Source organism: Eubacterium sp. An11, assembly GCF_002161065.1.
Classification (GTDB): Bacteria; Bacillota; Clostridia; order Lachnospirales; family Lachnospiraceae; genus Anaerobutyricum; species Anaerobutyricum faecale.
Window position 1 is genome coordinate 1 of the sequence record NZ_NFLV01000021.1, and the last position, 55,088, is coordinate 55,088.

Genomic DNA, 55,088 nt, shown 5'->3' on the forward strand with positions numbered 1-55,088 from the left:
GGATTTTTGCAAAGGTGGAACAAAGATTTTTCCAATATACAGATGCCATTCGGAGTGCATACAGTTTCCGACCGCGAGCTGTGAGGGAGGACTGTCTAAGACCTGGAGAAAGCAGGGAGTAGGATGAAAAAAGGGATATCTCTCGTGTTTACACGAGGAGCAGGCCTTTTTTCATCCTGTAAGGCGCAGCCGAAACCGCTTTGCAGTTTCTCCCTGCTGATCAGAAAACATCAGCAGTCCGAGTGAGGGTCGAGTCGGGAGGAACTGTATGAAAACGAATGGCATCGTCTGATATATGAGAAATCTGTTACCACCTTTGCAAATCCCAATTTACTGAAATCTCTCCTCGTACTCTTTCTCTTTAAATCCCACCAGTACATAGTCATCCGCCACGATCAGCGGACGTTTTACCAGCATACCGTCTGTGGCAAGAAGATCGTACTGTTCTTCTTCGCTCATGTTTGGCAGGCGGTCTTTGATGTTATTATTCCGGTAAATTTGTCCACTGGTATTGAAGAATCGTTTCAGCGGAAGTCCGCTTTTTTCATGCCAGAGTTTCAGCTCTTCGGCTTTTGGATTATCTTCCACGATGTGACGGTCAATGAATTCCACACCATGATCTTCCAGCCATTTTTTTGCTTTTTTACATGTGCTGCATTTTGGATATTCGATAAATAAAACGCTCATTTTTTTCCCTTTCTCCGTTCTTTATATATTCTGATATATTCTGGATTTACAGTTATAGTTCTCTATGACTGACCCTGATGAATATTTTCAATCTGCCAGTCAATCGGCTCAATCTGATGAAACTTCAGAAATTCGTTGGCCTGACTGAAATGACGGCATCCAAAGAAGCCACGATAAGCAGACAGCGGACTTGGATGCGGTGCCTCCAGGATCAGATGTTTTGGATTATTTAACATAGACTTTTTGCTCTGCGCCGGACGTCCCCAGAGCATGAAGACAATGGGCCGATCCTGTTCATTTAATACCCGGATGGCTGCGTCAGTGAATTCCTCCCAGCCAATGCCCCTGTGTGAATTGGCCTGATGGGCACGGACAGTCAATACGGTATTAAGAAGAAGGACTCCCTGCTTCGCCCATTTGACCAGATATCCGTTGTCCGGAATGTAACAGCCCAGGTCATCATGAAGCTCCTGATAAATATTGACCAATGACGGCGGAATTTCCACATCCGGTTTTACAGAAAAACAGAGTCCGTGAGCCTGTCCGTTATTATGATACGGATCCTGTCCCAGAATGACAACTTTCACATCTTTTAATGGTGTCAGATGAAATGCATTGAAAATATCGTCAGCTGGCGGAAAAATCTCTCTCTCCCGGTACTCCTGATTAATCTTATTGTACAGTTCCCGGTAATAAGGTTTGCTGTACTCTCCTTTCAGGGCTTCCGCCCAGTCGTTACTGATTGCTGCCATCGTTTGTCCCTCTCTTTCGTACTCATCTAAAATACCGGATGCCTCCGTGCTTCGCACTCCCGCCTCCCCGCGGAGCGTTTCCCCTTTTTTGTTGGGAATGCTGGATGCCTCCGTGCTTCGCACTCCCGCCATCCTCCGGGAGCATTCGCATTCCGAGCTTCCTCTCTCCATGCTCATGTTCCCTTGCCCGTCCGCTGTCCGGGGCTTTCTTTTACCAATAGAGTTTCGCTTGCGAAACTCCTGCGCCGAACGCGGTCGCTGCAAGCGACTTAATTCCATTCGCGTGAGTGCGCCCCCCGCGGAGCGTTTCCCCTTTTTTGTTGGGAATGCCGGATGCCTCCGTGCTTCGCACTCCCGCCATCCTCCGGGAGCATTCGCATTCCGAGCTTCCGCTCTCCATGCTCATGTTCCCTTGCCCGTCCGCTGTCCGGGGCTTTCTTTTACCAATAGAGTTTCGCTTGCGAAACTCCTGCGCCGAACGCGGTCGCTGCAAGCGACTTAATTCCCTTCGCGTGAGTGCGCCCCCCGCGGAGCGTTTTTCTGCAAAAATCCTTTTGGAATTTTTGCAGAAAAAAACTGCTATAATACATGCATTATATTATAGCAGTCTTTTTATGTATTGACCAGTATTCCTTTATATGATCGAAAAGTCCTTCCGGTAAAGCCAAATTCTTCGGGGCTTCTTCTCATATTCTTAAGGTGTGTTTTTCACTTTCACCTGGCCCAAACCCAAGTTTATCGTATTCTGCCTTGGCAACCTCCCATGGAAGTATGTCAACCGGCTGTTTGAGATATTCTAATATATCTGCAATACCTTCTCCAGTATACGCGCTTGTAAAGAATATCTTTTTGCATCCGGCTAATCTCAACCACTCGGCAGCCTGTTCGGGATTTGCAGCCCAATGGTCAATCTTGGTTACAACACCAACCACTTCCCTGTTGCTGACAGAAACAACATTTGGCGGATATAATGAAAACGGCTCTATGGCGCTCATGAGCAGACCGATAATGTCTGCCTCGCAGCCATAAATCGCCAGTGCGGCTGACAATTCTTTTGTCTCCGCATACTCGCCCGGCGTGTCAATGATCACATCGTAATGATTGACATACTGGGTCTTATGATATGTGATTTTCTCACCTTTCATTGCCTGCATGATCGTAGTCTTTCCAGATTCGCTGCGACCTACAAACATAATTTTACGCATCTGACCTCACCTTACTTTTTCGTAACAGGGCAGGTAGCATATCCTAAATCATTCTGGAAATAGTGAATCACAGCCTGTACAGCGGACTCTACAGCGGAAATACGTCCTGTCAAAATCAATGTGCCGCTGAAACGGTCAACGAAACCTAAATAAACATCACCGCTCTTGATGGCAATATCAGCGCCGATTACAGCGGACTCACTTGGAGTTACCGTGATAATTCCAATGGCTGAGCGCTCAAAATCGATATCCGGATTCAAGCCCAGCTTACGATATACAATCGGCTTCGGACTTGTCACAACATGAGCGAGTGTAATCTGTCGTCCCGGTACTGTCTCCTGAATAATTCGAAGTCTTCCTTCCGCATCTTTTGGCAATAAATCTCTAATATCCATCTTTTCCGCTCCTTCATTCTATATTTGTCACGTCGTTTCTAAAAATCACACACGTATGATGCAATATCGGAACTGCAACATCATAGTAAGATTATAACACAATCATTTTCAATATTCTATAAAAAAATTGGACATTTCCTGCCTTTCCTTGGTTGATTCTTGATATATTTTACAAAAAAGAGTACACTATCAACAAGAAAAAACAGCAAACTGCAATACAAAGAACAGGAGATTACCCATGAAACACTCTTCTATTTTTCAATCTGACTCAAATATATCTTTCGAGATCTTTCCTCCGAAGAAATGGGAAAGTTTCCCGAATCTCTATGAGACTCTGGATGCCTTAAAGGAGCTGCATCCTTCCTTTATCAGCTGTACATACGGCGCCGGCGGCAGCAACAGCAAAAAGACTGCGGAGATTGTCTCCTACATTCAAAATACCCTGGGCATCGAGGGCATCGCCCATCTGACCTGCGCCGCCCTCACGGAGGAAAGCTTTTTATCCACCATCCGCACTTTCCAGCAGAAAGGTATCCACAATGTGCTGGCCCTGCGCGGGGATAAACCGGCGGACATGACCGACGAAGCTTTTCAGTCGAGAGTTTACCAGCATCCTTCTGAACTGATCCCGGCTCTCAAAGACGCCGGCTTCACGGTAGCCGCCGCCTGCTATCCGGAAAAGCATTTCGAATCTGCGGACATGGGAGAAGATTTATTCTTTCTCAAACATAAGGTGGGCCAGGGCGCGGATTTTCTCATCAGCCAGCTGTTCTTCGACAACGATATTTTCTATCGGTTTCTGGAAATGTGTGAAAAGGCCGGTATCCATGTACCTGTGGAGGCGGGTATCATGCCCATCACCAGCGCAAAGATGATCGGCACCACTATCAATCTCTCCGGAGCCAGCATCCCCAAATCCATGTCCGACCTGCTGGCCAGATATCAGGATTCTCCGGATGATATGCGAAAAGCCGGCATTGATTACGCCATAAGGCAGATTCAGGATCTGCAGTCCCATGATGCGGACGGCATACACATTTACACCATGAACCATGCCGATGTGGCCAAAGAGATCTGCAAGGCCCTGTAAATTTTTATCCTCTTTGTGGAAACGCATCATCCATGCGGCGCAGAGGGAAATACATCTGCGGCATATTATAATCTCAAAAACAGGCAGACGCCCGGGAGCTGAACTTTCACTCCACAGGCGCCTGCTGTCTGTTCCTTTTATATTCTTATTTCTGTTTTTCTTCCGGTACTTCTTCTTTCCGGATCTCTTTAGTGCGGATTTCCTCACAGATAGCGGTGATAAAATCGGATAATGGTTTCTGTCCCTCGTCTCCGGCAAACCGGCTTCTCACAGAAACAGAACCTTCCTCCTGTTCTTTCGCACCTACTACCAGCATGTACGGAATCTTGGCAAGACGGGCTTCGCGAATCTTGTATCCGATCTTCTCGGAACGGTTATCCACAGTGCTCAGGATACCGTTTCTCTTTAATACACGATTGACCTCCTCGGCATAATCGGCGTATTTTTCAGAGATCGGCAGCACACGCACCTGTTCCGGGCAGAGCCAGGTCGGGAACTTGCCGGCATATTTCTCGATGAGCCATGCAAGCGTTCTCTCATAACAGCCCATGGAAGTTCTGTGGATCACGTACGGACGCTGCTTGTCGCCATTCTGGTCAATATAGTACATGTCAAAGTTCTCAGCAATAGCACAGTCTAACTGAATAGTGATCATGGTATCTTCCTTGCCATATACGTTTTTAGCCTGAATATCAATCTTCGGACCGTAGAAAGCGGCTTCTCCTTCTGCTTCCACAAATGGCACGCCGGATTCCACCAGAATATGACGGATCTGATCCTGTGCGCTCTCCCAGTATTCATCATCCCCCAGATACTTCTCTTTATTGTTCGGGTCCCATTTGGACAGACGGTAAGTCACATCATCCTGTACGCCGAGAACAGTGAGACAGTACTGCGCCAGCTTCAGACAATTCTTCAGCTCTTCATTGGCCTGATCCGGACGAACGATCAGATGTCCCTCGGAAATGGTAAACTGACGCACACGGGTCAGTCCGTGCATCTCGCCGGAATCCTCATTACGGAATAAAGTAGAGGTCTCGCTCATACGGTACGGCAGATCACGATAGGACTTCTGAGTATTCTTATAGCAGTAGTACTGGAACGGACAGGTCATCGGACGCAGCGCCAGCACTTCCTTGTCTTTCTCCTCATCGCCAAGAACAAACATGCCTTCTTTATAATGATCCCAGTGACCGGAAATCTTATAAAGATCACTCTTTGCCATCAGCGGAGTCTTGGTGCGGACATAGCCCCACTCATTATCCTCCAGGTCCTCAATCCATCTCTGCAATGTCTGGATGATCTTTGCACCCTTCGGCAGAAGCAGCGGAAGGCCCTGTCCCACCACATCCACAGTGGTAAATAACTCCATCTCTCTTCCGAGACGGTTATGGTCGCGGAGCTTGATCTCCTCCAGATATTTCAGACGTTCTTCCAGATCTGCTTTCTTTGTGTAGGCTGTACCGTAAATACGAGTCAGCATCTTATTATGCTCATCGCCCCTCCAGTAAGCACCTGAGGAAGAGGTCAGTTTAAACGCCTTGATATTCTTCAGGTTCATCAAATGCGGTCCCGCGCAGAGATCTGTAAAGTCTCCCTGACGGTAAAAGCTGATGACCGCGTCTTCCGGCAGATCCTCGATAAGCTCCACCTTGTAAGGTTCATCCTTTTCCTTCATAAATGCGATGGCTTCCTCTCTCGGCAGTTCAAACCGCTCGATGACCGGATTCTCCTTGATGACCTTCTTCATCTCTTTTTCAATGGCATCCAGATCTTCACGGGAAAGCGGCGCCATATCAAAATCATAGTAAAATCCTTCCTCAATGGCCGGTCCAATGGCAAGCTTTGCCTCCGGGTAGAGACGCTTCACCGCCTGCGCCAGCACATGGGAAGCGGTGTGGCGGAACGCCAGCTTACCCTTATCATCCTGGAAAGTGAGTATATTTAAATCACAGTCATGATCAATTACTGTACGCAGGTCCACCGTCTCGCCATTCACTTCTCCGGCGCAGGCGTTTCTGGCCAGACCTTCGCTGATATCCTTTGCAATGTCCAGAACGGACATCGGCTGATCATATTCTTTTTCTGAACCGTCTTTTAATCGAATAATCATTACTTTCTCCTTCTATTATATATAGTCGTCACTGTCAGCATTTTTGCTAAAGCTTATTCTATCAAATAAATTCCTGTCATTCAACTGAATTTTTCACCAAAACTCTCCCCGGCATACCACAGACCTGTGACATCGCAGGACAGGGTACCTTGCCTTGTTATTCCGGCACAAAAAATGCCGCCCGTCGCCGGACAGCATTTTTATCTTACTGTTATATTGACCTTTTTTATCGTTTTGCTCTCGCTATCTGCGTTCCGGTCTCTGTTTCCCGGTTATTCCACCGTCACGCTCTTGGCAAGATTCCTCGGTTTATCTACGTCAAGTCCTCTGGCCACACTCACATAATATCCCATGAGCTGCAACGGCACGATGGCCACGCTGGTGGTAAAATGTGGGTCAGTCTTCGGAGTGTAGACTACAAAGTCCACCATATCTTCCAGATAATAATTTCCATTTTCGGTCACGCCCATGAGATAAGCGCCGCGGCTTTTGACTTCCTGCATATTACTCAGCGTTTTCTCACAGAGATTACTCTGGGTCAGCAGACCGATGACCAAAGTTCCGTCTTCAATGAGACTGATGGTCCCATGTTTAAGCTCGCCGGCGGCATAGGCCTCCGAGTGCACGTAACTGATTTCTTTCATTTTCAGACTGCCTTCCTGGCAGATGGCATAATCAAGACCACGTCCGATAAAGAAAATATCCCTGGCAGAAGCGAATTTATTGGCAAACCACTGAATCCTCTCCTTATTGGATAAAACATCGGCGATCTTTTCCGGCAGCTGCATCAGCTCATCCATCATGCTCTCAAAGGTAGTGTCATCCATCTCCCCGCGAACCCTTGCCATATGCATAGCCAGCAAATACATACAGATCAGCTGCGTGCTGTATGCCTTGGTGGTGGCAACGGCAATTTCCGGGCCGGCCAGGGTGTACATTACATGATCCGCTTCCCTGGCGATACTGGAGCCGACCACATTGACAACACTCAAAGTTCTGATTCCTCTTTTTTTCGCCAGACGGAGAGCAGCCAGACTGTCAGCGGTCTCCCCGGACTGGGAAATGATAATCACCATCGTATCCTTCGTCAGCTTCGGGCTGCGGTAACGGAATTCGGACGCCAGATCGATCTCCACCAGCACATCGGTAAGATCTTCCATAATGTATTTTGCCGCCATTCCCACATGGTAAGCAGAACCGCAGGCCACGATAAATATTCTGTTGAATTCCCGGAATTGTTCATCGGAAATGCCCACAGCGCTCAGATCAATATTTTTATCTTTCACATAGGCGCCGATGGTATCTTTCACAGCTTTTGGCTGTTCGTGGATTTCCTTCATCATGAAATGTTCAAATCCACCCTTTTCTGCGGACTCCGCATCCCATTTGATCGTGACCATATCCTTTTTAATCTCTTCTCTGTCGATGGTATAAAAACGTATGTCGTCTCCGGTGAGTTCCGCCATCTCCATGTTATCCAGATAATATACATTTCTGGTGTAGGAAAGGATGGCCGGCACATCAGAAGCGATGAACGCGCCGTCATCATTCTGACCGATGATCAGCGGACTGTCCTTTCTGGCCGCGTAAATGACGCCTGGCCGGTCCATGAACATGATCCCCAGAGCGTAGGAGCCCCGGACCCTTAGAAGAGCTCCGGCCATTCCCTGCAGCGGATCGTGACCGGTCTTTTCATAATAGTAATGAATCAGTTTTGTCACTACTTCCGTGTCGGTTTCTGAATAAAAAGTATAGCCTTTATGAATTAAATGTTCTTTCAGTTCCTGATAATTTTCAATGATTCCGTTATGAACAGCCACAACCATTCTGTCATCGCTGCAGTGCGGATGCGCATTGAGCTCCGACGGCACCCCATGGGTCGCCCAGCGGGTATGGCCGATACCACATTGTCCCGGCATACTTTTCCCACCGTCTGTCTTTTCTATCAGGTTCTTCAGTCTTCCCTTCGTCTTCACAATCTCGATCTGACCGGTCTGGTCGTTGAAGGTCGCCATTCCGGCCGAATCATATCCTCTGTATTCAAGCTTTGACAAACCGTTTAATATGATCGGCGCCGCCGCTTCTTTTCCTGTATATCCAACAATTCCACACATGGCAATGTCTCCTTTTCTTAAATCATGACACATTGGGATTCCCTGTAAATCCGGTAATTTCATTCTCTGTACATCATATGTACTTTTCATCCGGACTTTACATTTGTTGAGTGTAGCACGGCAGATTGGAAAAGGCAAGAATAAATCAGACGCCGGTTTCCCGGCATTTTCGCTTTTCTGCTTTTTTTAAGCAAACCGCCCCATTTTGTTTATTATATTCAGCCGGCTCCGGGCAGGAAGCGCAACATAAAAAAGAGCCGTGGCACAATGTGATCCAGCGATAACACCGCGCCCTGATGGCTCTTTTTTATGTTTGAGAATACTAATCTATGAATATATACTCGTCGCCTTATTCTTCAAGGCCGCTCTCCACGGCCTTTACCAGCGTCTTCAGAGCTTCCTCCTCGTCTGCTCCGATACACTCTATGGTGATCTCCGTTCCGCGCATGATGGATGCGTCCATCAGCGCCAGAACATTTTTTGCGTCCACTTTCCGTGAACCTGACGCAACCGAAATCTCCGATTGAAACTGTTTTGCTTCTCTGGCGAGAACCGCTGCCGGTCTGGCATGCAGGCCCGTCAGATTTATCACCGTCACTTTCTGTGATACCATTTATACCTCTCCCTCTTTATTGAGCGTTTTTCTGTTGAACTGCTTTTGATTTCTTCTCTTCTATGCCGTTCCCAGAGAAAATCCGCCCGCTCCGTCATTCTGTATCCTCATCCTGAAGATAGAAGAATGAGGTCTGCTGATCATCTTTTCCAAATAAATTATTGTATTCCAGCAGATTGTATTGGTGAATCAGATCATAATACGGAGAACTCTCATCCTCCAGCTCATAGAAGTTTCCGTCGCTGCCCCAGTATCCAATGGCATTGATACATGGAACCTCCTCCCGGAGATCTGTCAGAAATTCCAGATAACCGGTCTTCTCAAGTCCTGCCACATCGGCAAGATATGTGCTGAGATAATTATTGCTGGTACGCTCAATGGTCTGCTCTTCGATATCATAATTGGCCCAGATCAAAAACGGAACTTTATATAACTGTTCCAGTTCTTCTCCCTGGAGATCTTCCACCTTTTCTCCCAGAAGTGTATCATAAAAACTGTCTTCCAGATCCGGCTGATGGTCGCCAAAGAATACGATCACCGTCGGTTCATCAACTTTCTCAAAATAATGAATCAGCCGTTTCAGCGCTTTATCCGACATCTTCACCATATTCAGATATTGTTCCGCCTTGGAGAAGCCTTCCAGATTCCCCTTCAGACGGACAGAATCTCCGGTCTCCAGCAGACTTCCGTCGTAACTGCCGTGATTCTGCATGGTGACATTGAACAGATAAAACGGAGAATCCTCATCCTGCGACTCCTCATACAGCTCGATGATCTTATCATAATCCTCATGGTCAGTGATATGATAATTGACTGTATCCGTGAAAACAGAGAAATCATCGGACGTATAGAACCGGTCAAAGCCCATCAGCGGATAGATCTTATAACGGCTGTATCCGGTCTTATAATACGGATGCAGCGCATACAGCGGTCCGTATCCCTGCGCTCCCAAAGTGTAAGTAAGTCCCGCTGTCCTGCTTCTCAGGAACAGCTGATACGGCACGGAATTATCCGGCAGAAAAGCCATGGTGTTTCCTGTCAGGAACTCAAACTCCGAGTTAGCTGTATTTCCTCCGAACACAGAAGAATACGTGTATCCTTTAATGGTGTTCTCTTTTAACTTGCGGATAAACGGCATATAATCTTTCGTCACTTCCATGTCGCCTACGGCCATCAGATCAGAGAAGGACTCATTCATGATAGCGATGATATTTGGTTTCTGTGACGGCGCATTCTTTTTATCAGCGTCAGAATCTTCTTCCGCCTCATCGCTGCCCGGGTCGCCGGCGTCATTCTGTGCGGTACCGGCATCCACGCCATCGGCAGACGCTTCTGTCTTATTGCCGGCTGCGGTTTCCGTGCCGGCGCCGGAGGTATCTGCCGCAGCCCCCGCGCTGTCGGTTCCGTCCACGGACGCACTGTCCTTGTTCCTGATCTCCGCGGCGTTCACCCTGGCACTGTCCAGCGGATTCAGGCTGTCCACATGTCCCACTGTCTTATCCTTGTCTGATACTTCAGCGCTGCCTGTGGATGACTGCTCCTCCGTGACATAATTGCTGGTGATCTCCTGCACCGCATCCACAGAATAGCCTTCCGGCTCCGTCACGTGCAGATATCCGAAAGTCCGGATGGTAGTCAGCAGGGTGCCGTAATAGCGGTATTTATACTGCGGGCGATATACACGGAAGTCCACGCCGATATTTTCCAGGTAGTCGCTGAAAACATACACCTGGCAGAAACACATGAATACTGCCACGTAGGCAGCGGCAAAAGCGGTTCTCGCCTTCCACCGGAATAATTTGAATCTTTTCAGTTTAAACAGCAGCGCGATCATCACCAGAGCCAGCATGAAAAACTCTGCCGTGTCCACGTCTATTTCAATCCGGTATGTATTGGCCACCGAGACGGCCGTCAAAAAAGAATAGATATCGGATGCAATAAACGACATGCTCCGGAATACCGTGAGCTCATAGTTCATAATCCCGAAAAATGCCGTCGCAATTATCATCGCTATGGACGCTCCCCGGATGCTGTTGCAGATGAGCAGCAGAAACAGATAAATGACATAATAAATCATTAAATCCAGGAACAGATACAGAACAGGGATCTGACTCAACGGTCCCCAGAACTGCATGTCATTGTAATATTCCAGCCATAAAAATGCGGCCAGAGGCGTCAATGCCGCCACGGCCCAGCTGATCCGCTTATTTAATTTGTCACTTAAATGAAAGTCCTTGATCGTAAGGAATACGAGAACGATCCACAGCCCCCCGCAGATTGTGATGGAATCGGCGTAAAATCTTTTGAAAAAGCTAGAGGCTGTCCCATCATAATACAGATGTGGCTGCAGCAGAAACGCTGCCGCCAGCAGCACTTCCAGAAAAACCAGGAACTTCTTCCCGGATTTTCCCTTGAAAAACTTCCGTATTCCCCATGTTTTTCTTTTTCCTTTGCTCATAAACCTCCACTCCATCTTATATTTACCTTATTTTTACAAATCTTTTTAAATATATCACATTTCCTTACAATGTCAATAAACTTATTCTGACGAAATTCTTGCAGTGAAGTTGTAAATTTACGGACATTTTCACCTTCCGCGCGCCCTTCTGCACTACCGGAACTGTTTCAGTTTCTCATACATCCGGCTGGAAACCGGCACCGGAATACCGTATTTTTCTGCTTCCCGCACAATGTATCCGCTGAACACATCCGCCTCAGACCTGCGCCCGGCACGGATATCCCTCTGAAGAGAACTGGTGGCATTATCCGCATAGCCATGATAAAAACGATCTATGATGGCATCCGTATGTTCTTTTTTGATGGCAACGCCCTTAGCCAGCGCCACCTGTTCCGCCTCCCGCACGAGAGCCTCATACTCTTTTGCTTTACGCTCCTCTTTCCGAAGCTGCCCGATATCATTGTCATAATAGGCGGTCACCACATTATAAGCACAGTTTAAAATGTATTTGCGCCAGATCTCCACCTCGATATCTTCCGCCACCTCAAAATCGATTCCCGCAGCGGTTAGAAGCGCCGCCGCTTCCTCCACCTTTTTCTGCTGCAGGGCGTCCGCATTCTTAATGCCGATGCAGAGCCGTGCAAAGTCTCCCTGCTGGGTGATGGAGAAATCCTCATTGGCAAAGGCCACAATATAGATCAGGGCATCCACCACGGTGCCTTTTCCCAAAAGATCACGCACCCGCTCACCCGGATTCACTCCGTTCATCACCGGGATCAATATGGTTCTGTCGGACACCGCCTGACCAAGCTCCCGGCAGACCTCTTCCAGCGAATAATTTTTCACACAGATAAAAATGATATCCTGTTCCGGCAGATCGCCTGTCTCCACCACCTGCTCCGGCACAGCTCTTAGCTCGCCCTTATATTCACTGTGAAGAATAAGCCCCTCTTTCTCAAGGGACTCCTTCCTTGCACCCCGGGCCGCCAGTGTAAGATGCGGGCAGACCTGACCAAGCATTCCGGCCAGATAGCCGCCAACGCCGCCGATTCCCACTACGGCAATCCTTTTATCTGCTATGTTTCTATCACAAATTTGTGTCTTTTCCATATCCATTTTCTTTCTCTGCTCCTTTTTTCATTTTTTCATCTGAAATCCTTCCGCAAAAAAATAAGCTGCCATCTGGGCCCTCCCCGAAAAACGCTCCTTTTTCAAAAGCTCCGCCGTCTCTTCCCGGCTGTAAAATCCCGGTTGGATCCACTCATCGGCCTCTGTATGTTCCGAGGCTCCGCCAGGCAATTCTCCTTCCACCTCGGCAAACAGCACCCAGGCGGAGGAATCGCTGAGATCCGGAGACGCATAGGAAGGCGAAAGCACCTGCCGCACTCTTTTCAATGCCAGCCCGGTTTCTTCAAAAAGCTCTCTCCTGGCGCACTCCTCCACATTTTCTCCCTCATCAATATGTCCGGCAGGCAGATTGTAGACAAAATGGTTGACTCCCATGCGAAACTCCCGGCAGAGAAGAATCTTCTCCCCCGCAAACCCCACAATGACCACGCCGGAAGCCCGCTGCCCCAGCTGTTCCGGGCAGTCATAATCAAAGTTACTGACAGTCTCATAGATTTTCTCGCCACCCTCTGAATTGGTATAATTCAAGGTGTAATTTTTTAAAAAGCGGGTATCCCGGGTCTTCTGCATAGAATTTAGAACTGGAATTTTTTTCATAATTTCCCCCTGTATCATATTCTCCTGTACGCAGGAAAGGGCAGCCGCAAATTCTGTTTTCTCTTTTGCAGCCGCCCCTGTGTAATCGGTTTTTATTTTATGGCAGGAACTTTTGTCAGTCCAGAAGTTCATGAAGAATCTGATTGACCATGGTAGGATCTGCCTTACCCTTCATGGCGCGCATGGTCTGTCCTATAAAAAATCCCATGGCTTTTTTCTTGCCGGCCTTGTAATCTTCGACAGATTTCGGATTATTCTCCACGATTTCCTCGATGACCTTCCGAAGTGCTCCCTCGTCGTTCACTGTCTTCAGTCCATTTTCTTCCACATAGGCCTCCGGTTCCACATCATCTTTAAAAATGGCCTCAAATACTTTTCTCGCCACTTTCCGGTTGATGGCTCCGGACTCGATCAGCTCGATCATTTTTACCAGGTGAGCCGGACTGAAATGCAGATCAGAAGCCTCCATCTCATTTTCTTTCAGGAGACGCATCGTATCTCCCATAATCCAGTTGGATACTTCCTTCGGTGCAGCACCCAGAGCGATACAGCTCTCAAAGAGGTCTGTCAATGTCTTATCTGAGGTGAGAATATCTATATCATATTCCGGCAGACCGTATTCTTCTTTGTAGCGGGCCTGTTTTTCATCCCGAAACTCCGGCTGTCTCTTCCGGATCTCCTCCAGCCACTCATCAGAAATAATGATCGGCGGCAGGTCCGGTTCCGGGAAATACCGATAATCCTGAGCATCCTCCTTGGAACGCATCGGATAAGAATACTCCTTGTCATCATCCCAGCGGCGGGTCTCCTGCACTACCTTTTTCCCGTCTTCCAGCAGGTCAATCTGACGCTCTGTCTCTCCCTCGATGGCTCTGGCAATGGCGCTGAAAGAATTCAGGTTTTTCATTTCAGTCCTGGTGCCGAACTCTTCTGCTCCCAGTTCACGGACAGAAAGATTGACATCCGCGCGCATGGAGCCTTCCTGCAATTTACAGTCGGAAGCGCCCAGATACTGAATGATCATACGGAGCTTTTCCAGGTACGCGATCACTTCGTCCGCGGAACGCATATCCGGTTCCGACACGATTTCGATCAGCGGCACGCCGCTTCGGTTGAAATCCACCAGAGAGTTACCGGTGGCAGGATCATGGATCAGCTTGCCGGCATCTTCTTCCATATGAATCTCGTGGATGCCGATACTCTTTTTACGGCCGTCCACTTCGATATCCACATGTCCATTGCGGCATATCGGATAGTATAACTGAGAAATCTGATAATTTTGTGGATTATCCGGATAAAAATAATTTTTCCGGTCAAATTTACAATTCTGCGTGATGGTACAGTTGGTCGCCAGACCTACAGCCGCAGCGTATTCCACCACCTGTTTATTGAGAACCGGAAGGGAACCCGGCATCCCGGTGCATACCGGACAGGTATGAGTATTTGGCGCACCGCCAAATTCCGTGCTGCATCCGCAGAATATCTTTGTCTTAGTGGCAAGCTCCACATGCACTTCCAGACCAATCACTGTCTCATACTGTCTGCTCATTTCTCTTCCCCTCCTTCTTTCGCAGTCCCTGGCGCTGTCATATCAAACCCCCGGTGCTGCTCATACGTATAGGCCGCCCGGATGATATTTTTCTCTTTAAAGCAGTCCCCGATCAGCTGCAGTCCCACCGGCAGACCTTTTTTGTCTGTACCGCACGGAACTGTAATTCCCGGCAGTCCGGCAAGATTTACAGAGATCGTATAAATGTCTCCCAGATACATCTTGATCGGATCACTCAGGCTGGCGCCAAGCTTCGGAGCGGTGGTCGGAGCCGCCGGTCCAAGGATCATGTCATATTTTGCAAATGCTTTGTCAAACTCCTGCTTGATGAGCGCTTTGGTCCGGAGCGCTTTCAGATAGTAAGCGTCATAATAGCCGGAACTCAACACAAAGGAACCCAGCATGATCCGGCGCTTCACTTCCTCGCCGAATCCCTCGGAACGGGTCTTCTTGTACATATTATGGAGTCCTTCAAATTCCGGTGTGCGATAGCCGTACTTTACGCCGTCAAAACGGGCCAGATTGGAGCTGGCTTCCGCACAGGCGATGACATAGTAAGCTGGGATGGCATATTTCACCAGTCCCAGATCAAACTCCTCCACCTGGGCACCCTGTGCTTCCAGAACTTTGGCCGCTTTCAGAACTGCCTCCCGCACATCTTCGTCCAGTCCTTCTCCGAAATAATCTCTCGGAATACCGATCTTCATTCCTTTCACATCGTCCACCAGAGCGGAGGCAAAACTGCCGTCTTCCCTTTTTACGGAAGTGCTGTCTTTCTCATCGTGAGAAGTGACAGCATCCAGGATCACCGCACAGTCCCTCACATCTTTCGCCATGGGACCGATCTGGTCAAGAGAGGAACCGTAAGCGATCAGCCCGTACCGGGACACAGTTCCGTAGGTCGGTTTCATACCTACCACGCCGCAGTAAGACGCCGGCTGGCGGATGGATCCGCCGGTATCGGAACCCAGCGCAAAAATACATTCCTCCGCTGCCACTGCCGCCGCGGAGCCGCCGGAAGAACCGCCCGGCACGTGTCCGGTATCCCACGGATTCTTTGTCGGTCCGTAATAGGATGTCTCCGTGGTGCTTCCCATGGCAAACTCATCCATATTTGTCTTTCCGATGATGACCACTCCGGCTTTCTCCAGATTCTTTACCGCTTCCGCTGTGTATGGCGGCACAAAATTATCAAGGATCCGGGAACTGCAGGTGGTACGGATCCCCTCGGTGCACATGTTGTCTTTGATGGCCGCCGGCACGCCGGCCAGCGGTCCGGTGAGAACGCCCTCGTCTATCAGCTTCTGAACTTCCTGCGCCCGTTTTAGTACTGTTTCTCTATCAAGAACTGTAACATAGCAGTGATAGGCAGGCTCTTTTTCTTCAATGGCATCCATAGCCGCCATCGCCGCATCCATGACGGTAATCTCGCCTGCTTTGATTCTCTCACTGAGCTTCACAGCTGTATCATTCATCAAACCCATTGCTGTCCTCCTGTTTCCGTTCTAATCAAATGTTTTCGGAACCACGAAGGCTCCCTCTTTCGCTTCCGGAGCATTGGCAAGCACCTTGTCCCGCTCATCTGTATTGGTAACCACATCTTCCCGAAATACATTATGCACCGGAAATACATGACTCATCGGCTCCACACCGCTGGTATCCAATTCATTTAATGTGTCAATATAGTCAAGCATTTTCGCCATATCTTCTTTTGCCCGCTCTTTCTCCTCCGGAGAAAGCTCCAGTTTCGCGAGAATTCCGACATAGTCAATTGTTTCGTTCGAAATTACATTTGCCATGACTGTCACTCCTTCATATATATTCTTTTATAAGGATTCTCCTCTTATAAACCAAAAGAAAACCGGGGCAGGGCGCATCGCTCCGGCAAAAGGCCCAAAACCTTTCGCCCATCAGCTGTAACAAGCACGCCCTTGTGCCCCGGCAACATTATCCATTATTCTGTGGGAACCATCTGGCTGTCAGATGCTCCCGTGAGAGAAAAACTGCATTTCCAGCAAAAAACATACCACATTTAATAATGTTTATCAAGCGCAAAACGTACATTTTTCTCATACATCTCATCACTCAGGATGGAATGATACAGGGCTTTCATGGCATTTTTTGCCTGTTCTCCCTGCAGTTCGCGGCCCAGATTGAGGATCAGATACGGTACTCCGAACACCTGCGCTTTAAGATCCGTGTACCGGACATCGTTTCTCAGATAAAACTGGATCCTTCGTTTCTGCAAATCCAGCACCTCCGGTTCTCTGGCCAGCGGCTCCTCCACCTCCAGCAGCACGCTCTCTCTGTCCTCCAAATGTTCTTTCATGATTCCTAAAATCTGACTGCCGGTTCCTTTTCCCCGTCCCTGTTCCATGACAGCAAAATAATCCAGCAAAAAGAAATCTCCGGTTTTCAGCAGGCAGGTGTAAGCTGACAGGCTGCCGTTTTCATAATATCCATATGGGAAGTATTTTCCCTCTTTTACGGCCTTTTCCATAATATAAAAAGGCTTGATCTCATCCGCCGGGAAATGATTTCCCATCTGGGTATCATACAGATGACGGAATTCCGCTAGCTGCATCAGTCTGCGTTCCATAATATATCCTCCTTGATTTATCATTCTCAATGGCGGCCTCCTCCGCCGCCATGTCCGTTGCTTCCGCCGATGGAGCCTCCACCTCCTCCGTGTCCGCCGGAATCATGATCCGTCTCAATCTTCTGCCTTGTCACATGGGAGCGAAGGAAAATATCCTGCCGCTGGTTGATTTTCACTCCTCCTTCCGGCACGTAGGTGGATCGTCCCGTTGTTGCTTTTCCTTTATTGCCAATGAGATTGCAGGCGGCAAAAATACCGGCAGCCACCAGAGCGATCAGCAGCAGCCAGATATTTCCGATACGAAAATGACACAGGTTGAGATTCTGCATCTCCGCAGCAGCCGTCTCAATCATGGTCTCATAAGCGCCATACGGATCTTCATTGACCGTCTCATTGGTTCTGTCAATGACAAACTGAATCGTGCGGTCATCCAGCTTTTCCGTTACTTTTCCTGTTGTACACAGCCAGCAGTACCCGGTCGCCCAGTTATCCACATAAATCATCCCGTCTCCATTGGGATGATTCCAGCCAAATTTATATTCTTCGTAATAGCTCTGGGCGTAATCCCGGATGGCATAATAATCGTCAATTTCGGGATCCCGGATGGTGAGCAGTACGATATCCGCACCGATCATTTCTTCCTTTTTCGATAAAAGCTGCAGCAGATCGGCCTCCTGCGCATCAGTCAGTACATTTGCCTCATCAAATATCCTTTCTTCCGTCAGACACTGGGTATTGGTCCGGGCTTCTTTCGACGCCATCATTCCCTGAAATACGCCGTATTTGAGAAACAGTCCCAGTCCGCCCAGCACCAGGCCTGCGATGAGGATTCCCAGCGCAACATTCCGATATGTCTTATTCATTTACAGCACCTCCAGAAAATAACATAACATTTTCAGAAAAAAGAACACCAGCGCAAAAATCCCCGCACTCATACCGAATACCCTGGCCAGGCTGACCGGAGGCCCGCCGACAACTTTACCGGTCTGCCCGTTGATGTAGAACGGATATTCTTTCCCGTTATAGCGGTATATGTATTTCCAGACCGGCAAAAAAGCGAAAAAAGTATCTTCCACATTATTCTCTTTCTTGTCCACAAACGGCCGGATCATGGTATAACCGGCATTCTCTTCAGCCAGATACCCCTCCGAGAAACTATCCGCTTTCTCCTCAGCCCTCGGCCGGAGAGCCTCGCTGTCCTGCTCATAAACATCCGCCTGAAAACCAGACAGATATTCCGGTGTGAAGTCCCCTAACTCGCCATATTGATAAGGCTCCAGCAGATCCATCATCCCGTCCTCCATGGCGACAGAGGCATCCACCGGGATCTTATCATATTCCACCTCAAAATCCCGGACCAGGCGGTAAATTCTGGTCTCCGTGATCTCATAGTCACCCTCACGCCAGGTCCGCACCCGGTCTCCTTCTCCCTCAAAATGGATATGACTGCGGAAGTCATACATCCAGAAAGGTACATAAATTCCTTCCATGGATTCAAGGCTCGCCGCCGAACAGAAATTGGACGGCAGAAACAACTTGCCGGAAAAAGTTTCCTGCAGTTTTTCCGCCGCCTGATGTTTGTCCATGCCAAACGGAAGAAGCAGACGCGGATGATAGTCTCCTTCCATCCTGTCCTCCAGAATATGAAAGGTCTGACAGTAAGGACACCGGCAGGCAAGAGTATATTCTGTCGTCTCAATCTGTCCGCCGCAATTGCTGCATATGTGGATTTCTTTCTGCGGAATCTCCTGCTGACTTTCCTCGCTGCCGCAGCTTTCACATATCATCTTCTTTTTTTCGGGATGATATGTTACATTTCCTCCACAGTTCTTACAACGATAAAACATAATTTCCTCCCCGGATATCATATATCCTGTTCTCCGGCATAAACTGTAATACATTTTTGCAGGCCGACTCTCTCCACTGCCGCCGGCGCCCTGATCCGCCGCAAACCGCAGACGATATTACAGCCGGCTTTTCCTGAAAGGAGGATTCCTTTGAAAAAATATATTACTGCCTTATGCCTGTTTCTTTTGTTTATCCTGTCTCCTTATCATACCATAAATTTGCGTTCAGCGGAAACACCTTCGGGACTTTATGCCAAAGCCGCCATTCTGATGGATGGGACAAATCAGCGGGTCCTATTTGGAAAAGAAGAAAAAATAGAACTGCCTATGGCAAGCACCACCAAAATCATGACCTGCCTATACACTCTGGAACACGGCAATCTCTCAGATGTCGTTACCTTTTCTGAAAGAGCCGCTTCCGCTCCCAAGGTACATCTGGGTGCTAAAGAAGGCAGTCAGTTCCTTTTATCAGATCTTCTCTACGCCCTCATGCTGGAGTCCTACAATGACGCCGCCGTGGCTATTGCCGAGCATCTGGGCGGTTCCGTGGAGGCCTTCTGTCAGGCCATGACCGAAGAAGCCCGTTCCTACGGCTGCTATCAGACTTCCTTCGAGACCCCCAATGGTCTGGACAGCGACAATCATTATACCACCTGCTACGATCTGGCCATCCTCACCTGTCATGCTCTGAACAATAAAAATTTCCGCAGCATCATCCGGGAACCTTCCTACACCATCAAGGAAATCACCAGCGGCCAGACCTATTCTCTGAACAACAAAGACGCTTTCCTCACCTCTTATCCCGGCGCCATCGGCGTCAAAACCGGTTTCACCAACAACGCCGGCTACTGTTTCGTAGGTGCCGTGGAAACCGACGACCGTCTGCTCATCTCCGTAGTGCTGGGCAGCGGCTGGCCACCCAACCGCAGCTATAAATGGAAGGATACCCGCAAACTCATGGATTACGGCATGGAGAATTTTGAAAATGTGACCATATCCCTGGGCGACAGCGTTCCCGGGCAGCTTCCTGTGGAACACGGGCAGGCTAAAATCTGCGACATCAGCCAGCCCGGCACCGCCACCCTTCTTCTGAATCCGGAAGAAGAACAGGCCGTCTGCACCACCGACCTTCTTCCCTGCCTGGACGCCCCCGTCCGCCAGGGAGATTCCGTCGGCACCGTGACACTGTCCATCAACGAAGAAACCTACCGGACATACCCCGTGACAGCGGCTGCCAGCGTAAAACGCATCAACTACCGCTGGTGCCTGGAGAGGCTGGTGAGGGAGTATTTTTATAGATAAGGAGTAAATTTCTTTGCAACCCATAGAAGGCTGCTTTACCGAAGACAAGTCATTTATAAAAGTTTTCCTCCTCCACTTCGGCAGGCTGACACCTGGCTGTATCTCATCAATATAAATCAGACGCCTGCGCTCACAGTCGTCGTCAAACCATATCAATGACTTGTCTTCTCCAAATGCAGTCTACGTGCATAGAAATTTACAAGAATCCTGTGCTACGTTGGTCAAAACAGTTAGTTATGGCAACATGCGGCCACTCTGATTTTATAATCTAAAGCAATATCTGTGCAGGCAGCGATAACCTGGTGAGCGAGCCATTCAGGTAGCTTTGCAGTCGTTTTGAATCAGGTGATTTTGCTATAATCCGGGTAATGCAGACAACAGGGATTTGCGGCATAGTTTGAGGCTGATAGAAAAACGTATCGGGAAAGATCGACGACGACTGTGAGTGCAGGCGTTTCTGGTAGTCATAAAAGGGGCATAGTTGTCAGCCTGCCGAAGTGGAGGAGGAGACTTCCCTGACTACGTTTTTCTATGGTACATACAAAGCGCAAATCCCGTCTGTTCATCCATACCCGGATCATTTCAAGACCTTTAAATTCAAATCGACAAATCCCACCTCTCATAAAAATACTCCCGCAGGTCCTCACCCGCGGGAGTATATATTTTATGTTCTTTTATGAATGGCGATAAAAAACAGCCGTCTCCTATCTTCCGATCAGCGTATTATACAGCTCTTCGTAACGTTTCTTGGAAACACCCCAGGACAGGTCTTTCTTCATGCCTCTCTTGACCATGTTATCCCAGACCTTCTTCTGTTCGAAGAAAATGTACTTGCTGTAGTTGATGACATTCACCATGTCATCTCCATTATAATTGGTGAAAGAGAATCCATCTCCGGTATCCTCAAACTCATTCAGCGGTTCCACCGTATCTTTCAGTCCACCCGTCTCTCTCACGATCGGAACGGTTCCATAGCGGAAAGCGATAATCTGTGTCAGTCCGCAAGGTTCAAAGAGGGACGGCATCAGAAATGCATCCGCTGCAGCATATAATTTATGTGCCAGATCATCGGAGTAAAGGATATTGGCAGATACTTTGTTCGGATAACGATATGCATAATAGCGGAACATATCCTCGTATCTCTGCTCGCCGGTACCAATGACAACCAGCTGTGTATTATCGTCTACGATTCTTTCCATACCATACTGAATGAGGTCAAGACCCTTCTGGTCTGTCAGTCTGGAAATGAGACCGATCAAATACTTATCCGGGTTCACCTCAAGACCCAGCTCTTTCTGGATAGCCTCTTTATTGGCTGCTTTGCCTTTCTTGTAGCTGCGCACATCATAATTGGAATAAATAGATCCGTCTGTCTTCGGATTATAGACGGTATAGTCAATACCATTCACGATACCAAACAAACTCTGATTTCTCGCACTCAGAAGGCCGTCCAGTCCCTCGCCGTAATACGGAGTCTGAATCTCCTGAGCGTAAGTATTGCTCACAGTGGTGATGAAATCAGAATAAACAATTCCACCCTTTAACATATTGGCGTCTTTCTTATATTCCAGCTTATCCGGTGTGAACAGATAATCCGGAAGTCCGGAAAGCCCCTTGATCGTCTTGATATCCCAGATACCCTGGAAACGCAGGTTATGAATGGTCATGATCGTCTTGATGCCCCAGAAGAACGGATTCGCCGCAAACTCCGTCTTCAGATATACCGGGATCAGACCTGTCTGCCAGTCGTGACAGTGAATGATATCCGGTTTGAAATCCACAATCGGAAGAATGGATAATACTGCTTTACAGAAGAAAATGTACTTCTCCACATCTGTTCTGGTATCGGCATATGGCTTCTCAGCGCCAAAATAATCCAGGTTGTCAATGAAATAATAGGTGATGCCATTATACTCATACTTCATAATGCCCACATGAGTATGAGGAACCATCGGTCCTGTGCCCATGTAAAAATGTGTGACATACTGGAAAGTGTTACGGAACTTATCCGGAATACCCCGATAGTTCGGCATAATCACTCTGACATCCCACTCATTCTTGTCAAACTCTTTTGGCAATGCCCCCACAACGTCTGCAAGTCCCCCCGTTTTCATAAACGGTACACACTCAGAAGCAGCAAATAAAATCTTCTTCATGGTAATCCTCCTCGAATAAAAAGTTTTCCCTTTGTTAATGTATATTCAGGATACTGCGTACGGTCACGTCCAGCTGAAATGCGCGCGGCGGTGCGTAAGTTCCTTATATTTCATTGTACAACAATTTTGCGTGAATTACTATGATAAATTAAGAAAAAATTGAGATTTGTAAAGATGGTAACAGCTATCTGCTCAGACAGACAATGACGCAAGGGCACATACGGATTCGCCCGTCTCGACCCTCAGTCGGACTGACCAGGGGTATTCATTGTAAAATGATTATATCAGTCCTCCCTCACAGCTCGCGGTCGAAAGCCGTATGTACCCAAAACGTCATTTGCCTGTTGAAAAGCCTTTGTTTCACCTTTACAAACATCCTGTGCTACGTTGACAAAACAGCAGGTTATGGTTACAGACGAATCAACTGATACCCAAATTTATGGTTGTGTCTGCCTGGTATAAACCTGCAGAGCAAGCCACACAGGTAGCTCTTCTATCGGTTTGAATTAGGTATTTTTGTTATCATCAATGGACCGTTTAAAAGTCAAAAACTGCCACAATCTGCTGTCTCGCCAGGGTAGCCAGGATTCTTTGTAAATCTCTATACACGCAGACTGCATTTGGAGAAGACGAGGTATTGATATGGTTTGACGACGACTGTGAGCGCAGGCGTCTGATTTATGTTGATGAAATACAACCAGGTACCAGTCTGCCGAAGTGGAGGAGGAGAACTTTTATCAATACCTTGTCTTCGGTAAAGCAGCCTTCTGTGGGCTGCAAAGAGATTTACAAATCCCTATTTATGCAGATACTCTCTCAAAAACTCCAGAAACTTCCGCATCTCTTCGTCGGTGCCAATGGTGATTCTGAGATAATTGTCAATGCGGTCTTTGTTAAAGTAGCGCACATAAATATTTTGTTTCCGGGCAGCTTCGAAGATTTCTTTTGCCGGCACGGATTCGTGGGAAGCAAACAAAAAGTTGGCTTTGGAGTCCGGAAATGTGAAACCGAGGTCCCGCATTTCTTTTGTGAACCACTCTCTGGTGGCTATGATCTTGGCAGTGGTTTCCCGGAAATATGCGTCGTCTTCCACGGAGGCGGCTCCTAACAGGATGGACGGCTGATTCATGGTGTAGGAATTAAAAGAATATTTCACATCATGAAGGGCACGGATCAGTTCCGGAGATCCCATGGCATAGCCGATGCGGAGTCCTGCCAGGGAGCGGGATTTGGAGAAGGTCTGCACGATCAGCAGATTCTCATAAGTGTCAAGAAGGCTCTGGGCAGTCTCGCCGCCAAAGTCGATATAAGCCTCATCGACGATGACTACCACATCCTGATTATGTTCCAGAATGTCCCGGATGCCGTCAAGGGGCATCAGAATACCTGTGGGCGCATTGGGATTCGGGAAAATCACGCCGCCGTTTTCCCCGTAATAATCTTCTCTGCGAATCTGAAATGCATCGTCCAGAGCTCTGGTTTCATAAGGAATCCGGAACAGATCTGCCCACACATCATAAAATGAGTAGGTGATATCCGGAAACAGAATCGGTTTGTCACTGTTAAAAAATGTGAGAAATGACAGCGCCAGCACGTCGTCGGAACCGACGCCCACGAATACCTGGCTGCGGTCAATACCCTTGTAGCCGGCGATGGCATCCACCAGCCGGGACGCCGCCGGATCCGGATACAGCCGGAGGTTTTCAATCCGGCTGCACATTTCCTTTACCTTCGGAGAAGGCGGATACGGATTCTCATTGGTATTTAACTTTATCACATCCGTCTCTTTCGGCTGTTCACCTGGCACATAAGGAATCACCTGACGGATATTTTTTTTCCATGCTTTCATCATTCATGCATCTCCTTGTCTTCCGGTAATATCACCTGCACACGCAGGTTTCCGGAATTATTCCGATCATCCCTGCATTTCCTGTAATTTACTCAGTTTCGCAGCCTGGTCCGCTGCTGTGAGGCTGTCGATGATCTCATCCAGATCACCATTTAAGATGCTCTCCAGTTTGTGAAGAGTCAATTTGATTCTGTGATCGGTGACACGTCCCTGAGGGAAGTTATACGTACGGATTTTTTCCGCCCGGTCTCCGGTACCGATCTGGCTCTTTCTAAGTTCCGCCTCCGCATCGTGGGCCTTGGCAGATTCCATCTCGTAAAGTCTCGCACGAAGCACCTTGATGGCCTTCTCTTTATTCTTAAGCTGGGATTTCTCATCCTGGCAGGACACAACGATTCCGGTAGGAATGTGTGTCAGACGGACCGCCGAGTCGGTGGTGTTGACACACTGTCCGCCGTTACCGGACGCACGGAATACATCAAACCGGCAGTCATTCATATCCAGATGCACATCCACCTCTTCGGCCTCCGGCATGATAGCCACTGTAATGGTGGACGTGTGGATTCTTCCGCCGGACTCTGTTGCCGGAATCCTCTGCACCCGATGTACGCCACTCTCGTACTTCAGACGGGAGTAAGCGCCATGTCCGGTGATCATAAAGGAAACTTCCTTAAAACCTCCGATTCCATTCTCATTGACATCGATAAACTCTGTCTTCCACCGTTTGGACTCCGCATAAGACTTATACATACGATAAATTTCCGCCGCGAAAAGCGCCGCCTCATCGCCGCCGGCTCCCGCACGGATTTCCACGATAACGTTCTTGTCATCGTTCGGGTCCTTCGGCAGAAGAAGGATCTTCAGCTCTTCCTCACATCTTGCCTCAGCCGCCTTGGCATCGGACAGTTCTTCCTTTAACATTTCGCGCATTTCTTCATCGTTCTCAGCTTCCAGCATCTCCACGCTGTCCTCGATGGTCTGCTTCGCATCTTTGTATTCATTATATTTCTCTACAATGGGCGTCAACTCATTCTGTTCTTTCATAAGATTACGGAATCTCGTCTGATCATTGACCACGTCCGGTTCACTGAGTTCTTCCATGACCTCTTCCAGACGTTTTACCAAATCTTCCAATCTGTCAAACATACTGTACCTCCTGTTTGTTATCTTTATCATAAAATCATAGCATAAAAAATATGCTGCAGTGTCCGGCGAAACGCTAAGGCTCCACATTTTCCGGCCAGCGCCCCACGGCAATCCGGTCAAGCCCCGCCAGATCCTTTTTAATCTCCGTATTCTCAAAGCCCTGCTCTCTCAATATAGAAAGAAGGTCCTCTCCCTGCTCCTGTCCAATCTCAAAAATCAGCCAGCCGCCGGGCCGGAGATAGCCCACAGCATCCTCCGCTATGGCGCGGTAAAAATACAAGCCGTCTTCTGTGCCGTCCAGCGCGATTCTCGGCTCAAACTCCCTGACTTCCGGCATCAGGCCTTCAATCACCCGGGAAGGGATGTACGGCGGATTAGACAAAATGTAATCATAGGAGCCCTGTATATTTTCAAATAAATCACTCTCTATGGTCCGGACGGAAGCCCCCAGATTCCAGGCATTCTTCTTTGCCACATCCAGCGCTCCTTCCGACACATCGGAAAGAGTAACCTCCGCCTCCGGGCAGAGCAGCTTCACGCTGATGCCAATGCATCCGCTGCCGGTGCAAATATCCAGCACCTGACAGGATGCCTGCTCACGCAGCGTCTGACGTATCTTTTTCACCGCCAGTTCCACCAGGCACTCGGTATCCTGCCTCGGAATCAGCACTCTCTCATCGACCTCAAAGGTATATCCCATAAATTCACAGCTCCCCATGAGATACTGCAGAGGGACCCGGCGCTCTCTTTCTCTGAGCACCTCATTGAGGGACATCCACGCCTTGTCCGGGATCTCCCGGTCAGGATCCATAAAATACTCTGCCCGGCCGATGCCCAGCTTCCATTCCAGAAGCATCCAGACCTCATATTCAAAATCTTCGATTTCTGCTTTTTGTAAGCGCTTCTGTATTTTTTCTCTGACTTCTTTTACCGTCATGTTCAGTCCTCCAGCTCGCCATTGCGCATAGCCCGCACATACTCCCGCCAGTCAAACACACCTTCCACCGATGCGATGGCAACTTCCAGCATAGAATCATCCGGCTCTTTGGTAGTAAAAAACTGAAGGGACATCCCCGGTTTGCTTAAGATATTCATGATCTTTGAATCGCTTCTGCCCGCCAGCCGGATAAATTCATAGGAGATTCCGGCAATCACAGGGACCAGGAGCACCCGCAGCAGCATTTTTAACACCGGCTGATCCACACGGATAAACAAAAATACAATGATACTGACAATCATGACAATCAGCAGAAAGCTGGTGCCGCAGCGCTTATGAAACCGGGAATATTTCCGGATATTTTCCGGCGTCAGATCTTCGCCGTGTTCCAGGCAGTTGATGGTTTTGTGCTCCGCCCCGTGATACATAAACACCCGGCGGATATCTTCCATCCTGGAAATGAGCCAGATATATAATAGAAAAATCCCCACCCGGATGACGCCCTCAATGAGGGTGCGCACTGTATAAGACGCAATGACGCCCTCCAGCAGGGTGGACAGATAAAACGGCAGCAGCATAAAAATCCCCACTGCCAAAATCACGGAAACCGCAATGGTCAGTCCCATGATAACGCTCTCCAGCTTATCTCCGAATATCCTCGTGAGCGCCTGTTCAAAGCGTCCCGGCTGCGCTTCCTCCTCCTCTTCTTCATAAAAGGAAGAAGAAAACGCCAGGGTCTTCATGCCGATGTACAAAGACTCGATGAAGGTGACCACGCCCCGGATGATCGGCACCCGGCAGATGGCGTACCGGTTTCCCAGGCTCTCATATTTGCCCTTCATCACTTCTATCTCATCGTTGGGCTTGCGGACGGCCACCGCGTACTGCTCCATGTTTTTCATCATGACGCCTTCCATGACCGCCTGCCCTCCGATACTTGTTCTCTTCAAACGGATTCCTCCTTCCATTTACCGGAAAATGTATCATCATCCAGATGACGACCGTCCCCGCCGGCACATTCGTCCGTGCGGACAGCTCATTTCCGGAAAACTTTCATGTAAAGAGAAAGCGACGACGCTTAAATCACGATATATTACATCATGATACCAGCGCCGCCGCCTCTATAAAACCATATGGTTATTATTCCTGAGTCATGCCATACTTACGATTGAACTTGTCAATACGTCCACGAGCCTTAGCAGCCTTCTGCTGTCCTGTGTAAAATGAATGACATTTAGAACAAATCTCTACATGGATATCTTCCTTTGTAGAACCTGTAACAAATTCGTTGCCGCAGTTGCAGACAACCTTTGCCTGATAATAATTTGGATGGATTCCTTCACGCATCTTCTTCACCTCTTCTAAACCTATATCTTCATAGTAAATTCATCTATTATTGATGCAAGCATCAATTATCATCGTTACAAACAGCTTTCTCATTATAGCATAGCTCTTATGTAAGCGCAAGGAGAAAAATTAAAAATATCAACTAAAATTTTCAGAATATATACTTAATATACCGGAAAATCTGACATATTTACCATCTTTTTTCGCCTTCTTTCAGCCGAATCATCAGACTGGCGATCAGCGCCTGATCCTTCTTCTCCATGGCAGCGTAGATCCCCTCCGGGAAAACCGCGTCCACATTTTTCTCCTTTTCTTCATGGAGATGAAAAATCATATTTTCGCTGACTCCCAGAGCCTTTGCTATATAGGGAATGGCGTCACAGGGAGGTTTTCTGGTGCCTCTCTCCCACTTATAATAAGTGTCCGCTGACAATTCATACCCGTAATCGTTAATCTTATCCACAATTCTGGCGACACTGAGCCGGCCCTTTTTCTTTCGTATTTCCCTGAGATTCTCTCCGATATTCTCACGAAACACTTGCCTTGCCTCCTTTTTTTCCGACAGCTTGTCCAAAAATCCCTTCTCCTTTGGACAGATTAAACCTACTCAAAAATTATAACATAATGTATCATTTTTAAATAGAAACTGTCGTGCACACTTTTCTGACAGGATAATAAAAAATCAGACAAAATTAGAAAGGGGCCAGTGCAAATGTACTCTGATTTACTATTACCGCATCTCCAGCGGGAGATGATCGAAAACTACTTTGAAATATGCTGCTATTTCATCATGACAAAACGTTTCGAACAGCAGGAAGATCTTCTCCGGTTAAATTATTATAAGTCACTTCTCCTGACAGAACCTTTTCCGCAGCTTTCCAGCAAAAACAAGCTGGATCTGGAAATCATCTCCTGTACTAAAGATGTCAAAGACCAGCTTCTCCATACATACCCGTCCGAATTCATCATTCGGATCATCGACTCCGGCATCCACGTATTTTTTGATAAAATGGAACGCTACGCCGCCATCGATGTCCGTCTCCGGAGCCTGCCGGAACTTTATACCTATTTTACCGCCATGTCACCGGTAATCATAGAAAAACTGAAAAAGACCATCCGCCGGGAATTTCACTTTGGCACCGCATAAATCACCTGCCGTTCCAAACCACCGGAAAATACATTCTGGCAAAATCCGCTTTTATATAGAAGACTCAGCTTCGCATAAAGAAAATATCTCCCGCCCATTTCATGTCGACTTTCATAAAATCGTCTGTGGAATGGGCTTTGATCTGCCGCTCATACCGGCTGGCAGTACTGCGGTACAGTTCCAGATCAAAAGGCATTCTCCCGATTCCCTTTTTTTCAAAAAATACAAGGAAATACATCTGGTTTCCATTGTAATCAAAAAGAATGTTCATAAGGGTATCTTCCTTCATCTCCTTCTCCAGCCGGCGCAGATAAGCGATTTTTACCAGCTCAACCACCCGGTCATCCAGAAGATTCTCAGCGATCATGATCTTTTCTTTCAGATCATTGATATTGTCGACCACCCGGAGAGTCATTCCCTTTCTGCTCTTCCACTTCTCCAGCTGTTCCATGTCCGTCTCCTCCGTGGATAAACAGATGGCCAGCTTCTTTTTGCTGTCCAGATACATACTCTCATAAGTCAGCGGAGCCACCAGATCACAATTTTCACAGTCAAAATTAAAAATCCGGTTCTTTAAGATATCCTCCTTCATGGCCGGTTTTTCCGTGACATTGATCACCGAATACTTTTTCAGATGATGGGCGTGTCCGCACTTCGGACATTTTAATTCTTCTATACTATATTGGGTCATGGTATCACTGCTCATTTTCTTCTGCCTCCCTTTTTATCATATAAATGCATCAGCTTTCAGGCCTTCTTTGTTTAATTGTCAACCATATTCTCAAATACCGGTTGACAATTTGTTATCATATCGTTATGATAACAATATAATCTATCAGCCTGATATTTTTTCGCATCATTCCCTGGAATCTTATCATACAACTATCCTGCCAAATTGGCAAATAATTTCCCTGCGAAAACGGGCTGCCGGAAGGAAAGGAGTACATTATGCTTTTATCAGACAAAAAAATGATTTCCAACTCAAAAAGAACGGGCGCCTCAAGGCGCGCTTTCACCACCAGACAGATGACTCTCTCCGCCATCATGGCCGCCGTCATCTGCATTCTTGGTCCCCTGTCCATCCCCATCCCGGTGAGTCCGGTTCCCATCACCCTCACCAACCTGGCTATCTACTTTACCGTATGTATCCTGGGGTGGAAACTGGGCACTGTCAGTTATCTCATCTATCTCGTCATCGGCCTGGCCGGTCTTCCGGTCTTCTCATCCTTTGGCGCCGGCTTCGGAAAATTACTGGGCCCCACCGGCGGATACCTCATCGGTTTTATCTTCATGGCGATCATCTGCGGCCTGTTCTTCGAAAAAACCGATAACCGAATCGTTCTGTTCCTTGGCCTCATTCTGGGTTCTCTGGTCAACTATCTCTTCGGCACGGCATGGCTGGCCGTACAGGCCAGCCTTACCTTCTCCCAGGCACTGTGGGCCGGCGTGATTCCGTATATTCCGGCCGATCTCATCAAAATACTGCTGGCTGTGATGCTGGCTCCGCCGCTGCAAAAAAGATTGCAGAGGGATTTGTAAATCTCTTTGCAACCCATAGAAAACTACTTTACCGAAGACAAGCCATTGATAAAAGTTCTCCTCCTCCACTTCGGCAGGCTGGCACTTGGCTATATCTCATCAATATAAATCAGACGCCTGCACTCACAGTCGTCGTCAAACCCTATCAATGGCTTGTCTTCTCCAAATGTACTCTGCGTGCATAGAGATTTGCAAGGATTCTGTACTACGCTGGCAAAACAGTGGGTTATGGCGGCAAGAGGACCAGCCGATACCAAAATTTACAGTTGTGTATGTCTGAATGATATGAACCTGCTGAGCAGGCCATCCAGGTAGCTCTTTTGTCGGTTTAAATCCGGTGATTTTGCTGTAATCCGGGTGATGCGGATGGCAGGGATTTGCGGCATGGTCTTTGTATTGAAAAACGTATCGGGAAAGATCGACGACGACTGTGAGCGCAGGCGTTGGATAGTAATATATGAATGTAGCCATATGTCAGTCTGCCGAAGTGGAGGAGGAGACTTTCCCGGCTACGTTTTTCTATGATAAATCTAACGCCGCAAATCCCGTCTGATTATCCATCTCCGGATCATTTCAAAACCGATAGATTCAAATCGATCAATCCCCAATGAACATAAAAATGCTGTAAAAGAGCGAAAAAATACTACAACTTCACGAATCGTTTCCCCCTTTTCCATTTATACATATGCTATAATGATTTTGTTATTGATTGTCACGTATTTGCAACAGAGATTTTGAACACCGGTTCGGAATCTCTGTTTTCTGCATCTATTTTAATGACGATGTCTAATTAATCTTAAGGAGGGAATTATGAGCAGACTCGAAGTGATTACCAAAACAAAGGCTCAGTCGGTGGTCGATGATCTTTATAAGGATCTGGAACGCCGGATTGTCGCCGCTCCGCCCGGTCTCTGTCCCGTGGACATGACCGCCTCTTTCCTAAAACTTTTTCACACACAGACCTGTGGAAAATGTGTGCCGTGCCGGATTGGCCTCGGCCTTCTCGTGGAAATGCTGGAAGATGTTCTAGACGGCAAGGCCACCATGGAAACCCTTGATCTGATCGAAAGGACCGCGTGGGTCATTTACAATAGTTCCGACTGTGCCATTGGTTACGAAGCCGGACGCATGGTCTTAAAAGGTCTGGAAGGATTCCGGGATGATTTCATTGAACATATAAATGAAGGGCACTGCTCTTTCCATCTGGAACAGCCGGTACCGTGTGTCACCTTGTGTCCTGCCGGCGTAGATATTCCGGGATACATTTCTCTGGTTGCCGAGGGACGATACGCCGACGCCGTGCGTCTCATCCGAAAGGATAATCCTTTTGTCACCGCCTGCGCTCTGGTCTGTGAACATCCGTGTGAGACCAAATGCCGCAGAAATATTGTGGATGACTCCATTAATATCCGGGGACTGAAACGCTATGCCGCCGACCACTGCGGTCTTGTCCCTCCGCCAGCTTGTTCCGAGGCCACAGGCAAACAGGTAGCTATCATCGGCGGCGGTCCGTCGGGCCTGAGTGCCGCTTACTATCTCCAGCAGATGGGCCATCAGTGTACTGTTTTTGAGCAGCGCAGCCATCTGGGCGGTATGCTTTATTACGGTATTCCAAATTACCGGCTGCCAAAGGACCGGCTCATGGAGGACATTTCCAATATCCTCGCCACCGGTGTGGAAGTACGTTTCAACACTTCCATCGGAGATGACGACGGCCAGCTTTCCTTTAAAATGCTCCGGGAAAATTATGACGCTGTCTATGTCGCCATCGGCGCCCACACAGATAAAAAACTTGGCATTCCGGGCGAAGATGCAAAAGGCGTGGTTTCCGCGGTGCAGATGCTTCGGGAAATCGGCGAGGGCAATCCTCCGGACTTTACCGGCAAAAATGTCATCGTCGTGGGCGGCGGAAACGTGGCCATGGACGCCACCCGCTCTGCCATCCGTCTCGGCGCCAACAACGTCAGCGTTCTCTACCGGCGCAGAAAAGCCGATATGACGGCTCTCGAAGAAGAAATTGAGGCGGCCATCGCAGAAGGAGCAGAGATCCTTGAACTTCACGCTCCAAAAGAAATCGAAACCAACGAAGAGGGGCATGTGACAGCCATGGTAGCCGACCCGAAAATCATCGGTCTCATCAGCGGCGGCCGTCCGATGCCTGCGGAGTCCAACCGCCAGCCGATTCACCTGCCTTGTGATGTGGTGATCATCGCCATCGGCCAGGATATCGTTTCCGATTCCTTTGCCCGCGCCGGACTGCCGGTCAAAAGAGGCCGCATCCTCACGTCCGATGACAGTTCTATTCCAAATGTGGATGGCGTATTCTCCGGCGGCGACTGTGTTTCCGGCCCAGCAACGGTAATCCGCGCCATCGCGGCAGGCAAAGTTGCCGCTGCCAACATCGACAATTATCTGGGATACAATCATATCATCGAAAGCGAAGTGACCGTGCCTGATCCGAGAATTGAAAATAAATCTCCTTGCGGCCGTGTCACCATGATGCAGAGAAACACTACCGAACGGAAACAGGATTTTGAACTGGTTGAAAAAGGAATGTCCGAAAAAGAAGCCATACAGGAAGCACACCGCTGTCTTCGCTGCGACCACTTTGGCTACGGAGTATTTAAAGGAGGCCGAGTAGAAGAATGGTAAATATTACGATTAACAACAGACCGATCGCGGTCAAAGAAGGCACCACTATCATGGAGGCCTGTAAAGAAGCAAAAATGCCGGTGCCAAGCCTGTGCTATTTAAAAGGCATCAACGAAATCGGCGCCTGCCGCGTCTGCGTGGTCGAGGTAAAAGGCATTGAACGTCTGGTCACCTCCTGCAACAACGTGGTCAAAGAAGGCATGGAGATTCTCACCAACTCCCCGAAAGTCCGGGAGGCACGCCGGATCAACATCAAGATGATCCTGTCCCAGCACAACTGTTTCTGCCCGACCTGCGTCCGCACCGGAAACTGTCAGCTGCAGAAAGTTGCCAGCGAGCTGGAATTCGGTACCGGCTCCTATCCGCAGCATATCACTTACAACAGCTGGCCGACGGATTTCCCGTTGATCCGGGACGAGAGCAAATGTATCAAATGTATGCGCTGTATTCAGATTTGTGACAAAGTACAGTCTCTTCGTGTCTGGGATCTGGCTAAAACCGGTTCCAGAACCACGGTGGATGTCTCCCTGCGCCGGAATATCAAGGAAGCCGACTGTGCCCTCTGCGGCCAGTGCATCACCCACTGTCCGGTGGGCGCCCTGACAGGCCGGGATGACAAACGTCCGGTGTTCTCGCAGAACGGTTTTCTGAACGCCAAAGGCAAGACCACGGTGGTTCAGGTGGCTCCGGCTGTGCGCACCGCCTGGGCAGAAAGCTTCCGGCTGTCAAGAAAGTTTGCCTCCACAAAACGTCTTGCCGGCGCGCTGCGCATGATGGGATTTGACTATGTATTCGACACCACATTTGCCGCTGACCTGACCATCATGGAGGAAGCCAGCGAATTTCTGGAACGGCTTCATCACAAAGAAGATTACCAGTGGCCGATGTTCACCTCCTGCTGCCCGGGCTGGGTGCGTTTCTTAAAATCCCAGTATCCGGATATGACCGGCTGTCTCTCCACAGCTAAGTCCCCGCAGCAGATGCACGGCGCCATCATAAAAACATATTTTGCAGATAAGATACACGAAGACCCGGAGAACATTTTCAGTGTGTCGATCATGCCATGCATCGCCAAAAAAGCCGAGTGTGCTCTTCCAACCATGGACAGCACAGGCACAGGACCGGACGTGGATGTGGTATTAAACACCAGGGAATTTGTCAATTATCTCCGTTCCCTGAACATTGATATCTACAGTCTGCCGGAAGACGAATTCGATTCTCCTTGCGGGGAAGGTTCCGGCGCCGGCGTGATCTTCGGCACCACCGGCGGCGTCATGGAAGCAGCGCTGCGCACCTGCTACAACATGGCTACAGGAGAGAATCCGGAACCGGACGCTTTTTACGGTATCCGCGGCATGGACGGCTGGAGAGAAGCCTCGATCGATATCGCCGGCACCACCGTCAAGGTTGCCGTGGTCAGCGGTCTTGGCAACGCCCGCCGGCTGATCGAAGCGGTACGCAAGAAAAAAGTGTTCTACCACTTCGTTGAAGTCATGGCCTGTCCGGGCGGCTGCGTGGGCGGCGGCGGACAGCCGATCCACGACGGCCGTGAGATGGCGGAGATCCGCTCCAAAAACCTTTATTTCCTGGACTCAAAAAATGAACTCCGATTCTCCCACGAGAATCCGGAAATCAAAAAGGTCTATGACGAGTATCTGGAAAAACCGCTCTCCCGCATGGCGCACAAACTGCTGCACACGGACCACGACGCCTGGGAAATGCCTCTGGCGCCGAAACGGACAAAATAAGACAAACAGAATCCTGCGTTTCACAGAAACGAAGTTTTCTATAAAAGAAACAATACGCCGGGGACGCTTTCACATCCCCGGCGTATCGTTATGCTTACCCGCATACATATGGAACCCGCATACATGCGGATCAGCTTTATTACCGTTTTCTTTAAATTTCTGTGGTCCACAGAGAAGCCATGGCAGGTCCTGTTCCTACACAAAGAGCAGCTCCGCCAATCTTATAATCATTTCTCTTCATCTCATAGTACATGGATACGATGATTCTAAGAGCGGTACATCCGATCGGATGTCCGAGAGCGATACCAGAACCATTCACATTGGTTCTGTCCATGTTGATCTTGATACCGTGATTCTTCTCCAGCTGACGTCCACATCCAATGAACTGCGGAGCAAACGCTTCGTTGATCTCCCAGTAATCTACGTCTTCGTATTTCAGTCCTGCTAATTTCAGAGCTTTCGGAATCGCTTCCGCCGGGCCTACACCCATGATCTCCGGTTTTACACCTGCCGCACAGATATTGATCATCTTTAACAGAGGTTTCACGCCCAGTTCTTTCGCTTTATCCAGACTCATAACCACAACAGCTGCGGCTGCGTCATTGATACCGGAAGCGTTGGCTGCAGTAACCACACCATCTTTGATAAAAGCCGGACGAAGTTTAGACAGAGTCTCCATGTTGCAGTCTCTGATCGGATGCTCATCCTCTGTGGCAAGGATTGTTTTCTTTTTCATTTTGACTTCAACCGGAACAATCTCTTCTTTGAACTTACCTTCATCAATAGCTTTGCAGGCCAGGCGATGGCTTCTTAAAGCCAGCTCATCACATTCTTCTCTTGTGATGCCGTACATTTTTGCAACATTCTCTGCGGTTACACCCATATGTCCGCCTGACAGCTCGTCGATCAGAGCGTCATGAAGCATGGAATCCACCACTTCTGCATTACCCATCCGGTAGCCGCCTCTTGCCTTAGGAAGCATATACGGTGCCTGTGTCATATTCTCCACACCGATGACAAGACCGATTTCAGATTTGCCCATGGCAATATTATCACAGGCAATCTCCAGCGCTCTCATACCAGAAGCACAGTTCTGATTCACAACACATGCGTTGCTTTCCGGCGGGCATCCAAGACGATAGCTGATCTGTTTTGCCGGAAGACTTCCCTGCATTCCGGCATATACCTGTCCCACAACAACATTATCAATCACTGCAGGCTCGATACCGGCTCTGTTTATCGCTTCCTTTCCAGCTGTCATCGCCAGCTCTCTTGCGCTGACATCTTTAAACATTCCGAGAAACTTACCAATTGGCGTTCTGCACGCGCTAACTATTACTACGTCCTTCATTAATATTCCTCCTTATATTATTCTACTAAAAGAATATCGTTAAACGGGCAGAAAGTCAACGAAAAAGACGAAATTTGTTATAAAATTATCATAAACTTCGGGATTTTAGATATATGAACGCAAAAAGTAAGCCGCCACTCCCCACAGTGACGGCTTGGTTACTTTGTAACTAAAACATTATGGGGCAGGCCGTTCTGGCTTTCCCTTTTCTTTCTCAAATATACCACAGAAAAGTTTTGATTACAAGAACTTTATTTGACAAATAGCTTTTATTTCTGCATACATTTCTTTTTTTACTTTACGTCTATTCCCCATCTGGCAAAGCCATCATAACCGCAAGCAGGATATTTCCCCATAAAGCTTGCTTTTCACTTTTCTTTTTCATATTTTTATGCTGTCTTTTATAAACAGCACAATTTATGTAAGAAACACCCAAAACAATAAGCCGCCGCTCTGCCTGATACCTTCAAAAATACCAGTTTAAAGCAACGGCTTGTTTAATTTCTAACTAACACAAACACAGGGCAGACCTCCCGGCCTGCCCTGCAGTTTCCTATATCTATTGATTATTACACTCTGTACTGATTATTCAGCTTTTCCGATGGAACCGAAGATTTCCATTTTTTCTTTTACAGTAGCTTTGATCGCTTCTGCGCCAGGAGCTAATAATTTACGTGGGTCGAAGCCTTTGCCTTCCAGGTCTTTGCCAGCTTCGATGTATTTACGTGTAGCTTCTGCGAATGCGATCTGGCACTCTGTGTTTACGTTGATCTTGGAAACACCGAGGGAGATAGCTTTCTTGATCATGTCTTCCGGAATACCTGTACCGCCGTGTAATACGAGAGGCATGTCACCAGTTAATTTCTGGATGGCATCCAGTACGTCGAACTGTAATCCAGCCCAGTTTTCCGGATATTTGCCGTGAATGTTGCCGATGCCGGCTGCCAGCATAGAAACGCCCAGGTCAGCGATTGCTTTACATTCCTGAGGATCTGCACATTCGCCCATTCCAACTACGCCGTCTTCTTCGCCGCCGATGGAACCAACTTCTGCCTCGATGGACATTCCTTTTTCTTCACAGATTGCTACTAATTCTTTTGTTTTCTCTACGTTCTCTTCGAATGGAAGATGAGAACCATCAAACATGATGCTGGAGAATCCTGCTTCGATACATTTTTTAGCTCCTTCGTAGGAACCATGATCAAGATGCAGAGCTACAGGAACAGTGATGTTCAGCTCTTCCAGCATACCGTTTACCATACCGACAACGGTTTTGTATCCGGCCATGTATTTGCCCGCGCCTTCGGATACGCCCAGGATGACAGGAGATTTGCACTCTTCTGCTGTTAACAGGATAGATTTGGTCCACTCCAGATTGTTAATGTTGAACTGGCCGACTGCATAGTGTCCTGCTTTTGCTTTCTGTAACATTTCTTTTGCTGATACTAAAGCCATAATAAATAACCTCCATAAAATATATTCTTCTGTTTACACAGTTGTCGATGTATATACCATCGCCCTAAGTTATACGGATTTATTATACCCCGTACAAAATAAAAAAGGAAGTGTTTTCCTGACAAATTTTGAATTTTTATTTAAATTCCAGTCCGTATTTCTCAATAAGTTCCTGACGAACTTCCATGTATACTTTATTCTGCTTCTCTGCGGTGATCTGCTGGGCGATCTGCGGAGCCACCTCCTCATAGGCTGCCGTTCCCTCGCCGGTCAGAGCGTCCACACGAATCAGGTGATAGCCGAAGTTTGTCTTGATCGGTCCGAGAAGTTTGCCGGCTTCTGCCGTGAAGACTGCCTCGTCAAACTCTTTCACCATCTGGCCTCTGCCAAAAGTGCCGAGATCTCCGCCTTTGGCACCGGACGGACAGGTGGAATATTCTTTGGCTGCTTCCTCGAAAGTTTTCTCTCCATTCTGGATCTCCGCGAGGATTTTCTTTGATTCTTCCTCTGTGGCGGTAAGGATATGCTTCGCTGAGGCCTGAGCGCCTTTCTTAAAGGAATCTTTATGCTCCTCGTAATAAGCCCGGCACTCCTCCTCTGTGGCCCGGATATCTTTTACAGTCTGGGTGAGCGCGTACTGGCTCAGCAGTTCTCTCTGCACGCCTTCCAGCATGGTGAGGAATTCCTCGCTCTTATCATATCCTTTCTCCTGTCCCAGTTTTTCAAACAGGAAATAGTTGGCATACTGGGTGAGGGCCTGTTTCCTGCCTTCCGGCGTCTTGATATAGGCCTGCTGTTCCTGCGGAATCCGTGCCTCAAACTGCGCGAACTCTTCTTCGGTAATCTCTCTTCCTGCCACAACGGCAATGACTTTATTGTCCATCTGTGTTTTCCTTTCTCTTTTACATTTTTATACAGAATAGACACCTTTCCCGGCTGTCTCTTCTATGATATATCAGGGTTTTACAAAGACCCTGACACATTCTTGTTAATCATACACTATTTTTTTATTTTTATAAAGACAATCCTTTCAATTTTTCACAAAATAAGGTATACTATGCACATAACCTGGATGATGTCCGGGAGGCGGTACATTTCCTTTCTGGCAAATGTTCCGGAAGAACTATGGACATTATCTGTCAATTTAATTTATGGGAGGTATACAAGGAAATGGGCTATATGGATGTTTATAACGAATGGTTATCCAATCCTTATTTTGACGAGGAGACGAAGGCAGAACTCCGTGCCATCAAAGATGATGAGAACGAGATCAAAGAACGGTTCTACACGAACCTGGCGTTTGGTACTGCCGGTCTTCGGGGGGTGCTCGGTGCCGGAATCAACCGTATGAATATTTACGTTGTACGCCGTGCTACTCAGGGTCTGGCCAACTACATTTTAAAACAGGGCAAAAAAGACAATCGCGTAGCTATCGCGTACGATTCAAGACACATGTCACCGGAATTTGCCGATGAATCCGCAAGAGTTCTTGCTGCCAACGGCATCACCGCATATAAATTTGAATCTTTAAGACCGACTCCTGAGCTTTCTTTCGCAGTTCGTGAGCTGGGCTGTATCGCAGGTATCAACATTACCGCCAGCCACAACCCGCCGGAGTATAACGGATACAAGGTATACTGGGAAGACGGCGCTCAGTTTACACCGCCGCATGACGCAGGTGTCACCGCAGAGGTTCTTGCCATCGAAGATTTATCCACAGTAAAAACCATGACCGCTTCCGATGCCAAGGCTGCCGGCCTTTACAAAGTCATCGGCGCTGACATTGATGATAAATACATCGCAGCCCTGAAGAAACAGATCAAGAATCAGGACGCTATCGACAAGATGCAGAAAGACATCACCATCATCTACACTCCGCTTCACGGAACAGGAAATATTCCGGCAAGACGGGTGCTCCATGAACTTGGTTTTGAAAATGTCTACGTGGTACCGGAACAGGAACTGCCGGACGGCGACTTCCCTACTGTAGGATATCCGAATCCGGAATCCAGCGAAGCATTTGAACTTGGTATGAAGATGGCCAAAGAAAAAGATGCGGATCTTGTTCTTGCCACAGACCCTGACGCTGACCGTCTCGGCTGCTATGTAAAAGACAACAACGGCGAGTATCATGTACTGACCGGTAACATGAGCGGCTGCCTGCTCTGCGAATACACATTAAGCCAGATTGCTGCCAAGGGAGGCATTCCGGAAGACGGAGAGGTTATTTCCTCCATCGTTACCACCAACATGGTTGCCGCCATCGCCAAGGCTTACGGCGCTAAATTCGTGGAAGTTCTCACCGGTTTCAAATGGATCGGAAGAGAGATCCTCCGTATGGAAAAAGAAGGAAAAGGAACCTACCTCTTCGGTCTGGAAGAAAGTTATGGCTGTCTGATCGGAACTCACGCAAGAGACAAAGACGCCATCGTTGCCACCATGGCTCTCTGCGAGGCTGCCTGCTACTATAAGGCACAGGGCAAGACCATGTGGGACGCTATGATTGACATGTACGAGAAATACGGCTACTACTTAGACAGCGTGAAGTCTGTCACCATGGCCGGTATTGAAGGACAGGCACAGATTCAGAAGATTCTGGATACTCTTCGTGCAGACGCTCCTACCACCATCGGTTCCTACCAGGTACTCTCCGCAAGAGATTACCAGACAGGCGTTATCAAAAACCTGGCTACCGGCGAAGAAACCGAGACAGGCCTGCCGGCTTCCAACGTTCTTTACTATGACTTAAATGACGATGCATGGGTTTGCGTTCGTCCGTCCGGTACAGAGCCTAAGATTAAGTTCTACTATGGTGTAAAAGGTACAAGCCTTGAAAATGCACAGGAATTATCCGACGCCATGGGAGAAAATATCCAGAAAATGCTTGACAGCATGCTGTAAAAAATATTCACAAAAAATGCCGCGCTGAATTCAGCGCGGCATTTTTTTGCGACAACCCATCAGGCGGATACCATGACTTATGAGCGGACATTTCTGTTTTCTGCCGGCAATTCCTCCATTGCCGCATCCTCATCCTTCCAGCAGCCGTTTTCTCTGCTGTTTTCTCACAAAAGGCAGCGCCAGCAGCACCGCTTTGCACACGTTATCGGCAATCATGCAGTACCAGACGGCGCGCAGTCCCAGTCCCCAGACCTGCACCACAAGAAATGTGAAGAAGATCCGCACGCCCCACATACCGATGCTCTCCACCACAAAGGCGTAGCGGGTGCGGCCGAGGCCATAAAACACACCCTCCAGCACAACCATCAGTCCGAAAAACGGCTCGGACAGAGCCACCAGCCGAAGCATCTGAGTGCCCAGGCTCACCACCGCTTCGCTGGGCGAAAAAAGTCCCATGAGCAGATGCGCGCCAAAGTACAAAAGGATGCCGCTCACGCACATCATAGCCACAGTAAGCCCGATACTCACACCGGCCACCGTCTTTAATTTTCCTGCATTTCCTTCCCCACGGGCATTGCTGATAAGAGTAGACGCCGCGGAACGCAGCCCGTAACCCGGCACATAAAAGATCGTCTCCGCCGTCACGGCAATGGAATGAGCTGCAAACACCGTAGTTCCCATACCGGAAATCAGGCCGGCGAAAACCACATATCCCAGACAGGATACCATACTGGTGCCGAGCACCGGCGTGCCGATGGCGGCACACTGCCGGAGCAGGCCGGTGTCCGGCGCAAAATGTTTCCACTCCCAGCGGAGCAGCTCATTTTTCCGGCACGACAGAACCATGAGCACACCGGAAAGCACATAAGAAACCGCCGAGGCGATGGCTGCTCCGGCCACACCGTACCCAAGCACGTAAATAAACAGATAGTTTAACACAATATTGGAACCGTTGGCCGCCACATTGATGAGCATAGGCGTCCGGGTATTCTGCACAGCTCTGAGAGCCGCGCCCATGATCGTGCTTGCGGCCCGGAATACCATAGGCACACTGATAATAAAAAAGTAAAGAGATGCCGTCCCCTGAATGGCCGGTTCCGCACCCATCCAGACAGGGATTCTGCCGCAAAGCAGAATCGACAGGATTCCCAGCGTCAGCCCGGAAACCAGAGACAACAAAAAAGCCTGCTGTGCAAGCTTTTTTATCTGTTCCTTATCTCCCGCTCCCTGAGCTTTTGATATGAGTACCAGCATCGCCGTGCCGATGGCTCCGGGAATACTGTTTACCAGCCAGGTTACATTGGTTGTGATGCTGACCGACGCCGTCGCCTGTTCTCCCAGACGCCCCACCATGGCCGTATCCACATACTGCAGCAGCGTCGCCAGCACTTCTTCTATTATAGTGGGAACAGACAGCCACAGCAGGGTACGCAGCAACGGCATATATGCCGGTTTATTTAATTGACGAGTTATGATTTTTCTCTCCGCCATTCCAGTCAAATCCTCAGAATTCTCTATATTTCATCAGTAAATGTACGAAAATCTCACTGTATTTCAAAGGTTACTTCCACACTGCCTCTTCCCACAGCTTCCGCCAGACCTTCTGCGTTATCGATCCGCCCCAGCGGAGTGTAACTGTAGGACGTGGAAAACGTCTCATAAAAGAGTACCAGACAGTCGGAGCCAAAAAGCATCAGATCACCTGCCTGGATCTGCCCCGGCGTCTCCGAGCGCATGCTCAGACTATCCGGCATATAATAGTACTTCTCATTGCCATTCAACTCGCTCATATTCACCGTCATCGGCAGACTCTCTGCAAATGTCCTCGCCGTCTCATTATCATACAATGTGGCATCAAACGTCTTCCCGCCGATTGTAATATGGATTGTCTGCATTTCTTCCTCCTCTGACTCTGTCTGCGCTGCTGTTTCCGAACCGGCAGCCTCACTGTTGTCTGCCTGCGCTGCTGTCCCGGTCTCCGTCGCCGCCTCTGTCATTGTTTCTGTCCATTCGGTACTTCCCATCCAGCTGTTGTTTCCCATGCAGCCGTCCAGAGAACATACAACGCCAAGGGCCAGCGCCATCGTCAATACTTTCTTCCCTATACTTTTCTTCATTAAAGATCCTCTTACTCTTTCTGACAAACCCTTTTTCTGTGTATATTTACGCACAGCAGCAGGTACATTGGTCTGTTTTCTTCTCTATGCCCCGGACGATCACCTCACCTCTGGCTTCCTTATCATCCATGATGATCTCTCCCACTTCCGGAACCTCAATACGGCCGGAACGAGGATTCTTAATGCTGATAACCGGCGTTGTCACTGTGGCTTCCACCTCAGATTTCTCAAAGCAGAGATCCGTGTCGATCATTTCACAATTGACCAGTTTCAGATTCTTACAATAGCAGAACGGCTGCGTTCCGATAATCTTGCAGTTGACAAGCGTCAGCCCGTCTGAATACCACGCAAAATATTCTCCCTTGATGGTGCTGTTTCTCACTGTGATATTCTGCCCGTGCCAGAACGCATCTTTGGTATCAAATACGCAGTTGTCAAAGACCGCGTCTTTAATATACTGGAACGAATATTTTCCTTTGAACTCTACATCGGAAAAACGAATATTTTCTGAACGCATCATAAAATACTCACTCTCGGCGTGACAGCGGCGCATTTCAATATTCTTCACCGACCATCCAAATTCCGGAGAGATAATATCACAATCTGCCACGGTCACATTACTGCACTCCCGGAGTGCTTTGATTCCATGCATTGTTGTTCCGGTAATAGTAATATCATCGGAATACCACAGCGCTGCCCGGCAAAGTTCTGTCATCTCAGAATCTTTGATGGTCAGGTGCTGATCATGCCAGAACGGATACCGCAGATTACAAAAAGTACGGTTCACCTGAATATTCCGGCTCTCCTTTAATGCGCTTTCTCCATCAGCCGGGCCGTCAAAGGCACAGTCTTCCAGCATGACGCCGTCGCTTCCGTATAATGCTCTCTCTTCATCAAAAGTTTGATTCTCTATTATTTTCATGCTGATTACCTCCCACACATTGATTTTTATCTGTAATTACTCTACCACTTCAATAGTTTGATAGCAAATACCTGGTTTGTATGGCGTTCTATAGCTTTTCCCTATAGTGCAGGAGTTTGTGATGAGCTCTGGCAATACATCTCAGGGGCGCCCACACCTTATCAGCAGGTGCGGGCGCCCCTGTTATTTGCAATTCAATGTAACTGACCTGCATCTCTTACGTTAAAAATATAACTACTTTTTAATAACTATTTTTTATTCAATAGCTGCAAAAAAGCTTCCTCGGACATAGACAGCCTTGCGGCAGCATCTTTCACAGAAATGATCTCCTCCTGAACCAGCTGCACCAGCATGTCTATCTTGCCCTCTTGTCTTCCTTCAAGGCGTCCTTCATCGCGTTCTTCACTGAGCAGCTTCTCCATCACACCCATCATAGTTCTCACTCCCTCCTGATTCTCTTTCAGATATCTTTTCTGCCCGGACACATGCGGAAACTTTTTCTCATCGTAAAAATTATCCTGCACAAATATCTTCATCAGTTCTGCTATATCACTTCCGTCATCTCCTTCCATAAATACAATATGATTTCATTGTTCTGCTCATTCAGTATTTCTCCGCGGTTTTTAACAAAAACAGAAAATTAATAATACCCATCTATGTTGTATCCCGTTTTGTGCGATATTCTCATTTGTAATATGGAAGCAGCAGATATTTCCCCACTGCTGTTTTTCTCATTGCTATATTTATATTTATAAGAAAAATGAAGTCCTGGAGATTATTTATATAATACCTTATTTCATATATGAAAAGCAATCTTTTTTCCGAATTTTATTGCTCCGCCTTCGCCAGATCATCCTACCAGGTTCACTGCCAGGCCGCTGCCAAAAGCAAACACCATGACAAATACCAGGTAGAACAGGAAGTGCCGCAATCCCAGCACGATTTTCAGGGCGCCGAGATTGGTGATCTTTGTGGCCGGTCCCGTGATCATGAAAGAAGCCGCGCTGCCGAGGCTCATCCCCTCCCACAGCCACTGCTGGAGAAGAGGGATCGTTCCGCCGCCGCAGGCGTAAAGGGGAACGCCGATGGTGGCGGCCATCAACACGCCGAAGGCTTCGTTGCCGCCGAACAGCGTAGTCATGGTTTCTGCCGGAACATAACGCTGGAACAGTGCTGACAGAGCAACACCGATGAGGAAATACACGCCGGTTGCCCGGACATTTCTTCCTAGATTTTTTATGTACCGGAGGAGAGGACTGGGGTCCGTATCCCGGTTTTCGGGTTCTGAAAAGCCCTGAAATTCAAAAAACGGCTTCCGTTCATAGAGGAAATGTATCAGCAGCCCGGCGGCAGCGCCGCAAAAGAAACAGGACAGTATCCTGATGATGAGCGCCGGCATTCCCAGGGCGGCGCTGTACAGGATGAGCTGAGGATTCAGCAGGATGGAGGACATCATGAAGGCCGCCAGCCAGTCGTCCTTCATGCCGCTTTCGGAGAAAGAGGCGGCAATGGGGATTGTCCCGTACATGCACAGGGGCGAGGCAATCCCCAAGGCGCTTGCTGCAAAAATACCGGCGATTCCCAGCTTTTTATCCTGCAGAGAACGAAAGAGATTGTGGATATGGTCTTTTGCAAATACAGATACAGCCGATCCGATCAGCATTCCCAGAACCCAATATCCGGCAATCTGCTCCAGCTGCACGCTGAAATAATACCAGAGGTAAATGATCTCCCGGTGTAGTAGCTCTGTCATTGAAGCCTCCCATCTGCCGCCTTTTCCGGCCCGCTGTCTTCTCAGTCATCCAGTTTCTGGTTTCCGGTGCCCCACACATGTTTTTCTTTGGCAGCCGCTTTTGTATTCTGCGCCATAACGCCCACCAGTCTGTGCGGCACATACATTTCTTCCAGATAATTACATTCTTCTTCTGTCAGGACCAGATCCACCGCTTTCGCTGCCCCGTCAATGTGATGCAGTTTCGTGGCTCCCACCACCGGAGCAGTCACCTTGGTAAGAAGCCATGCCAGAGCCACTTCCGTCATGGTCACACCACGTTTGTCAGCCAGCTCCGCCACCCGTCCGATAATGATATCATCCTGTTTTGCAGTGGCGTCGTATTTGAACTTTGCGTAACTGTCCTCTTCCAGACGTTTGGAAGTCTCGCCCGGGTGTTTGGACAGACGGCCGCTGGCCAGAGCACTGTACGGCGTCATTGCGATGTTATCCTCGGCACAGAGTTTTGCCATCTCCCGCTCTTCCTCCCGGAAGATCAGATTGTAATGTCCCTGTACGGACACGAACTTTGCGAATCCCTCTTTTTCCGCCAGCGCATTGGCTTTGGCCAGCTGCCATGCAAAGCAGTTGGAAATACCGATATAGCGGACTTTTCCGGCTTTTACCATCCGGTTCAGTCCATCCATGATATCATAAAGAGGGGTCTGGTAATCCCACATATGATAAATATACAGATCCACATAGTCCATTCCCAGATTGGAAAGACTTTTATTCAAAAGTCGCTCAATATGCTGCTGTCCGGTGACGCCGGAGGCGATTTCCTCCTCGGTGCGAGGCAGAAACTTTGTGGCCACAACCACATCATCCCGTTTTGCAAAATCCCGCAGTGTTCTTCCTAGATACTGTTCGCTGGTACCGCTCTGATAGCCAATGGCCGTATCAAAAAAATTTACTCCCAGTTCCAGTCCCCGCCGAATAATCTCCCGGGAATGTTCTTCATCAAGAGTCCAGCTGTGCTGTCCGTTTTTAGCGTCGCCAAATCCCATGCATCCCATACAGATGCGGGACACCATAAGTTCTGAATTACCAAGTTTTGTGTATTTCATTGGTTATTTCTCCTCTTCTTCCATCTTCATCATTTATATATTCTTTCACCATTTTATTTTCCGCCGATGCTCACCGGGATATCCTCCTTGATCCTTTTATTCTCCGTCGATGCTCACCAGAGAATATTCCCGGCTCCCGAGACCGATTTCTTCCGCGTGTTCCAGGGTCAGAAGACCGTTTCTCGATTCAATCCGCTCGATCAGGGATGCTCCATCCTCCGCATTGTAGACCAGATCCACACAGGCCTGGTCCAGCGCCACCGGATCGTAGGAAGCGAGAATACCGATATCATGCATATCGGGTTCCGCCGGATTGCTGTCACAATCGCAGTCCACAGACAGGCGGTTCATCACATTAATATAAAGGATATGTCCATCCAGATAATCCGTCACCGACTTGCCAGCCTCAGCCATGGATTCCAGAAATGCATCCTGGTCTCCTCCCCACATACTGCCGCCGGTTCCTCCGGAATGGATGTGGGACTTCCCGTCAGAGGATGCAATGCCGATGGATATATTTTTAATGGCTCCGCCGTAACCTGCCATGGCATGTCCCTTAAAATGTGATAAAACCACATAGTAATCATAATCGGCAAAATGTGATCCCACATAATTTTCTGTGAGATGTCTGCCGCCGCTTACCGGCAGCGTCATGGAACCATCCGCATCCATGATATCCACATTGGCAATGTCCGTATAACCGTGGTCTTCCGCCAGCTGCATATGGTATGCGGTATTGGCCCGGTCGCCGCCGTAGGCTGTGTTACATTCCACGATAGTTCCCTCTATCTGCCGGACCAGGTCACCGATCAGCTCCGGCCGCAGATAATTACTGCCATTTTCACCGGTGCTGATCTTCACGGCCACATGTTCTCCCGGAGCGCCCATGTCTCCTTCCCGCAGAGCACTGTAAATGTCCAGAAGTCCCTTCGTACTGATATCTGTTGTCATGTAGACCACTGAACCTCCGGCTTCCGTCTCCGCCATATCATCTGTACCTGTTTCCGACAAATTCTCTGTACCTTCCTCCCTGCCGGCCGCTTCTGTATTCTGAGGTTTTTTTGTATTTTGTACATTTTCTGTATTCTGCACATTTTCCGTCACGGTGTCTCCGCCGCTCTGACCGGTCCGGGCGTCCTCCGCCGCGGCACAGCCGGTCAGTGTACCGGCAAGAAGCATTGCCAGTCCCAGTGAAAATAATTTTCTCATTTAATCCCCCTTCCAAGCTCATATGCTTCCTTCATATACCGGGAATGTTTCGTCATGGACGGAGTACCACAGCCTCTGCCCCAGACTCTTCCCATATCCGTCAGATTTAAATACCGTACCAGTGTATCATAGTGGGCCTCCAGCGCGTCAAACGTCCAGTGATCGCTGTTCCAGGCCGCGGAAAGGATCGCTGACTTCATGCCTTTTCCCTGTATACTGCTGTTAAAGGCACAGAAACGGTCAATCAGTGTTTTCAGCTGTGCCGACATTCCGTAGTAATAAAGAGGCGTCACAAAGACCATCATATCCGCCTCCAGAATCTCTTTGCGGAATACTTCCACATCATCCTTCTGCACACATGGGCCTTCATAACCACAATGGATGCATCCGGTACACGGATGGATATCCGCGTGGGCCGCGTCTATCACCTGAACATGATGTCCGGCCTCTTCTGCTCCCCTGATAAATTCTCCTGCCAGAAGATTCGATGAACCTTTTTTATTGGGACTTCCTTCCAGTACAACAATTTTCACGTTAAGATTCCTCCTTTTTCTGCCAATACATTTTCGGATACTTTTATTATAAAACGGCGTTTTCGGAATGTACAATGCCTATCCCTCATTGCCTTTCATGCCGATAAAGCATTAATGCCGGCCGCATCACTGCGTCACCAAAATCATCTGCATATCATCAATACAATTACATATTTTTTCCCGTCTGATATGCTTCTTCCATGGCGCGGGTTCCGATGACCTCTCCCTTCTGCCATACACGTTCTCCCCAGATGGTTCTGCGTACTGTACAGCCAAGATTTTGCAAAATAGCTGTCAGATCATCCGCCGTTCTTTTAAGCCCCTGTCTGCCATCATGCCCCGTCACTATGACAAACGCATCTTCTATTTTCTTAAGGATCTCAGCCATATCATCCTTCTGCACGCAGACTCCCGTCCGAAAGCAGGCGTAACACGCTTTGCACGGCTGTATCTTCTTTTCCCGAAGCGCAATCTTTTCTACCTCATGTCCTGCTTCCTCCGCTCCCAGGATCCATTGGTCACAGAGCAGATCGGAATTTCCCCTGTCCCGCGGACTTCCGTTAATCACTACAACTTTCATGGTGTGTTCCTCCCGTCTTTCTACATTGAAAAAAATGTACGCTAGGAATATATTTCCTCTCCATCATAAAATCCTTCTTTATGTCCCATGATCTCTATATGCTGTACGGAATCTTCCATCTCTTCTGTCACTTTTGCTTTCCCGAAGAAACCATACACTTTTTCACCGTCATAGATGGTCAGAGAGACGCTGGCATCCCCAAATTCGTCCGGATGTATGTTTTCAGGCATATTCTTTTTTTCATCGGATACAGTCTCCTCTTTTTCCACCGGACCGCTGATTTCCAGAAAATATTCGCCCTCTCCGTCTTCCGGATCAATCACGTCCAACATTCCCCGTACTGTGTAACTTTCCTCGCCGTAAGTGTATACCGTGATCTCCGTCTCTCTTTCTGCCGGCAGGAATACATCAACGGTGTTTTCTCCTGAATCTGTCATCTGTCCTTTCAATGCATTTCCTCCTGATGCTGTCTCTGTTTCACTCGCAGCAGTTTTCTCCGGGACAGCAGCGGCAAAGACCTCATGCCACATTCCGGTGTGGAAACCTGCCATCAGAAAACAAAACAGAAAGGCACAGAGAAATATCGTTTGGAATCGTATATATTGTTTTTCGTTTAAATGAAACATTCTCCTCACTCCTATCAGTATCCTAATCCTTCCACCCAGCTCAGAATCTCTTCCCGGGAGGAATGGACATCCTCTTCGTAGCAGTCAAAAATATTATCAGAAATCTCTGCAGCCGGCGCCGCTTCCTCGATGATGTCTACACTGTCTGCCAGGCCGCCGGTCCCGTGGGAGCAGAACAGATATACCTGCTTACCGGACAGATCATTTTCTTCGAGGAAAGAAAGAAGGGCCATCGGCACACCATACCACCAGTTGGGATATCCCAAAAATACAGTGTCATAATGATCCAGATTCTCTACATTTTCCTGCAGCTGCGGCCGGGCGTCTTCTCCCCGCTCGTCATTGGCTCTCTCCAGACAGGCGTCCCAGTCACTGGGATACGGGTCTGTCACCCGGATAGAAAACAGGTCTCCACCCGTTTCCTCCTGCACCCATCCTGCCAGCTCCTGTACATTTCCCGGTGCTGTGACACTCGGGGAAGAGACGGCATCCACGTTCTCATCAGTCACAGCATTATCCGCCCAGGAAAAATACGCCACCAGAATGTGGGAGCCATCTTCTGTTTCCTCTGGCACTGCGGCAGTCCCTTCCGCCGTCCCGATGACATCACCTGTCGTCTGTTCTTCATTTTGTGTATCTTCCTGAGCATCATCAGCAGCCGCCGTTGTATTTTCCACCGCCGGCTGTGTGTTTTCTGTCTGCCCACCGCTGCTCTGCGTTCCTGTATTTCCGCACCCTGCAGCAGCCATCAGAAGAGCTGATGTCAGCACAAGAGCAATTACTTTTTTTCTCATGGATCTACCTCCTCACGTGATACGGTCTGCATTTTATATAAAACAGGCGGCAGAGTAAGTCATTCCGTCTGCCGCCTGCACGTCGCAGTGAATTATTTTTCTTTTTTCCCGAAGGACATGCACTTTGCGATGACGTCTCCTGTCCGCAGATACTCATATCCAGGCATCTGGAACAGTACCGGTTTTAAGGTATGATAATCAATTTTTCCTTCCGGTGTCAGTACATCTTCTTCCACAAATGTATTATCAATCTTGCAGATAAAACTTTCGAAACCTTCTGTCTCATAGATATCATCCACGGTACATTCCATGACCACCGGTGCATCGGCGATCATCGGGGTCCCGTTGTTGGCGTATACGGTCTGAAAGAGTGTCGACTTATCTTCCTTTGCTCCGCTGACACAGCCGGCACGATCTGCCTGCGGCAAAAGCTCCTCATTGATAATATTGATGGAAAGTTTCTGCGTCTCTTTGATTCCTTTGTTCGTATAGTGCGGTTTTGCCAGACTTACCATCACCCGGTCATGGCCGATGATGCCCACATGTCCTACCAGCACCCAGTTTGGTCTGCCGTCTACGAGAGTTCCGACTACCACAAGCGGTGTCGGGTATAACGCTAATGTATGTCCGATATTTTTCTTCATCATTCTATTCTCCTTTTCCTTTTATAAATCAATCTTGTTTTTCTCCATCCAGAGTCTCACTCTGCCTGAGAGGCTGTCCCCGCCGTCATTGATGATGCTTAAAACCTCTCTTACGTCCGATTTCGGACAAATGCGTTCCACGTCTCTTTGCATATTTCCCGGCACCCCTCCGCAGTGGGAACTGAACGGGAGCAGGACTTTTCCCGCCAGATTATTGTGATACAGCCAGGAAGCCAGCGGCGGCGCGATCGTCCCGCACCAGTTGGGAGAACCCACAAAAATCACGTCATATTCTTTTGGAAAATACGGCTGTGGAAGCAGACGGGGGCGGTAATTGCTGCGCACCTCCTGCCTCACCTGCGCGAGAAGTTCCGGGAACGACATGGGATAAGGCTGCCACGGATAGATTTCGCACAGATCGCCGTCTGAAAGTTTCTGAATCTCCCGGGCAATCCGATGGGTATTTCCCGAATATGAGTAAGAGACAATCAGTATTTTCTCTTTTTCCGGCTCTCTTTCTTCGTGTATGTACGTCATTTTCTTTTCCGTCTCCATATTTTTATTGCCCTCATCATGATCCCTGTCTGTCCCCCGCCTGTCTTATTGCGGCAGCAGTTTTACAGACACATTCTAAGAATTTCAATGACATCTTCTTTGCCAAGAGGCACATAGGCGTCTTTCAGGCAGCCCACCTGCACGGCTTTTTCTGCCATCTGCTCAAATTTAGAACTGTCGATACCGAATTCTCCCAGCGTGGACGGAAGTCCGATTTTTTCAAAGAATTCTTCGGTGGCGTCAATCCCTTTTCTGGCAAGGGCAAATGTATCGTCTTCTCTGGCAAATCCCCACACATTTACCGCATAGTCACAGAATTTATCCACAGTTTTATCCGATAAAATGTACCGCATCCACTTTGGTGTCAGCATGGCAAGACCGGCTCCGTGGGTGATGTCATAGTGGGCGGAAAGTTCATGCTCAATATAATGGCAGCTCCACATAAAGCTCTTTCCTGTGCTGGTGATCCCGTTGAGCGCCAGAGAGCTGGTCCACATGAGCTGCGCCCTCGCCTCATAATTTTCCGGATCCTCCAGAGCCATCGGCGTATATTTTATAGCGGAGCGGAGCAGGCCTTCCGCGATGGCATCCGGCACAAAAGCTTCCACTGTGTCAAAATAACTCTCAATGACATGGCTCATCATATCGGCAGAACCGGAGGCCGTCTGGTAAGGCGGCACCGTAAAGGTATTTTCCGGGTTCAGCACAGCAATCTTTGGCAGGAGCGCCGGATGTCCCATCAGCAGCTTTTCATTGGTATCCATATTGGAAATGACAGCCGCACAGTCCATCTCGCTGCCCGTCGCCGCGATGGTCAGCACCACAGCAATTGGCAAAGCCTGTGTAATCCGGCCTTTTCCTGTCAGCAGATCCCAGGCGTCTCCGTCATAAAATGCTGCCGCCGCAATGGCTTTGGAGCAGTCGATGGTACTGCCGCCTCCCACTGCCAGGATCAGATCGACCCCTTCTCTTTTGCAGATATCCGCTCCTTCATTGACACTTTCCACGCGGGGATTCGGGTCAATGCCGCCCAGCTCAAAAATCTCAAAATCACTGAGTAATTTTTTTATTTTGTCATATAATCCATTCTTTTTAATACTTCCTCCACCATAGGTCAGAAGAATCTTTTTTCCAAAAGAAGCAAGCTTCGCCGGAAGTTGCTCCTCCTGTCCTTTTCCGAATAATACATCGGTGGAAACACAAAACTCAAAATTATTCATCACATTCTTTCCTTTCTTTGAGACTTGTATTCATTTCTTACGCTTTTAGTATAACCATCCTTTATTTTCATGTAAAATACTTATGATTTATCATTTCCCATACAAAAAAAGAATATAAAAATACAGCACCTGCCCATTTGGCAGGATCCACTGCATTTTTATATTCTTTCGTCTTTCTCCTATTACCGGAGATAACATGATGGAATTATCCTCACTCGCTCTCCCTGCTCTCATTTTTCAGCATATTGATTTCCTGAATAAACAGGGAAGTTACCGGAGTGAATAACTGATTTTTCTTCCAGAGCAGAACACTCCGGGTAGTATGTTCCGGAACAATGGGCACAAAACGCAGGCTCGGACTGCTGTGAATGGCAAGAGCGCCATCCAGACAAAACGCACATCCCATACCGGCATCCACCATCAGCACCGCGTTGGATAAAAGGGTATAGTATAATGGAATCTGAAGCTCTCTCTCTTCCTTCCCGATCCAGTTTAAAATCTCCGCCCGCACATTTTCTCTCAGGGGCAGGATCAGCGGATAAGCGGAAATCTCCTCCACGGATATCACTTCTCTCTGCGCCAGCGGATGCGTATCTTTCATGAGCACGCCCCAGGTCTCTTTCTGAGACAGTCGTATAAATTCATATTTTGTAGTATCCACCGGTTCCAGCAGAAGACCGATATCTATGAGACCTTTGTCCATTTTATCTTTGATATTATCCGCCATCTCATTATACAGATGGAACTGCACCAGCGGATATTTTTCTGAAAATCGTTTCATGATCTTTGCCAGCAGCCGGCTTCCCACCGCCTCTGTCGCTCCTATGGTGATTATGCCGCTGACCGCGTTGTCTCTCTCCGCAAACGCCTTTTCCGCCCGGTCCGCCAGTTCCACGATTTCCTCTGCTCTCTGGCGGAAAAATACGCCGTCATCGGTGAGAGTGACTCCCTTTTTCCCACGTACCATCAACACCGCTCCCAGCTCTCTTTCCAGCTCCATCAGCTGCCGGCTCAGAGTCGGCTGTGTCACATGCAGGATATCAGCGGCCCTGCTGATATTCCCCTCGTTGGCTGTTGTTAAAAAATACCGTAGTGTACGAAGTTCCATGGATATCCCCCCTGCCTTTCCTCTCAAATGCGGGCTGCTCTTCTGGTGTCCGTCTGATTTCCGTCTAGATCAAAATGTACGAATTGACTTCTCTCCCATTTTCCTCTTTCTTTATCTGCCGGATCTCTCCTCTGGCCTGTAGATATTCCAGATGTGCCAGGGTCTCCCCCACTGCAAACCATTTCTGCCTGTTCGGAGCGTCTTTCCAGGCTTTTCCGCGCATGGACCAGGTAAGTCCTCCGGCAATTTCATAACCGGTAGCTCCGGGATGTTCTTTTAATACCTGCATGATCTGCCCGAGACGCTTTTCATGATGAGCGAGAATCTCTCCTACCCGGTCTTTGATCCTTTTATTAGCAAGACCCCGGTGAGCCGGAAGGGCCACCGCAATGTCAAATTCCAGCAGACGATCCAGGTTGTGCATGTACTGCTGCAGAGAATTATCCACTCCCGCCCACTTGGTGATATTTGGCGTAATATCAAAAAGCAGGTGATCGGCAAGAAACATGATTTTCTTGTCTCTGATATAAAAAATCATCTGACCCGGCGTATGTCCCGGCATAAACAGCGCGGTGAGAACGGTGTCTCCCACCCTCACCTCATCTCCTTCCCGGAGAGTTGTCACAGGAAATGTGGCGTCCGGCAGATAAATACTGGCGGGATTTGTCTTAATGGCATCCTGCAGTTCTTCCTCCGGGAATCCTTCCAGCCGGTACTGCTGATCAATCCGGCCAAGAAGATCCCCCTCTTTCATCCGGCGGTAATACTCATACTCTGTCTCTCCCATATAAATGGTGGTATCCGGATAATCGAAGGATGCTGCCAGACCGATATGATCAGAGTGCAGGTGAGTGATGAGCAGTTTTGTATGCTCCGGTGATACGCCAATCTCATGCAGTCCATCCATCAGTGCCCGGTGGCATTCCTCCATACGGAATCCGGTATCTATGACGGCACTTTCCCCGCCGTCCTTTATGACATAACAATTGAGATTCTTTAAAGGATTCCCTGTAAGGGGGACGTTGATTCTGTATATTTCCGGATTACTGTATATCAATTCTGCCATGTTTTGTTCTCTGTCCTTTCTCTTTTATTGCTTTTCTCACATCAATTCTTTTTAAACATAGCATAATTTTAGAGCCGCTGCAATGAACTGCTCCCCGTCAAGTAGACAATGAAAAAAATATAAATTTTTCCTGCCAGTAGATTAAAACTACTGGCAGATTTTATGCTGCCTGCAAATAAATTTCATGTTTTTCCATAGG

At 48.4% G+C, this 55,088-nt stretch carries 50 protein-coding genes; 7 read left to right on the forward strand and 43 right to left on the reverse strand.

From position 1 onward, the window contains the following. Positions 1-330 precede the first annotated feature (330 nt). From B5E53_RS13560 to B5E53_RS13575, 4 genes are all read right to left on the reverse strand, one after another. Positions 331-687 (reverse strand): arsenate reductase family protein, encoded by a 357-nt coding sequence (locus tag B5E53_RS13560; RefSeq protein ID WP_087315936.1) that lies wholly within the window; start codon positions 685-687, stop codon positions 331-333. 62 nt (positions 688-749) lie between these two features. Next, positions 750-1,439 (reverse strand): uracil-DNA glycosylase, encoded by a 690-nt coding sequence (ung, locus tag B5E53_RS13565; RefSeq protein ID WP_087316024.1) that lies wholly within the window; start codon positions 1,437-1,439, stop codon positions 750-752. Positions 1,440-2,125: 686 nt separating this feature from the next. After that, complete coding sequence (locus tag B5E53_RS13570; protein ID WP_087315938.1) at positions 2,126-2,644, reverse strand: EutP/PduV family microcompartment system protein; 519 nt, start codon at positions 2,642-2,644, stop codon at positions 2,126-2,128. A gap of 11 nt (positions 2,645-2,655) precedes the next feature. After that, positions 2,656-3,039: a BMC domain-containing protein gene (locus B5E53_RS13575; RefSeq protein ID WP_087315940.1), complete on the reverse strand. Its 384-nt coding sequence runs from the start codon at positions 3,037-3,039 to the stop codon at positions 2,656-2,658. Between the two features lie 238 nt (positions 3,040-3,277). On the opposite strand from B5E53_RS13575, the gene metF reads away from it, so the two are divergent. Then, entirely contained in the window at positions 3,278-4,129 is an 852-nt protein-coding gene (gene metF, locus B5E53_RS13580) for a methylenetetrahydrofolate reductase [NAD(P)H] (RefSeq protein WP_087315942.1), read from the forward strand. Between the two features lie 145 nt (positions 4,130-4,274). Here metF and thrS read toward each other — a convergent pair whose 3' ends face one another. The 12 genes from thrS to B5E53_RS13640 form a co-directional block, all read right to left on the reverse strand. Then, positions 4,275-6,242, reverse strand: coding sequence for a threonine--tRNA ligase (thrS, locus tag B5E53_RS13585; protein ID WP_087315944.1), 1,968 nt, complete (start codon positions 6,240-6,242; stop codon positions 4,275-4,277). A 272-nt stretch (positions 6,243-6,514) separates the two neighbouring features. Further along, the gene (glmS, locus tag B5E53_RS13590) at positions 6,515-8,356 is read right to left on the reverse strand and encodes a glutamine--fructose-6-phosphate transaminase (isomerizing) (RefSeq protein ID WP_087315947.1); all 1,842 of its coding nucleotides are present in this window, start codon (positions 8,354-8,356) and stop codon (positions 6,515-6,517) included. Between the two features lie 349 nt (positions 8,357-8,705). Further along, positions 8,706-8,969, reverse strand: a complete 264-nt coding sequence (locus tag B5E53_RS13595) for an HPr family phosphocarrier protein (RefSeq protein WP_087315949.1) — start codon at positions 8,967-8,969, stop codon at positions 8,706-8,708. 94 nt (positions 8,970-9,063) lie between these two features. Beyond that, complete coding sequence (locus B5E53_RS13600) at positions 9,064-11,427, reverse strand: LTA synthase family protein (protein WP_162611920.1); 2,364 nt, start codon at positions 11,425-11,427, stop codon at positions 9,064-9,066. Positions 11,428-11,580: 153 nt separating this feature from the next. Then, entirely contained in the window at positions 11,581-12,537 is a 957-nt protein-coding gene (locus B5E53_RS13605; RefSeq protein ID WP_087316026.1) for a 2-dehydropantoate 2-reductase, read from the reverse strand. A 27-nt stretch (positions 12,538-12,564) separates the two neighbouring features. Continuing rightward, a complete protein-coding gene (locus tag B5E53_RS13610; protein WP_087316028.1) occupies positions 12,565-13,152 on the reverse strand; it encodes an NUDIX hydrolase in 588 nt (195 codons plus the stop codon). Positions 13,153-13,267: 115 nt separating this feature from the next. Next, entirely contained in the window at positions 13,268-14,701 is a 1,434-nt protein-coding gene (gene gatB / locus B5E53_RS13615; protein WP_087315953.1) for an Asp-tRNA(Asn)/Glu-tRNA(Gln) amidotransferase subunit GatB, read from the reverse strand. Then, positions 14,698-16,185: an Asp-tRNA(Asn)/Glu-tRNA(Gln) amidotransferase subunit GatA gene (gene gatA / locus B5E53_RS13620; protein ID WP_087315955.1), complete on the reverse strand. Its 1,488-nt coding sequence runs from the start codon at positions 16,183-16,185 to the stop codon at positions 14,698-14,700. Before gatA ends, gatB begins: the two co-directional genes overlap by 4 nt. Positions 16,186-16,206: 21 nt before the next feature. After that, on the reverse strand, positions 16,207-16,500 hold the full coding sequence (gatC, locus tag B5E53_RS13625; RefSeq protein ID WP_087315957.1) for an Asp-tRNA(Asn)/Glu-tRNA(Gln) amidotransferase subunit GatC: 294 nt from the start codon (positions 16,498-16,500) through the stop codon (positions 16,207-16,209). Between the two features lie 233 nt (positions 16,501-16,733). Continuing rightward, the gene (locus B5E53_RS13630) at positions 16,734-17,300 is read right to left on the reverse strand and encodes a GNAT family N-acetyltransferase (protein ID WP_140401498.1); all 567 of its coding nucleotides are present in this window, start codon (positions 17,298-17,300) and stop codon (positions 16,734-16,736) included. Between the two features lie 26 nt (positions 17,301-17,326). Continuing rightward, positions 17,327-18,163 carry a TPM domain-containing protein gene (locus B5E53_RS13635; protein ID WP_087315961.1) on the reverse strand — a complete coding sequence of 279 codons (837 nt, stop codon included), beginning with the start codon at positions 18,161-18,163 and terminating at the stop codon, positions 17,327-17,329. Further along, entirely contained in the window at positions 18,164-19,147 is a 984-nt protein-coding gene (locus B5E53_RS13640; RefSeq protein ID WP_087316030.1) for a hypothetical protein, read from the reverse strand. 150 nt (positions 19,148-19,297) lie between these two features. Here B5E53_RS13640 and B5E53_RS13645 point away from each other — a divergent pair, with 150 nt between their 5' ends. Further along, the gene (locus tag B5E53_RS13645) at positions 19,298-20,449 is read left to right on the forward strand and encodes a D-alanyl-D-alanine carboxypeptidase family protein (protein ID WP_087315963.1); all 1,152 of its coding nucleotides are present in this window, start codon (positions 19,298-19,300) and stop codon (positions 20,447-20,449) included. Between the two features lie 704 nt (positions 20,450-21,153). Here the strand turns inward: B5E53_RS13645 and glgA are convergent. From glgA to B5E53_RS13680, 7 genes are all read right to left on the reverse strand, one after another. Then, positions 21,154-22,605: a glycogen synthase GlgA gene (gene glgA, locus B5E53_RS13650; RefSeq protein ID WP_087315965.1), complete on the reverse strand. Its 1,452-nt coding sequence runs from the start codon at positions 22,603-22,605 to the stop codon at positions 21,154-21,156. A gap of 796 nt (positions 22,606-23,401) precedes the next feature. Continuing rightward, positions 23,402-24,454 carry a histidinol-phosphate transaminase gene (hisC, locus tag B5E53_RS13655; protein ID WP_087316032.1) on the reverse strand — a complete coding sequence of 351 codons (1,053 nt, stop codon included), beginning with the start codon at positions 24,452-24,454 and terminating at the stop codon, positions 23,402-23,404. A 66-nt stretch (positions 24,455-24,520) separates the two neighbouring features. After that, positions 24,521-25,600: a peptide chain release factor 1 gene (gene prfA, locus B5E53_RS13660; RefSeq protein WP_087315967.1), complete on the reverse strand. Its 1,080-nt coding sequence runs from the start codon at positions 25,598-25,600 to the stop codon at positions 24,521-24,523. 73 nt (positions 25,601-25,673) lie between these two features. Then, complete coding sequence (prmC, locus tag B5E53_RS13665) at positions 25,674-26,537, reverse strand: peptide chain release factor N(5)-glutamine methyltransferase (protein WP_087315969.1); 864 nt, start codon at positions 26,535-26,537, stop codon at positions 25,674-25,676. Between the two features lie 2 nt (positions 26,538-26,539). Next, positions 26,540-27,487, reverse strand: a complete 948-nt coding sequence (locus B5E53_RS13670; RefSeq protein WP_242963729.1) for a DUF1385 domain-containing protein — start codon at positions 27,485-27,487, stop codon at positions 26,540-26,542. A 190-nt stretch (positions 27,488-27,677) separates the two neighbouring features. Further along, complete coding sequence (gene rpmE, locus B5E53_RS13675; protein WP_087315973.1) at positions 27,678-27,884, reverse strand: 50S ribosomal protein L31; 207 nt, start codon at positions 27,882-27,884, stop codon at positions 27,678-27,680. Positions 27,885-28,074: 190 nt separating this feature from the next. Further along, positions 28,075-28,422, reverse strand: a complete 348-nt coding sequence (locus B5E53_RS13680) for a helix-turn-helix transcriptional regulator (RefSeq protein ID WP_162611921.1) — start codon at positions 28,420-28,422, stop codon at positions 28,075-28,077. Positions 28,423-28,596: 174 nt separating this feature from the next. Between B5E53_RS13680 and B5E53_RS13685 the strand changes: the two genes are divergently transcribed. Then, positions 28,597-29,031: a hypothetical protein gene (locus tag B5E53_RS13685; protein WP_087315977.1), complete on the forward strand. Its 435-nt coding sequence runs from the start codon at positions 28,597-28,599 to the stop codon at positions 29,029-29,031. A gap of 64 nt (positions 29,032-29,095) precedes the next feature. Here B5E53_RS13685 and B5E53_RS13690 read toward each other — a convergent pair whose 3' ends face one another. Further along, positions 29,096-29,737, reverse strand: coding sequence for a CpXC domain-containing protein (locus B5E53_RS13690; RefSeq protein ID WP_087315979.1), 642 nt, complete (start codon positions 29,735-29,737; stop codon positions 29,096-29,098). 242 nt (positions 29,738-29,979) lie between these two features. Between B5E53_RS13690 and B5E53_RS13695 the strand changes: the two genes are divergently transcribed. The 3 genes from B5E53_RS13695 (at position 29,980) to B5E53_RS13705 (ending at position 34,970) form a co-directional block, all read left to right on the forward strand. Next, the gene (locus B5E53_RS13695; protein ID WP_242963731.1) at positions 29,980-30,570 is read left to right on the forward strand and encodes a biotin transporter BioY; all 591 of its coding nucleotides are present in this window, start codon (positions 29,980-29,982) and stop codon (positions 30,568-30,570) included. Between the two features lie 810 nt (positions 30,571-31,380). Then, positions 31,381-33,222, forward strand: a complete 1,842-nt coding sequence (locus B5E53_RS13700) for an NAD(P)-binding protein (RefSeq protein ID WP_087315981.1) — start codon at positions 31,381-31,383, stop codon at positions 33,220-33,222. Further along, the gene (locus B5E53_RS13705; protein WP_087315983.1) at positions 33,216-34,970 is read left to right on the forward strand and encodes a [FeFe] hydrogenase, group A; all 1,755 of its coding nucleotides are present in this window, start codon (positions 33,216-33,218) and stop codon (positions 34,968-34,970) included. The genes B5E53_RS13700 and B5E53_RS13705 overlap by 7 nt, the downstream gene beginning before the upstream one ends. 151 nt (positions 34,971-35,121) lie before the next feature. Here the strand turns inward: B5E53_RS13705 and B5E53_RS13710 are convergent, their stop codons facing one another. From B5E53_RS13710 to B5E53_RS13720, 3 genes are all read right to left on the reverse strand, one after another. Beyond that, on the reverse strand, positions 35,122-36,321 hold the full coding sequence (locus B5E53_RS13710; protein WP_191531855.1) for a thiolase family protein: 1,200 nt from the start codon (positions 36,319-36,321) through the stop codon (positions 35,122-35,124). A 585-nt stretch (positions 36,322-36,906) separates the two neighbouring features. Then, positions 36,907-37,776, reverse strand: a complete 870-nt coding sequence (gene fba, locus B5E53_RS13715; protein WP_087315987.1) for a class II fructose-1,6-bisphosphate aldolase — start codon at positions 37,774-37,776, stop codon at positions 36,907-36,909. A gap of 136 nt (positions 37,777-37,912) precedes the next feature. Next, positions 37,913-38,659, reverse strand: coding sequence for a peptidylprolyl isomerase (locus B5E53_RS13720; protein ID WP_087315989.1), 747 nt, complete (start codon positions 38,657-38,659; stop codon positions 37,913-37,915). A 287-nt stretch (positions 38,660-38,946) separates the two neighbouring features. Here B5E53_RS13720 and B5E53_RS13725 point away from each other — a divergent pair, with 287 nt between their 5' ends. After that, positions 38,947-40,677, forward strand: coding sequence for a phospho-sugar mutase (locus B5E53_RS13725; protein WP_087315991.1), 1,731 nt, complete (start codon positions 38,947-38,949; stop codon positions 40,675-40,677). Between the two features lie 129 nt (positions 40,678-40,806). Here the strand turns inward: B5E53_RS13725 and B5E53_RS13730 are convergent, their stop codons facing one another. From B5E53_RS13730 to B5E53_RS13805, 16 genes are all read right to left on the reverse strand, one after another. After that, complete coding sequence (locus B5E53_RS13730) at positions 40,807-42,168, reverse strand: MATE family efflux transporter (RefSeq protein ID WP_087315993.1); 1,362 nt, start codon at positions 42,166-42,168, stop codon at positions 40,807-40,809. Positions 42,169-42,221: 53 nt separating this feature from the next. Next, positions 42,222-42,794, reverse strand: a complete 573-nt coding sequence (locus B5E53_RS19810; protein WP_242963733.1) for a cyclophilin-like fold protein — start codon at positions 42,792-42,794, stop codon at positions 42,222-42,224. Between the two features lie 46 nt (positions 42,795-42,840). Further along, the gene (locus tag B5E53_RS13740; RefSeq protein ID WP_087315995.1) at positions 42,841-43,716 is read right to left on the reverse strand and encodes a DUF3737 family protein; all 876 of its coding nucleotides are present in this window, start codon (positions 43,714-43,716) and stop codon (positions 42,841-42,843) included. A gap of 248 nt (positions 43,717-43,964) precedes the next feature. Continuing rightward, on the reverse strand, positions 43,965-44,288 hold the full coding sequence (locus tag B5E53_RS13745) for a hypothetical protein (RefSeq protein ID WP_087315997.1): 324 nt from the start codon (positions 44,286-44,288) through the stop codon (positions 43,965-43,967). Positions 44,289-44,566: 278 nt separating this feature from the next. Further along, positions 44,567-45,469, reverse strand: a complete 903-nt coding sequence (locus B5E53_RS13750; protein WP_087315999.1) for a permease — start codon at positions 45,467-45,469, stop codon at positions 44,567-44,569. A 41-nt stretch (positions 45,470-45,510) separates the two neighbouring features. Then, on the reverse strand, positions 45,511-46,554 hold the full coding sequence (locus B5E53_RS13755) for an aldo/keto reductase (RefSeq protein ID WP_087316001.1): 1,044 nt from the start codon (positions 46,552-46,554) through the stop codon (positions 45,511-45,513). Between the two features lie 96 nt (positions 46,555-46,650). Continuing rightward, on the reverse strand, positions 46,651-47,541 hold the full coding sequence (locus tag B5E53_RS13760) for a DUF362 domain-containing protein (protein WP_242963735.1): 891 nt from the start codon (positions 47,539-47,541) through the stop codon (positions 46,651-46,653). A 218-nt stretch (positions 47,542-47,759) separates the two neighbouring features. Continuing rightward, positions 47,760-48,296 carry a flavodoxin family protein gene (locus B5E53_RS13765; protein WP_087316003.1) on the reverse strand — a complete coding sequence of 179 codons (537 nt, stop codon included), beginning with the start codon at positions 48,294-48,296 and terminating at the stop codon, positions 47,760-47,762. Positions 48,297-48,462: 166 nt separating this feature from the next. Next, the gene (locus B5E53_RS13770) at positions 48,463-48,876 is read right to left on the reverse strand and encodes a flavodoxin family protein (protein WP_087316005.1); all 414 of its coding nucleotides are present in this window, start codon (positions 48,874-48,876) and stop codon (positions 48,463-48,465) included. A gap of 41 nt (positions 48,877-48,917) precedes the next feature. Further along, positions 48,918-49,325, reverse strand: a complete 408-nt coding sequence (locus B5E53_RS13775; protein ID WP_140401501.1) for a hypothetical protein — start codon at positions 49,323-49,325, stop codon at positions 48,918-48,920. 191 nt (positions 49,326-49,516) lie between these two features. Further along, positions 49,517-50,296 (reverse strand): flavodoxin, encoded by a 780-nt coding sequence (locus B5E53_RS13780; protein WP_087316009.1) that lies wholly within the window; start codon positions 50,294-50,296, stop codon positions 49,517-49,519. A gap of 92 nt (positions 50,297-50,388) precedes the next feature. After that, positions 50,389-50,943: a flavin reductase family protein gene (locus tag B5E53_RS13785; protein ID WP_343215658.1), complete on the reverse strand. Its 555-nt coding sequence runs from the start codon at positions 50,941-50,943 to the stop codon at positions 50,389-50,391. An 18-nt stretch (positions 50,944-50,961) separates the two neighbouring features. Beyond that, positions 50,962-51,495, reverse strand: a complete 534-nt coding sequence (locus B5E53_RS13790) for a flavodoxin (protein ID WP_087316014.1) — start codon at positions 51,493-51,495, stop codon at positions 50,962-50,964. Between the two features lie 62 nt (positions 51,496-51,557). Then, positions 51,558-52,715 carry an iron-containing alcohol dehydrogenase gene (locus B5E53_RS13795; protein ID WP_087316017.1) on the reverse strand — a complete coding sequence of 386 codons (1,158 nt, stop codon included), beginning with the start codon at positions 52,713-52,715 and terminating at the stop codon, positions 51,558-51,560. Positions 52,716-52,926: 211 nt separating this feature from the next. Then, positions 52,927-53,823, reverse strand: coding sequence for a LysR family transcriptional regulator (locus B5E53_RS13800; RefSeq protein ID WP_087316019.1), 897 nt, complete (start codon positions 53,821-53,823; stop codon positions 52,927-52,929). 64 nt (positions 53,824-53,887) lie between these two features. Continuing rightward, positions 53,888-54,889, reverse strand: coding sequence for an MBL fold metallo-hydrolase (locus tag B5E53_RS13805; protein ID WP_087316022.1), 1,002 nt, complete (start codon positions 54,887-54,889; stop codon positions 53,888-53,890). Between the last annotated feature and the right edge of the window lie 199 nt (positions 54,890-55,088).

Excerpts from the sequence above, each read along its gene's own strand:
- prfA (WP_087315967.1), bottom strand. The coding sequence starts at position 25,600 with ATGTTTGACAGATTGGAAGATTTGGTAAAACGTCTGGAAGAGGTCATG.
- glgA (WP_087315965.1), bottom strand. The coding sequence starts at position 22,605 with ATGAAGAAGATTTTATTTGCTGCTTCTGAGTGTGTACCGTTTATGAAA.
- thrS (WP_087315944.1), bottom strand. The coding sequence starts at position 6,242 with ATGATTATTCGATTAAAAGACGGTTCAGAAAAAGAATATGATCAGCCG.
- B5E53_RS13795 (WP_087316017.1), bottom strand. The coding sequence starts at position 52,715 with ATGAATAATTTTGAGTTTTGTGTTTCCACCGATGTATTATTCGGAAAA.
- B5E53_RS13570 (WP_087315938.1), bottom strand. The coding sequence starts at position 2,644 with ATGCGTAAAATTATGTTTGTAGGTCGCAGCGAATCTGGAAAGACTACG.
- B5E53_RS13760 (WP_242963735.1), bottom strand. The coding sequence starts at position 47,541 with ATGGCGGAGACGGAAGCCGGAGGTTCAGTGGTCTACATGACAACAGAT.
- B5E53_RS13560 (WP_087315936.1), bottom strand. The coding sequence starts at position 687 with ATGAGCGTTTTATTTATCGAATATCCAAAATGCAGCACATGTAAAAAA.
- B5E53_RS13785 (WP_343215658.1), bottom strand. The coding sequence starts at position 50,943 with ATGATGAAGAAAAATATCGGACATACATTAGCGTTATACCCGACACCG.
- B5E53_RS13800 (WP_087316019.1), bottom strand. The coding sequence starts at position 53,823 with ATGGAACTTCGTACACTACGGTATTTTTTAACAACAGCCAACGAGGGG.
- B5E53_RS13730 (WP_087315993.1), bottom strand. The coding sequence starts at position 42,168 with ATGGCGGAGAGAAAAATCATAACTCGTCAATTAAATAAACCGGCATAT.
- B5E53_RS19810 (WP_242963733.1), bottom strand. The coding sequence starts at position 42,794 with ATGAAGAAAAGTATAGGGAAGAAAGTATTGACGATGGCGCTGGCCCTT.
- B5E53_RS13725 (WP_087315991.1), top strand. The coding sequence starts at position 38,947 with ATGGGCTATATGGATGTTTATAACGAATGGTTATCCAATCCTTATTTT.
- B5E53_RS13710 (WP_191531855.1), bottom strand. The coding sequence starts at position 36,321 with ATGAAGGACGTAGTAATAGTTAGCGCGTGCAGAACGCCAATTGGTAAG.
- glmS (WP_087315947.1), bottom strand. The coding sequence starts at position 8,356 with ATGTGTGGAATTGTTGGATATACAGGAAAAGAAGCGGCGGCGCCGATC.
- ung (WP_087316024.1), bottom strand. The coding sequence starts at position 1,439 with ATGGCAGCAATCAGTAACGACTGGGCGGAAGCCCTGAAAGGAGAGTAC.
- B5E53_RS13805 (WP_087316022.1), bottom strand. The coding sequence starts at position 54,889 with ATGGCAGAATTGATATACAGTAATCCGGAAATATACAGAATCAACGTC.
- B5E53_RS13610 (WP_087316028.1), bottom strand. The coding sequence starts at position 13,152 with ATGAAAAAAATTCCAGTTCTAAATTCTATGCAGAAGACCCGGGATACC.
- prmC (WP_087315969.1), bottom strand. The coding sequence starts at position 26,537 with ATGACGGTAAAAGAAGTCAGAGAAAAAATACAGAAGCGCTTACAAAAA.
- fba (WP_087315987.1), bottom strand. The coding sequence starts at position 37,776 with ATGGCTTTAGTATCAGCAAAAGAAATGTTACAGAAAGCAAAAGCAGGA.
- B5E53_RS13640 (WP_087316030.1), bottom strand. The coding sequence starts at position 19,147 with ATGTTTTATCGTTGTAAGAACTGTGGAGGAAATGTAACATATCATCCC.
- B5E53_RS13600 (WP_162611920.1), bottom strand. The coding sequence starts at position 11,427 with ATGAGCAAAGGAAAAAGAAAAACATGGGGAATACGGAAGTTTTTCAAG.
- gatB (WP_087315953.1), bottom strand. The coding sequence starts at position 14,701 with ATGAGCAGACAGTATGAGACAGTGATTGGTCTGGAAGTGCATGTGGAG.
- gatA (WP_087315955.1), bottom strand. The coding sequence starts at position 16,185 with ATGGGTTTGATGAATGATACAGCTGTGAAGCTCAGTGAGAGAATCAAA.
- B5E53_RS13770 (WP_087316005.1), bottom strand. The coding sequence starts at position 48,876 with ATGAAAGTTGTAGTGATTAACGGAAGTCCGCGGGACAGGGGAAATTCC.
- B5E53_RS13605 (WP_087316026.1), bottom strand. The coding sequence starts at position 12,537 with ATGGAAAAGACACAAATTTGTGATAGAAACATAGCAGATAAAAGGATT.
- B5E53_RS13695 (WP_242963731.1), top strand. The coding sequence starts at position 29,980 with ATGCTTTTATCAGACAAAAAAATGATTTCCAACTCAAAAAGAACGGGC.
- B5E53_RS13635 (WP_087315961.1), bottom strand. The coding sequence starts at position 18,163 with ATGAATAAGACATATCGGAATGTTGCGCTGGGAATCCTCATCGCAGGC.
- B5E53_RS13705 (WP_087315983.1), top strand. The coding sequence starts at position 33,216 with ATGGTAAATATTACGATTAACAACAGACCGATCGCGGTCAAAGAAGGC.
- B5E53_RS13720 (WP_087315989.1), bottom strand. The coding sequence starts at position 38,659 with ATGGACAATAAAGTCATTGCCGTTGTGGCAGGAAGAGAGATTACCGAA.
- B5E53_RS13630 (WP_140401498.1), bottom strand. The coding sequence starts at position 17,300 with ATGGAACGCAGACTGATGCAGCTAGCGGAATTCCGTCATCTGTATGAT.
- B5E53_RS13755 (WP_087316001.1), bottom strand. The coding sequence starts at position 46,554 with ATGAAATACACAAAACTTGGTAATTCAGAACTTATGGTGTCCCGCATC.
- B5E53_RS13595 (WP_087315949.1), bottom strand. The coding sequence starts at position 8,969 with ATGGTATCACAGAAAGTGACGGTGATAAATCTGACGGGCCTGCATGCC.
- B5E53_RS13700 (WP_087315981.1), top strand. The coding sequence starts at position 31,381 with ATGAGCAGACTCGAAGTGATTACCAAAACAAAGGCTCAGTCGGTGGTC.
- B5E53_RS13780 (WP_087316009.1), bottom strand. The coding sequence starts at position 50,296 with ATGAGAAAAAAAGTAATTGCTCTTGTGCTGACATCAGCTCTTCTGATG.
- B5E53_RS13690 (WP_087315979.1), bottom strand. The coding sequence starts at position 29,737 with ATGAGCAGTGATACCATGACCCAATATAGTATAGAAGAATTAAAATGT.
- gatC (WP_087315957.1), bottom strand. The coding sequence starts at position 16,500 with ATGGCAAATGTAATTTCGAACGAAACAATTGACTATGTCGGAATTCTC.
- metF (WP_087315942.1), top strand. The coding sequence starts at position 3,278 with ATGAAACACTCTTCTATTTTTCAATCTGACTCAAATATATCTTTCGAG.
- B5E53_RS13740 (WP_087315995.1), bottom strand. The coding sequence starts at position 43,716 with ATGAAAATAATAGAGAATCAAACTTTTGATGAAGAGAGAGCATTATAC.
- rpmE (WP_087315973.1), bottom strand. The coding sequence starts at position 27,884 with ATGCGTGAAGGAATCCATCCAAATTATTATCAGGCAAAGGTTGTCTGC.
- B5E53_RS13685 (WP_087315977.1), top strand. The coding sequence starts at position 28,597 with ATGTACTCTGATTTACTATTACCGCATCTCCAGCGGGAGATGATCGAA.
- B5E53_RS13575 (WP_087315940.1), bottom strand. The coding sequence starts at position 3,039 with ATGGATATTAGAGATTTATTGCCAAAAGATGCGGAAGGAAGACTTCGA.
- B5E53_RS13750 (WP_087315999.1), bottom strand. The coding sequence starts at position 45,469 with ATGACAGAGCTACTACACCGGGAGATCATTTACCTCTGGTATTATTTC.
- hisC (WP_087316032.1), bottom strand. The coding sequence starts at position 24,454 with ATGAAAGCATGGAAAAAAAATATCCGTCAGGTGATTCCTTATGTGCCA.
- B5E53_RS13790 (WP_087316014.1), bottom strand. The coding sequence starts at position 51,495 with ATGGAGACGGAAAAGAAAATGACGTACATACACGAAGAAAGAGAGCCG.
- B5E53_RS13745 (WP_087315997.1), bottom strand. The coding sequence starts at position 44,288 with ATGGAAGGAGATGACGGAAGTGATATAGCAGAACTGATGAAGATATTT.